Raw genomic sequence first — 47384 nt, 5'->3', positions numbered from 1 at the left:
GGCGCGGGACCGTGGTGAGCAGGTCGCTCGGGTCGTGGCCCACGATGAGCAGCGTGCCGCCTGGGGCCACGGCCGCCGCGAGATTGCGGTAGACCGATTCGCGCGCGGCGCGGGGCATGTGCATGTAGTGCGATGTAACGAGGTCGTAGGTGCCTTGGATCGGGGTCAGCGCGAGGTCGGCGTGCAGCCACGTGATGTCCAGGCCGCGTTTGCGCGCTAGCTCCTGCGCGCGCTGGAGGGCCACGTTGGAGATGTCCGCCGCGGTGACCTTCCAACCATGCGATGCCAGCCAGACCGCGTCACCGCCCTCGCCTGCGCCGGCGTCGAATGCGGTACCAGGCGTCAGATTCGCGACCTCTGTGACGAGCGCCGGATTCGGTTCACCGCTCCAATGGTGCTTGTGGCCATGGGTTTGATACCGCTCGTCCCAGGCGCTCTCGCTGTGTTCGCGACCCGCCTCGACTGCGCGCTTGACGTCCTCCATGACCAGGTCCGCGTTGATCGCCGCACCGGCCGTCAGACCGGATGCCGCGGACGAGATGACCTGCGCCTGTACCGCGGCGAGGTTTCCGGCGACCCAGACTCCGGGCACGCTCGTCGCTCCGGCCGGGTTCGCCTCGATCTGAGTGCCGATCACTTCGCCGGCCATCTGGACCTCGGTCGGTGTCAGGCCGAGCGACTCGGCCAGCTCGGTCCGGGCAGTGAACCGCGGCGCGACGACGAGAGCGTCGAGGGCTACGTGGGTGCCGTCTGTGAGCCGGACTCCGGTCAGACCGCCGTCGCCGGACTCCACTTGCGTGACCTGGCCCTCGACGACCGTGACGCCGAGCACGCGCAACTGCTCGCGGTTCTCGTCGGTCAGGGGTGGCGCGGTGTGTTGGAGCAGCGTCACGCGAGCGCTGAGTTGCCGGAACAGCAGCACCTGGTGCATGACCGCCGGGCTGGTCGCGAGCACGCCGATGCGCTGATCGCGAACCTCCCAGCCATGGCAGTAGGGGCAGTGCAGCACGTCAATTCCCCAGCGCTCAGCCAGGCCCGGGATGTCCGGCAGCTCATCGCGCAAGCCGGTCGCCAGGAGCAGGCGCCGCGCCGTGACGGTTTGGTCGCCGATCTCGACGCGGAAGCGCTCGCCCTCCCGGCTTACCGCGGTGACCCGGCCGCTTTCGACGTGGCCGCCGTACCGGACGACCTCGTCCCGGCCGAGCGCGAGGATCTGCGCCGGTGGCGTGCCGTCTCGCGTCAGGAAGTTGTGCACGTGGCCCGCCGGGGCGTTGCGTGGCTCCCCCGAGTCGATCACGAGGACCGACCGGCGGGAGCGGGCCAGCGCGACCGCGGCGCTTAGCCCGGCCGCGCCGCCGCCGACCACGACCACCTCGTAGGCCTCGTGCGCTTCGTCGAACTTCTCGTCAGTGTGCTCATGCCGCTCGTCCATGTATTCACCATCGGCCGACCGCGCCGACTTGACAAATTTCTTTGCCGAAAGAGCAATGGAACCTATGACGAACGACGATCCCGTGCTCGATGCGATCGGCCCGCGGCTGCGGGAGCTGCGCCGCCAGCGCGGCTTGACGCTCAGCGGCCTGTCGGCGGACACCGGCATCTCCGTCAGCACGCTCTCCCGGCTCGAGTCCGGCGGCCGGAAACCGACGCTCGAACTGCTGCTCGCCCTGGGACGCGCCTATCAGGTGCCGCTCGACGAACTCGTCGGCATGCCGGAACAGGGCGACCCGAGGGTGCACGGCAAGCCGGTGCAGCTGCACGGCCGCACGCTGATCCCGCTCAACCACCGGCCCGGCGGCCTGCGCGCGTACAAGATGCTGCTGCCGGCCCACGACCCCGAGCGCGACCAGGCCAGCCACGAGGGCTACGAGTGGATGTACGTGCTGTCCGGCCAGGTCCGGCTGCGCCTCGCGGACCTGGATTTCATCATGAAGGAGGGCGAGGTCGCCGAGTTCGACACGCACACCCCGCACTGGTTCGGCAGCGCCGGCGGGGCGCCCGCCGAGTTGCTGACCCTCTTCGGGCCGCAGGGCGAGCGGATGCACGTACGCGCCCGGCCGCGATCGCGCAAAGCCGATTCGTAAGACCCGAACTGCCTCTGAGCGCTTATCGTGGCTGGGGTATCCATGTGACGCGAGGAGAAGCCGTGACAGTGGTCGATCAACCGCGGCAACTGGTGCGGTACGGATCACCGGCGGGTCGATGGGTGCTGTTTGCCACTGTGCTCGGTTCGGCGCTGACTTTCATCGACGCGACCGTGGTGAACATCGCGCTCCCGCACATCGGGCGCGAGTTCCATGCCGGGGCGGCGGCGCTGCAGTGGACGGTCAACGGATACACACTCAGCCTCGCGTCGCTGATCCTGCTCGGCGGCTCGCTCGGGGACCGTTTCGGGCGCCGCAGAGTGTTCGTCACGGGTGTGATCTGGTTCGCCGCGGCCTCTTTGCTGTGCGGTCTCGCGCCCGACGTCCAAGTGCTGATTGCGGCCCGGGTGGTGCAGGGGATCGGCGGCGCGCTGCTGACGCCGGGGTCGCTGGCGATCCTCGAGGCCTCATTCCATCCGGACGACCGAGGCCGCGCGATCGGAGCGTGGTCGGGCCTCGGCGGGATCGCGGGCGCGCTGGGGCCTTTCCTCGGCGGCTGGCTGGTGCAGGTTTCCACCTGGCGCCTGGTCTTCCTGATCAACGCGCCGCTGGCCGCGGCGGTCGTGGCGGTCGCCCTCCGGCGCATCCCCGAGTCGCGTGATCCGCGTGCGGCCCGGAGCCTCGACGTGCCGGGTGTCGTGCTGGCCGCGGCCGCGCTCGGCGGGTTGACGTACGGGTTCACCGCGTGGCCGACGAACGGTCCGGGCTCGACCGGTGTGGCCACGTCGCTGAGCGTCGGCGTGGCAGCGCTCATCGGGTTCGTGTTCACGGAGCGGCGCTCGGCGCATCCGATGCTGCCGCTCGACGTGTTCCGATCCCGGGCCTTCACCGCGGCGAATCTGGCCACCTTCGCTGTCTACGCGGCGCTGGGCGGAGTGTTCTTCCTGGTCGTGCTGAATCTTCAGGTGGTCGCGGGATACAGCGCGCTGGCCGCCGGTACCGCGATGCTGCCGATCACGGTGTTGATGCTGCTGCTCTCGGCTCGATCCGGCGCGCTGGCGCAGCGGATCGGGCCGCGCTTGCCGATGACTTTCGGGCCGCTGGTGTGCGCGGCGGCGATGCTGCTGTTCTCGCGCATCGGTCCGCACGCGTTCTATCCGGCGACGGTGCTACCGGCCGTGATCGTGCTCGGACTGGGCACCTCGCTGAACGTCGCGCCGCTGACCGCCACCGCACTGGGCTCGCTCGACGAGAGCCGCGCCGGGATCGCCAGCGGGGTGAACAATGCGGTCGCGCGGGCGGCCGGACTGCTCGCGGTAGCGGTACTGCCGCTGGCCGCCGGGTTGGGCACAGGCAGCCTGACCAACCCGGCGACGTTGGCGCCGGTTTATCGCACCTCGATGTACATCTGCGCGGGGTTGCTCGTCGTAGGATCTATCATCGCCGCGGTAGCGATTCCGACGCGGTTGACGCGGCCCCAGGAGCAGCAGAAGCGTGAGATGCATTGCGCGATCGCCGGACCGCCGCTGCGAGCCGACCGCAACGCGTAACGCTCGATCGGCGGCCTGCCGTGCTCAGGCTGATCAGAATGCCGCGCGGATGCCGCCGACCACCGAGCCGCCGCCGAGCAGAGGCAAGGTCCCCAGCTGATCGAGGACCTCGGACCGAACGTCGAGCCTGCGCAGCGCTTCGGCGAGTATGACCGGCTTGGCGCGCTTCGAGCCGTCGGAAATCTTGAAGGCGAGGGCGCGACCGTCAGGCAGTGCGGCGGCGTGTACGGCCTCTGCGCCGCTCTTCGAGAGCAGACCGCTTACCGCGCGCATCGCCAGGGTGTCGAGCTGCTGCGTTCCCGCGACATACTCGGGATGGGTACGCATAGCGTCAGCAACCTTACGTGCGTTGGTTCCGGAGGGCGCCGTAACGCACGCGCGGAATGCCGATGCCAGGCCGACGAGGGAAAGACCGAGCAACGGGGCGCCGCATCCGTCTACCGCGTCGTACGCGATCTGTTCGCCTGCGAGCCTTTCGATCGCGTCGCGGATGATGCGCTGGGCCGGGTGCGCGGGGTCGAGGTATCCCGCGACGTCCCATCTGTTGCGTACGCAGACCGCGAGCATCGCGGCGTGCTTGCCCGAACAGTCGGAGTAGATCGGCCGTGGGGCGCTGCCCGCGAACAGTTCGGCATGCCGGGCGTCGTCGTCGAGGGGCAGGCTCGGCGGGGTACGCAGCGCTGATTCGTCGAGGCCGACTCCGGCGAGGATCTTGCGTACTCCGTCCACATGGAAAGGCTCGCCCGCGTGGCTGGCCGCGGCGAGCGCCAGCTCCGCGCCGGTCAGGTCGAGTCCGGCGTCGAGCAGGCCGGTGGCCTGCATCGGCTTGTTCGAGGAGCGGGGCAGGATCGGCGCCTGCACGTCTCCCACGGCGAGCCGGATCGAGCCGTCCGCGTCGAGCAGAACCAGGCGGCCGCGGTGGGCGCCCTCGATGAAGCCGGAGCGGACGATCTCGGCGAGGACCGGCTCGGCGGGGAAGGTGGAGGGAACGGGGCCGGCCGGGGTGGGGCCGGTGGAAGCGTTCGAGGAGCCGATCGGGGTGGGATCGGCCGGGTCGGTGCTGGCCATCATCATCGGGATGCAGGGTCTCCGCTCTCGGTGTCGGCGAGGCGGCTGCCGGACGGGGCCGGCGACGGCCGGCTAGTCCGCGGCGAGCAGATCGTCGATGGCCGCCTCGCCCTCACGGTACCGGCGAGCCAGGTCCGCGGCACAGGCGTCGGCAACCCCTTGTACTCTGCGTCGCAGATCAGACACCTCGCGCTCACAGACCGAGAGCGCGGCGGCGGTATCCCGGAGGGTGCGCTCCGAGCAGGCGGCCAGGTCGGGCAGGGCGAGCTCGCGCAGCCTGGCCTCCATTGCCGCCCGGTACTCGCCGATCGCGGCCTCGCCGCCGAGGCCCAGATGCCGGGCGGAGGCGATTCGGCTGGACGGCGCGTCGGCGAGGATCTCGGCCAGCCGCGCCACCAGCGGGCTCTGGTCGCCGCCCGCGCGCCGGGCGCATTCCGCGGCGATTATGTCGAGCCGGCCGTGCAGGACCCGCCGAAGGTATGAGAGATCGCTCTCCTCGGCGCTCGCCTCCGCGCGACGTTCCCGCAGCACGGACACCGGAAGGGACGGCAGGTCGGCGATGAACGCGCGGCCGAGCACGCGGTCGATGCGCCGCTGCGGGCTCGCAGCCGCGGTGCCGGCGCTGGGACCGTTGGCGCCGGTGGATTCGGTCGGTGTCGGTTCGCTCATCGCACCCCCATGGAGTTGGGGGTGACAACTCCCCCGGGTCGACGGTCCGGGCCCGGCGGCCGGACCTGTGGTGAGACTTGCCTGAATCGTCGCACGCTGGCCCGACGGATGACTCCCTGGACCGCAACTGTCACCCGGTCGGATGAGCGATATCGAGCGTTGAGAGGGTATATGACCCCACTTGGCCGTCCTGTCGACGTCCTGGCTACGTCCTTCCAGGGTCCGGCTTGTTCTCCGGTCGTCGCCCGGTCATTCGTCCTATCGTCCGCGCAGGCGTTCGCGTGCGTTACCGCCCGCCTCCGGGGAAACGATGATCTCTTGACCGGCGGCCACCCCACCTGCAGTGAGTTGCGCGTCGACCGGAACGGTCCGCTTGACCAGCGCGAGCGCGATCGGGCCGAGTTCGTAGTGCCGGGCGCTTGAGGTCACCATGCCGACCGCGCGGCCGTCGAGCTCGACCGGATCGCCGTGTGCCGGAAGGTGCTCGGGGGTGCCGTCGAGGTGGAGGAAGACCAAGCGGCGCGGCGGGTGGCCAAGGTTCTCCACCCGCGCCACGGTTTCCTGGCCCCGGTAGCAGCCCTTGTCCAGATGGACGGCGGTGCTGATCCAGTCCAGTTCGTGCGGGATGGCGCGCTCGTCGGTCTCGAGCCCGGCGCGCGGCCGGTGCGCGGCGATTCGTAGCGCCTCGTAAGCCCACGTACCGGCAGGGTGCGAGTGTGTCGCGGCGTAGTCGCTGAGAGCGGCGCGCGGGAGGAAGAGATCCCGGCCCTGTGTGGCCTCGCCCAGCTGGATCGGGCCACGTACGAGCGCACCTGCGGGTACCGGACCAGACGCGTCAGCCTCGTAGACGACCGCGTAGTCGGCCGTGACATCCTGCGGGTCGACATCGAGGAGGAAGCGCATCTTGGTCAGGAACGCGACCAGCGCAGGCGCCGCGCCGGGTTCGACATGCGCCCAGGTCGCCTCGCCGTCGTCGACGACGTAGAGGGCGTGCTCCACCCGGCCCTGCGGGTCGAGCAGCAGCGCCTCGGTAGGCGTGTTCGGGGCCAGTTCGGTCAGGTGCTGGGTCAGCAGCGAGTGCAGCCAGCTGAGCCGCTCCTTGCCGCCGATGCGGACCACGCCGCGGTGTGACAGGTCGACGAATCCTGAGCCCTCGACGAGCGTGCGCTGCTCGGCGTGCGGATTGCCGTAGTGCGCGGCGACGCCTTCATCCGGCGACTCGGCTGGTACCGCACCGGGCAGATCGAGCAGCGGGCTGCGGTACCCGGTCGTGCCTGCTGCTGCGTCGACTGCGGAAGCGGAACTCTCGGGGCTGGGCATATCTTCGGCAACCTCGCTCTTGAAAGGGCTATTCCGACCTGCCGCCGGTTCGCGCCGCACAGTCGGCGCAGCGGCCGAAGATGGCGAAGTGCGCGACGTCGATCTCGAACCCCTGCTCCGTACGCAACTTTTCGACCAGCGGATCGGCCACATCAGGCTGCGCCTCGGTGACCCGGCCGCAGACGCGGCAGACCAGGTGCAAGTGCTGCTGTTCGGCGGCTGCGTGATAGATGGGGGCACCGTGCCCGAGGTGGGTGTGCGTAACGAACCCGAGTTCCTCAAGCAGTTCGAGGGTGCGGTACACGGTCGAGAGGTTGACGGAGCTCGCGGTGCGCTGGACTTCGGCACAGATGGCATCGGGCGTGGCGTGTTCGAGGCCGGAGACCGCGCTGAGCACGAGCTGACGTGCCGGAGTCAGCCGGTATCCCTTGGCCCGTAGCTGCTTCGTCAGGTCGGACTGCTCCATCGTGCTGCCCACGTATCGAGTTTACGGCGCGGCTCGCGCACCGACCGAACGCGCGAAACGCGGACGCGCTAAGCCCGGACCCGCTTGAGCTGTGCGGCCAGGTGGTTCTGGCGTTCCTTACCCATCGCGGCCATGTCGAAGGTCCAGTACAGGTCGCCATTGACCAGGCCGTAGAGCCGATGGCCGCCGGTGTACTCCTTCGCCGTCGCGGTGCGCGCTACCGCGTCCGTGCTCAGCTCGATCTTGCCGTTGTCGATCGCGCCATGCCAGATCTCGACGAAGCCGGTCGGGTGGGCTAGCACGACCTCGAGGGTGTTGTCCGGCTGCGGCCGCCAGTAGCCGTGCTCACGGGCCAGCGGGCGCACCTTCTCGCCGTTCTCGTCGATCAGCCAGGAGCGGGACTCGTAGTCGAGGAAGGTCTTGCCGGGGACGTAGGAAAAGGTGATCTCCTGCCCGAAGCGGAAGTCCTCGATGGTGGGGTACTGGCCGAGTCCGACGCCGGCCCAGTCGCCGATCAGGAAGGCGACTGGAAGCAGGGCTGGGTCGAGGTCGGCGGGGATCTCGAAAGGCATCGCGCGGTTCTCGGCTCTGTGCGGTCTGGATCGGCGGCCGGTTAGCGGGTCTGGCCCTTGAACAGCTTCACCACGACGAACCCGGCGAACCAGGTGACGAGCAGGAAGACCACCACGAGCAGGGCGGTGAAGAAGGTCTCCACGGTGGACGCTCCGGGTGCGTAACGGCGGCGGTGGCTGCGCGGGCGCAATCATTCGTCATGCGGCGCGGCCACCTGGACGGCTTCAGTCTATGGGCGCCGCGGATGGACCGCTGACGCGACCGGATGTGAGTCTCGCTACGCTCAACGCTCATGGCGAAAAAGCTGGTCATCAAGCTCACCGCGGGCGAGGACGCGCCGGAGCGGTGCTCGCAGGCTTTCACGGTGGCCGCGGTCGGGGTGGCCTCGGGCGCACAGGTCTCGCTGTGGCTCACCGGGGAATCCGCGTGGTTCGCGTTGCCCGGCCGCGCGGCGCAGTTCGAGTTACCGCACTCCGCTCCGCTGGAGGAGCTTCTCACTGCGGTACTTCAAGGCGGCACGGTGACGCTCTGCACGCAGTGCGCAGCACGGCGGGACATCACCGAAGACGACGTGCGCCCCGGCGTACGGATCGCCGGGGCGCAGCTGTTCGTGCAGGAGGTGCTGGGAGACGACGTACAGGCGCTCGTCTACTGACGCAGCCGTGCGCGCGCCGTCCGTCTCCCCCGCCTGTGTGCGGGCGGGTGGTCAGACCGAGATCAGGACCTCGGCGACCTCGCCCTGCGTGGCGACGACCTTGCGGTCGGCGGTCCCGCCGGGCACCAGAGCACGCAGCGTCCACGAACCGGGGGCCGCGAAGAAGCGGAACGCCCCGGTCGCCGAGGTGGGCACCTCGGCGGTGAACTCGCCGTCCTCGTTGAGGAGGCGCACGTAGCCGGTCACCGGGGTCCCGTCACGCTGGATGGTGCCCTCGATGATGGTTTCCTTCGACACGTCGATCCCCTCCCGGGACAGGCCGCCGGTGGTAGCACCGCACATGGTCTCGTTCCTTCCTCGCTGCCGCTGTCCCCGTGGCTGACTGACCGGCCCTGGGCTCAGGCGCCCAGCTCGATCGGCACGCCGACCAGCGAGCCGTACTCGGTCCACGAGCCGTCGTAGTTCTTCACGTTCTCCTGGCCGAGCAGTTCGTGCAGCACGAACCAGGTGTGCGCCGAGCGCTCGCCGATGCGGCAATAGGCGATGGTGTCCTTGGACAGGTCCACGCCCTCGCCCTGGTAGAGCTCGGTCAGCTCCGCGTCGGACTTGAAGGTGCCGTCGTCGTTGGCCGCCTTCGACCACGGGATGTTCTTGGCGCTCGGCACGTGGCCGGGACGCTGCGACTGCTCCTGCGGCAGGTGCGCCGGGGCGAGCAGCTTGCCGGAGAACTCGTCGGGGGAGCGCACGTCGACCAGGTTCTTCGCCCCGATCGCGGCGACCACCTCGTCGCGGAAGGCTCGGATCGAGGTGTTCTGCGGCTGCGCGGTGTACTGGGTGGCAGCGCGGCTGGGCACCTCCTCGACCAGGTCGCGCGAGTCCAGCTCCCACTTCTTGCGGCCGCCGTCGAGCAGCTTGACGTCCTGGTGGCCGTAGAGCTTGAAGTACCAGTACGCGTACGCGGCGAACCAGTTGTTGTTGCCGCCGTAGAGCACCACGGTGTCGTCGTTGGCGATACCGCGCTGCGAGAGCAGCGCCTCGAACTGCTCCTTGGAGACGAAGTCGCGGCGGACCGGGTCCTGCAGGTCCTTCTTCCAGTCGATCCGGATCGCGTTGCGGATGTGGTTCTTGTCGTAGGCGGCGGTGTCCTCGTCCACTTCGACGACGACCACCTTCGGGTCGTCGAGGTGTGCCTCGACCCAGTCTGCGTCGACCAGGACGTCGGTGCGGCTCATGAGTTCATTCCTCCAGGGCTGGTGTTGCCGGTGCGTGTTGACGCTGATCAGAGGGTTTGCGGGCGGCTCGGGCCGCCGGTTGCTCGGGGTCTCGCCTGGTCGCGGGGCGGCTGGACGGTGTCCGGATGGTGGACGGCGGCGAGCGCGGGTCCGGTTCGGACGGGCTCGAGCCGCGGTCGGCCGGCGCGGGAGCCTTCCGGCTGGGCCGGTCAGGCGCGATTCAGCGGCAACACAGGCAGGCCGCGACGCGGCACAGGTCGACTGCGCGCCGCTTGGTCAGCTCTGCCTGGGGCCTCATGCCGTCGATACTAGGGAGCAGCCGGGTGAGCTGTCATTAACATCTCGGATTCCGAGACAATCGTCTCACGAAACGATAGAACGGCTGCTGACGTCGCAAGTTGCCACCGGCTCCAGTGCCGCTTGAGGCCCCGAAGCCGGGTATGTGTGCGCGGACCGGGGGCTGGTTGCGGGTCGGTTTAGGCCGTTTAGGGGACCGTCAGCGCGGGTGGCTCAGGGTGAGCAGGGTGCTGCCGTCCGGCAGGTCCACCTCGATGGTCGCGATGTGGTCCGGCGCCAGGGAGACCGAGCCCGGGATGGTGAACGACTCCTCGTCGCTGGCCTTCCAGGTTCCGGCCACCATCGGCGTGCCCGTCGTGCTGACCACGACCATGGTGCAGGTGTAGCCGGCGGGCACGTTGTCCATCTTCAGCTGGATGTTCGAGCCCCAGCTGACCGGAGTGACCTCGACGCTCGCGTTGATGCGCTCGTACCCGGGCGAGGAGACGCTCGTGCTCGCGGACCAGGCGCCGGCGACGGCCGCGACCTGCGAGCCGCCGGCCAGCAGCAGACCCAAGCCGGTGCCAACGGCGGCGATCAGGCCCGCAGCGGCGAGTGCGATACGGGTACGCAGGCTGGTACGCGCTGGCCGATAGCCGCGACCGCGATGGTGTGCGTGCTCCACGCCGTGAAGGTGATCCGGCGAACCGGGCCTGGCGGCGCCATCGGCGACCTGCTGCGAGGCGGTTTCCAGGACTCGGCCGAGCACTGCGGGTTCCGGGCGCACCGGTCCGTTGACGGCTTCGGTCTCGGTGACGGAGGCGAGCAGCGGCAGCAGTTCGGTGAGCTCGCCGTACTCGGCCCGGCAGCTCGCGCAGGTGACCAGGTGCCCGGCGACTCGGTCGTTCTCCTCGGGTTCGAGCGCGCCGAGCAGGTATGCCCCGACGGCCTCGCGCAGCCACGGATCACGGGTAGCGGTGCACGGGGGAACACGGTCGCTCACGGTGTGATCCCCCTTTCTTGACAGGCGAGCCTTAGGGCGCGCAGTGCGTAAAACGTGCGGGACTTGACGGTCCCCGGCGGTATGCCGAGCGCGCGTGCCGCCTCATTCACCGTCGCGCGGCGGTAGTACACCTCGATGACGACTGCTCGGTGCTCGGCGCTGAGGGCGGCCAGCGCGTCGGCGAACTCCCAGGCCCGCAGCGCGGCCTCGTACGGGTCGATCCCGTCCTCGGTGCGCTCCGTGTACTCGGTCAGTTCGGTCTCGGTCGGGCGGGCGGCTCGCGAGCGGGCGTCGTCCACGACGAGGTTGTGCGCGACCGTGCACAACCACGCGCGTACCGAGCCGCGGCCCGGTTGGAAGGCCTCGGGCCGCCGCCACGCACGCAGCATCGTTTCCTGAAGCAGGTCCTCGGCTCGTGCCCGATCCCGAGTCAGCTTGAGCAGATAGGCCAGCACGGGACCGGAGTGTTCCGCGTACAGCAGACGCAAAGCCGCCTCGTCTAGGACTTCGGTGCTTGCCGCCATACCGGTATCACGTTTGCTCTGGCCTTTCCGTTCAGCTGAACCGGCGCGAGACCGCATCCGTGTCCAGTGCATGAACAGATCCTCGCGCATGTTGGGTGCCGCCGCTACGGCCTTGGCCCTGGCCGGTGTGGCAGCCTGTTCCAGTTCCAGTGCGGGATCCTCGGGCGCGGGGGCCGGTTCGGCGCCTTCGGCCTCGTCCTCCGCGATGTCCTCGATGCCTTCAGGCGGCGGCAGCGCTCCGGCGGCGACGGCGAACACCATCACCATCATGAGCTTCGCGTTCAACGGGCCGCTGACTGTGTCGCCGGGGGCGCAGGTCACGGTCGTGAACAAGGACTCGGTCATGCACACGGTCACCGCGGATTCGACCGGTGGCTTCGACGTGAGCGTCCCGGCGGGCGGTACCGCAACTTTCACGGCACCGACCGCTCCGGGTTCGTACTCGTTCCACTGCTCCATTCACCCGTCGATGAAGCACGGCACTCTTATCGTGAAGTGAGCGCGGTAAGCAGTCGGGCGGCTGATTAGGGCATCGGCGTCGCGCAGGGGCGATGGCCGCTGATCCGCTTAGCCGTTGTTGTTGTTGACCGTGTTCCCGGTGAGCACCACGTTCTGCCCGGTGGCGGCGATGTCGACACCGGTGGCTGTCACTTGGAGGTCCTTGAGCTGCATGCCGAAGGGCATGCCGCCGATCGGGATCTGCTTGTCGAAGTCGCCGACCTTTAGGCCGAGCGCGGAGAGCGGCGTGTCGAAGCCCATCGTCTTGAGGTCGAGCTTGTTGCCGCCCACCAAGCTCACCTGCACGTCCGCGCTCACACTGATCCCGAGAACGCTGTAAGACGCCTTGACGTGGTTGCCGTTGCCCTGACTCAGGGTGATCTTGCCGAATTCCAGGAGCGAGCTGAGCTTTGCCGCGACCTGGTCGTAGCTCAGCGTGGCCGTGCCGGTGAGCGTGTCCACAGTCGCGCTGTTGTACCCGGACGAGACGTGCACGCCGCGCAGGTCCGCGTGGATGTGCTGGATCGGGAAGCCGTTGGCGTCGTAGTCGTCCAGGTCGACGGTGGCGTGGTCGAAGTGCCGCGAGATGACCTGGGTGAGGAACGGGAAGCCGTCGATCGAGACGGAGGGCTTGGTCTTGAGCTTCTGGCTGGTCTGGATCTTCGAGGCCAGCTGGTTCTCGGTGATCGCGGCGGCGACCCGGTCCGCCCCGATCAGCAGTGCGGCCAGGATGACGAGCGCGATGAGGCAGCCGAGTCCGCGGCGGCGCTGGCGCGGTGCCCGCCGCAGTGCGGAGACCGGGGGCTCGTCCTCGTAGTAGTTGCCGTAGTAGCGGTCTGGCTCCGGGCTCGGCGCGGTCATCTTGTGAGGGTAGCCGCTCGGCGGCACTCGAAACGGGTCTGTGACAAGGCCGTCGAAAAGCGCGCGGCCGCGCCGGTCAGAGTGAGGCGGGAGGCACGCTCAGCGCAGCACTTGCGCCGCGATCACCGCTCCGATGGCCGAGTACGCGACCGGGAGTGCCTGAGCGCTGATACGCACGTCGCCGCCCTCGCTGCCGAGCCGGTCCGCCGTGCGCGCGCCGATCACCGCGAAGAGCCCTGAGATGAGCCCGCCGAGCGCGCCGCCCTTGGCTCCGGCCGAGGCGCTGAGGGTGACTGCGGTCAGCGCACCAAGAGCCGTGGCCGCTACGACGCCTGCCGCGATCCCGATCGGCTTCGCGCCGCCGCCGACGAGCGCGGAGCAGAGGACCGCCACGGCCGCCGCGAGCGCGCACGCCCCGGCGAGCGCCGAGTCCTGCCGCTGCGCGACGAGGTACCCGGCGGGCAGCACGGTGAACGCCGCACCGGTTACCGCAGCGGCGAGCGCTTCACTGCGGTGCCGACCGGCGCCCGTGTCCTTGCGAAACAGCTGATCTGCCGCGAGGAAGATGAAGCCGACGCCGAGCGCTGCGCCCATCGCGGCCGGCGCCCGGTCCGGGACAAGTCGGTACGCGAGCGCCGCGGCGGCCAATCCGATCGCCGCGACGAAGACTGTGGTGCGGCGCGCGTTGGGCGTGCCGACCGTGCGCAGCCAGCCGACGGCGACACCGATCTGACTGAGCCCGACCACGATCGCGAGCACGGGGGTGGCGACGAGTGCGGTTATGCCGGTGACGACGGCGAGGCCGGCCGCACCGAAAGCTCCCTGGCCCGGGGTCGCGGAAGATTTCTCGCCAGACGTGACGGGGCCGCGATTTTCTTCGGCGGAGGGCGCGAATTCGGGCGCAGATTCACGTGGCGGGTATTGAGATACCGCGGATTCGGAGAGAGGTTCGAAATCGGTTTCAAGATCCGCGGCGTCTACCGCGACGGCCGCACGCTGATCTTGAGCGTAGTAATCAGATTCGCGGTAATCAGAGTTCGCCTCGTAATACGGTTCCTGATCGGACGTGTACCGATCTGACGCGTACTCATCCGCTGAGTATTGGTCCTGGGCATGCTGGTCCTGGGCGTATTGATCAGGCGCGTATTGATCGGGCGGGTATTGCTCACGCTGCGCCTTGTTCCACACCTGCGGGTCCCAGCCGAGGCCGGATTGTTCCCACTGTGCGTCGTAGTACGCAGGCTGAGGCTGCGGAAGTGCTGGTTCGGGTTCCTGCGCAGGTCTGCGACGCCGACCGCGCCCTTCTGAGGGCGGTTGCTCGCCTGCGCCGTCGTAGCCTTCGTGGCCCTCGTACTCATAGCCGTAACTCATGGCGGGTCGGCTCATCCCCCCGCGAACGGGGGCAGGATCTCGACAACGGCGCCGGGATCGAGGCGGACCGACTCCGGGTCGCGCTTGCCGACCTGCTGCCCGTCGACCAGGAAGGAGCAGCGCTGGAGCACCCTGGCCAGCCGGTCGCCCGCGGCTCCGCGTTCGGCCACCGCGGCGGAGAGGGCCGCGCCGAGCGTGCCCGCGCGTGTCTGCTCCTCAGAGGTACCCGCGGCCTCACGCGCGGCGGCCCAGTAACGCAGGGTCGCCGTGCCCGTTGCTTGCACCGGCTTCACTCCCTCCCTGTTTCGGCGTGCGCCAGAGCAACGGTACCCGGGTGGCGGTGTTAGTCACACGCGGATGCGTTCGTGCGCGTCGGCGGGTCAAGCAACCTGTTCACGCCCCCTAGCGCGACACGTGCGCGATAACGAAGCGAGAAAGGTTCGTCACCCCGCAGACATACCCCGTCCATGTCGGCTATCCTGCGTGCAGAGGATCCGGGCGATGAGGCCACTGGATCCTTCGTGTTTTTTACGAGCACGTTACACACGCCTCACTAGTCGGCTCTGCAGTGCGGGCGCCGGCACGGTTGCCGAAACACGATGAACTCCGTCGTGTTAACGCAACCACCTATCCGGCACCCGCGCGGCACGGCGGAAGGAGCACCACCCATGGCCACCCTCCTCCTGTTGACCAACGCTCTTGCTCCTTCAGCAGAAGTGCTCCCCGCGCTCGGCCTCCTGCTGCACACGGTGCGCGTGGCGCCGGCCGAGGCGTCCGCGCTCATGGACACTGCGCCCGCAGACGTGCTTCTGGTCGACGGCCGCCGCGAGCTGCCCGCGACCCGATCGCTGTGCCGGGTGCTGCGCACCACCGGCCTCGACTGCCCGATGCTGCTGATCACCACGGAGGGCGGACTGGCTGCGGTCACCGCCGAGTGGGGCGTGGACGACGTGCTGCTGGACACCGCCGGGCCGGCCGAGGTCGAGGCCCGCATCCGGCTCGCGGTCGGCCGCCTCGCCGCCGCTGCGGGCACCGAGGACCTGCCGCTGGAGATCCGCAACGGCGACCTGACGATCGACGAGGCCACGTACACCGCGCGGCTGCGCAACCGGGTGCTGGACCTGACGTTCAAGGAGTTCGAGCTGCTTAAGTACCTGGCGCAGCACCCCGGCCGGGTGTTCACGCGGGCGCAGCTGCTCCAGGAGGTCTGGGGCTATGACTACTTCGGCGGCACACGCACCGTGGACGTCCACGTGCGACGCCTGCGCGCGAAGCTCGGCGCGGAGCACGAGCAGCTGATCGGTACGGTGCGGAACGTCGGGTACCGGTTCGTCAACCCGGAGAAGCGCTCGGACCGCGAGGCTGTACGCGTCTGAAGCTGTACGCAGCCGGGGTCGCGCATAACCTGACGATGTGACAGAGACGAACGAGGGGCCACAAGGCACAGCCACACGCTTCACCGAGGCTCATCGAGCCGAGGCGTTAGCGCTGATACGTGCGGTAACCGAAGCCGATGGCGTCTCGCCGATCTCCGAGAGTGGTCGCCTCGCGCTGCTCCACGATGGCCTGGACGAGCCGCATTTCACCCGTTACGAAGGCGGGAGGCTCGTCGGCTATCTGTACCTGGCGCCGCCCGATGCAGACCAGAGCCGGACCGCGGAGCTGTGCGTCGCGCCGGACTCACGGCGGCGCGGGATCGGTCGCTCGCTCATCGAGGCCGCGCTCGCCGATACCGCAGGGATGTTGCACGTCTGGGCGCACGGCAGCCTGCCCGGCACCGAACAGTTCGCCGCGCGGCTCGGCTTGACCGCGGTCCGCGAACTGCGGCTGATGGAGCTGAAGTTGGGCGGTGCCTCGGCACCCGACCTGACGCCGCCGCAGCCGCCCGAGGGCGTCAAAGTGGACACCTTCCGGCCAGGCGAGGACGAGGACGCGTGGCTGGCACTCAACGCCCGCGCCTTCGCGCACCACCCGGAACAGGGGTCATGGACGCGAAACGATCTCGCCGAACGCGAGGCCGAGCCGTGGTTCGATCCGGCCGGCTTCTTCCTCGCCCGTTCCGCCGAAGGGCTGATCGGCTTCCACTGGACCAAGGTGCATCCGGCGGGGGCCTACGGCGCGGGCCGGGTCGGCGAGATTTACGTGCTCGGCGTGGATCCGCAGTCCGGGCGGCGCGGGCTCGGCCGACTGCTCGCCCTGGTCGGATTACAGCATTTGGCGCAATCAGGACTAGAAAACGTCATCTTGTATGTAGATGGCGACAACACACTGGCCGTACGGTTGTACCTGTCCCTAGGCTTCGGCAATCGGGCCGTGGACACCATGTACGAACGGCGCGGCTTGGCGGCGTAGCACTCTTCCCACTCGCCTCCACCGCCCCAAACCGGGATTGTGAGCCCTGGTTCGGTCGCCCGGTGTCCCTCCGCTCGACACCCGCAGTTCACCTTTACGTGCGAGAGTTTGGATCATGGAACCGGCCGCCGACCTCCCCCGCTTCCTCGACCGCGAATCCTCCTGGCTCCAGTTCAACAGCCGGGTACTCGAGCTGGCCGAGGACAAGGAGGTGCCGCTGCTGGAGCGGGCCAAGTTCGCCGCGATCTTCGCCAACAACCTCGACGAGTTCTTCATGGTCCGGGTGGCCGGGCTCAAGCGCCGCATCGCCACCGGCGCCGCCGGGTCGACCGCCTCCGGTTTCACCCACCGCGAGGTGCTGCAGCGGATCTGGGCCGAGACCCGCGTACTGATGACCAAGCATGCGCAGATCTTCCAGGAGCAGTTGCGCCCGGAACTGGTGCAGCAGGGCATCGAGATCCTGCGCTGGGGCGACCTCGACGCGACGCAGCAGGAACAGCTTTACGCGCTCTTTCGCGAGCGGATCTTCCCGGTACTCACGCCGCTGGCCGTGGACCCGGCGCACCCGTTCCCGTACATCTCCGGGCTGTCGCTTAACCTCGCCGTGCTGGTGCGTAACCCGGTCACCGGTAACGAGCACTTCGCGCGCGTCAAGGTGCCGCCGCTGCTGCCGCGCTTCGTGGAGGTGAGCGACGGCCGGTTCATGCCGCTGGAAGAGCTGATAGCGGTGCACCTGCCGCACCTGTTCAACGGCATGGAGGTGCTCGGCCACCACACCTTCCGGGTCACCAGGAACGAGGACGTCGAGGTCGAGGGCGACGAGTCGCAGAGCCTGCTGGAGACGCTGGAGCGGGAGCTGGTGCGGCGCAGGTTCGGCCCGCCAGTGCGGCTCGAGGTCGAGGAGACCATCGACCCGACGGTGCTCGAACTGCTGGTGCGCGAGCTGGGCGTGAACGACAACGAGGTGTTCCGGCTGCCCGCGCCGCTGGATCTCACCGGCTTGTTCACCATCGCCGACGAGGACCGGCCGGAGCTGAAGTTCCCGCCGTTCGCCACCGCGCTGCACCGGGATCTAGCCGACTACGAGACGAACTCCGCGATCGACGTGTTCGCGGCGATGCGACAGCGCGACATCCTGCTGCACCATCCGTACGACTCGTTCACCACCTCGGTCCAGGCTTTCCTCGAGCAGGCCGCGGACGACCCGGACGTGCGTGCGATCAAGATGACGCTGTACCGCACCAGCGGTGACTCGCCGATCGTGGACGCGCTGATCGATGCGGCGGAGGCCGGCAAGGAGGTGCTGGTCCTCGTCGAGATCAAAGCCAGGTTCGACGAGCACGCCAACATCGTCTGGGCGCGCAAGCTCGAACAGGCCGGTTGCCATGTCGTGTACGGCCTGATGGGTCTCAAGACGCACTGCAAGGCTGCGCTGGTCATCCGACTTGAGGGCAACCGGCTACGGCGTTACGCGCACATCGGCACCGGTAACTACAACCCGAAGACGGCGCGCCAGTACGAGGACCTGGGCCTACTGACCGCGGACCCGCAGGTCGGCGAGGACCTTACGCACCTGTTCAACCGGCTCTCCGGCTACTCGCGCACGATCTCCTACCGCCGCCTGCTGACCGCGCCGAACGGGCTGCGCGAGGCGCTGATCGAGCGGATCGACCGGGAGCGGGAGAAGATGGCGGCCGGCCGCCGCGGGGCCGCCAAGTCCGCGCGGATCCGGATGAAGATGAACTCGCTGGTGGACGAGGCGATCATCGACGCGCTCTACGAGGCCTCACAGGCGGGCGTGAAGATCGACGTCGTGGTGCGCGGGATGTGTGCGCTGCGCCCGGGCGTGCCGGGGCTGTCCGAGAACATCAGAGTCCGCAGTGTGCTGGGCCGGTTCCTGGAGCACTCGCGGATCTTCGTGTTCGGGCAGGAGGCCCCCGCGTCGCCGGCCGGCCGCGTCGTCGGCGAGCCGCCGGAGGTGTGGATCGGATCGGCCGACATGATGCACCGCAACCTGGACCGGCGGGTCGAGGCCCTGGTGCAGCTGACCGATCCGGCGCACCGGCGCGAGCTGTCGAGGATGATCGACACGGTCTTCGAGGAGGACGCGGCCTGTTGGGAGCTGGGCCCGCTGGGTGACTGGACCCGCCGGGTGCCGCCGGACGGCCTGCCGCTGCGTGACATCCAAGAATCCTTCATCGAGTCGCGTAACCAGCTGCTCGCGGCGCGACGGGCAAGGATGGGCTGACTGGTGCGCTCGGGGCGGCTGAGGAGCACACAACGCGGGTGGGGTGGCACGTCAGAGGGGGAGACGCCGCATCGAGGCACGCACAGCAGGCGTGTGCGGTACGCGGCGCAGCCAGGCAATGCACTCAGGCGGCGACTCAGCGGGGGTCTTGATGACTGAAGCGCAAGCGGCACAGCGCGTCGGCGCGCAGCGAGGCGAGCGGGCTGCACAGCGGCCGGGCGAGCAGAGCATCGAGGAGCAGCCGGAGGGGGCTGCAGCCGCGCATCCTCCGGCCGGGGCGGTTCATCCCGTCCCGGCAGCTCTCGACGTGCTGCGCGGCTACCTCAGCGCCCAGAGCACCGCGTTCCTGACCCAGCTACCGCGGCTGCGCGACGGCAAGCCGGAGGCGTCGCACCGGATTCGTGTCGCGTGCCGTCGCTCCCGGTCGCTGCTGCGGACATATCGTCCCCTTATGGACGGCGAATGGGCGGACCAGCTGGCGGCGCGGATCGCCGAGTTCACCCAGATCGTCTCGCCGGAGCGGGATGTCGAGGTGGTCCGCGCGCAACTGCTCAAGGCACTCGACGGATTGGCTGACGAGTCGTCGGGTGCGGTACGAGCCCGAACGCTGCTTGATCGAATGCTGCATCGCGAATACGCAGTGGCTCACGAGGCGACTCTCGCGGCGCTTGCCGGGCCGCGGTTCCACGCGCTTGCGGATCAGTTGGCGATCGCTCCCGAGACGATGCCGAGTAAGCCGGAGGCGCGCTCGCCGGCGCCCGAGGTGCTCTACCCGCTTGTCGCGCACTCTTTCTCGGTGGTCGAACGCCGAGTCGCAGCGCTGCCGGACCCGCGCAAGCAGAATGCGAAGGAACTCCTGGTAGACGATCCGACCGACGAGCTATGGCATCGCCTGCGTATCGCCGCCAAGCGCTGTCGCTATGCGGCCGAGGTGTGTGTGGCGGTGGCTGGGCAGCCTGCTGCGCAGCTTGCGGAGGCGATGGCTGTGATCACGGAGGAACTCGGCGCTCAGCAAGACGCGAGCGTTGCGTCGGCCGTCCTGATACGCGCCGCGCGGACACCACGCATAGCCGCGCCGACGGGTTTCGTGCTCGGTCGGCTGCTCGGCGAATCGCGCGCCGCGATCCTGCGCTCTCGGCTGGCTTTCCCCACGGTGTGGCGTCAGGCCGCAGACCCTGGTCTGCGCGCGTGGCTGGAAGGGTAACGACTCAAGGCGATGGCACTGTCGCACTCCCGCCCGGCTGTCACCTCGGGTAAACCGGTGCACGCTGCCGGGGCTGTGTTGTGGCGCCCGGGGCCGACCGGCCTTGAGGTGGCGGTGATCCACCGTCCCCGCTACGACGACTGGTCGCTGCCGAAGGGAAAGGTCGATCAAGGTGAGCACACGGTGCTCACCGCGGTGCGCGAGGTCTTCGAGGAGACCGGGCGGCGGGTGGTGCTCGGCCGCAGACTGCCGTCGATCAGTTACCGCGTCCTCGGTGGAACCAAGCGGGTGCGGTACTGGGCGGGCCGGGCGCTGCCGGAGAGCGACGAGGACGCCGCGTTCCAGCCCAACCACGAGGTGGACCAGATCGACTGGCTGCGACCGCAAGCAGCGCTGGATCGCCTGACCAGACCGCTCGACGCGACCGTGCTCGCTTCCTTCATGCGCGCGAGGGTCGACACGGTGCCGATCGTGCTCCTGCGCCACGGCACGGCCGAAAAGCGAGGCCCGGAATACCCCGACGATCAGATCAGACCACTCGCGGCGACGGGGCACTGGCAATCGGAAATCCTGTCCACGGTGCTGCCGTGCTTCGGAGCATTGCAGGTCATCACATCGCCGGCAGTGCGATGCGTCGACACGGTTCGGCCGTTCGCACGAAAACAGCAGACGATCATAAATACCGAGCCGACGCTCTCTGAAGAGGCACACGCGGCCGATCCCGCGGCAGCCGCGTCATGGCTGCGTGCCCTGATCAGGAAGGGCGAGCCTGCGCTGGTTTGCTCGCACCGGGAAGTGCTCGACAGCATGCTGGCGGCGGTGCTCGATGAGGCCGCCGAGGAGCAGGCGGCGCCTCGGTCGATGAACGGCCGAGCGTGGTCAAAGCGGCAGGTTGACCGGCTGCTCGGCGCGGATCGAAGCGGCGGGCGGCTTAAGCCGGGCCGCGCCTGGATCCTGCACGTGACCCCTGAACGAGGCGAGGAAGAAGCGCCGCGCCTGGTCGCGGTAGACCGGTTAAAGCCATGACATTCGGGGCGCGATCGGGCATTGGCGTGGATACGTGGTGGTACTGAGTACTCGTCAGATGATCGGTCGTGAATACCGTGACGGGAACAATGGTTGCTCGTTGGACTGACTGAGACCGCATGTCGCAGCTACTGCTTCAGGAGTCCGCATGCCCGGCACAGTCCTGTATGACGGCAAACGCTCGACCACGGAGACCTGCGCCGCGCCGCAGACCACGGACGCGTACCGCGCGCCGGCCGAGACGCTGCACGCGCTGCACGGCCTGGTTGCCATCGCGAACGGGCCCGACTACTGCCTGTGCGGCCGCACCTGGCCCTGCGAGAAGCGCACGGACTGACGGCCGCCATCCGCGCGCGGACCGACCACCAACGCCTAGCACACAGTCCGACCTTCCGATTATCGGTTCAGGTAATCGGATGAACCCACGAAGCCGAGTGGGGACAGCCCGGGGAGCTCCGTTGGGGGCGTCCGATCCGGGTTGCCCGCTGCAGCCTGGGCGGAGCTGACGAGTTCGAACCGGACTGCGTCAACTGCTACGAGCCGGTGGAGATTGCTTGCGCGTACGATCCGGGCTGCTCGCGTTACTACAAATCCGGACGGAGCCGACGCGTTTGACCTGGATTGCGTCGACTCCTACGGATCTGGACGAGGTTACTTGGGTGCCTGGCTCGGGTTGCTCGCGCGCGGGCCGAAAACGGCAGCCGCGATGGCCGTGAGGTCCGGGTCCTCTGGCGCACGCGGGCCCGAGTGCCTTCCGTGGCCACCTTCGCCGTTGTTGCCGTTGCCGCCGCTCCCATCGGCCGCGATGCTCCTGCCACCACCACCGCTGCCGCTGTTGCTGCCACTGCCACTGCTGCCGCCACTGCGACCGCCGCTGCCGTCGCCACCGATGCCGCCGGCGGGCATGAGCGCGCCGGCCGGGCGGCGGGAATTGGCGCGTCCGGCGGGGAGGGCCTTGCGCTCGATGAACGCCAGGGGCAGCTCGTCTTCGCCTGCGTCGTCTTCCCCGGCCGCGGCCGCCGAGGATTCGGTCATCGCGCGGTCCGTGTATACCAGCGGGCGCTCGTACTCGGTGACGATGTGCTTGACCACCTGCACGTCGCCGTTGACGTCCCAGACCGCGATGCCCGGCGAGAGCGTGGGGATGATCTCCACTGCCCATCGCGGCAGGCCGAGGACCCGGCCGGTGGCGCGTGCCTCGTCCGACTTTTGCATGTAGATCGTCCTGGTGGAGGCCATCTTCAGGATTGCCGCGGCCTCCTTGGCGGCTGCTCCGTCCACCACGTCGGAGAGGTGGTGGACGACCGCGACGAACGAGAGGCCGAGCCGGCGGCCGAACTTGAGCAGCCGCTGGAACAGCTGCGCGACGCTCGGCGAGTTGATGATGTGCCAGGCCTCTTCGACCAGGAAGATGCGCTTGATGCGGTCCGGCCTGATCCAGGTGTGCTCCAGCCAGACCCCGACGATCGCCATCAGGATCGGCATGGCGATGGAGTTGCGGTCGATCGTGGAAAGGTCGAAGACGATCAGCGGGGAGTCCAGGTCGATGCCTGTGGTGGTCGGGCCATCGAACATGCCGGCCAAGTCGCCGTCGACGAGGCGGTCGAGCACCAGCGCCACGTCCAGGCCCCAGTCGCGCACCTCGTCGATCCCGACGTTCATCTCCTCGGCCGCCACGGGCTTCGGTTCGCGCAGCGCCTCGACGATGTCGTGCAGGATCGGCTGCTCACCGGCGCGCAGCGAGTCGGCACGCACGGTGGCGTGTGCGGCCTTGAGCGCGTAACCGGATCGCTCGTCCAGCGGATGCCCGAGTGCGACCTCGATGATGGTGCGCAGCAGCGCCAGCTGGCCGGTGAGGGTGATCGCGGGGTCGAGCGGATTGAGCCGGACCCCGGAGCCGCTGCGGTGGTGCGGGTCGAGCCGGATCGGGGTGACCCCCATCGCCTCGGCTATCCGGTTCCACTCGCCGACGCCGTCCTCGCCCTGCGCGTCCAGGACGACTACCTGGCGGTCCTTGAACCGCAGCTGGCGTAGCACGTAGGTCTTTTCCAGCGAGGACTTGCCGTTGCCGGACTCGCCGAGGACCAGCCAGTGCGGGGCGGGCAGCTGCTGGCCGTAGAGCTGGAACGGGTCGTAGATGTAGCCCTTGCCGCTGTAGACCTCGCGACCGATGATCACACCGGAGTCGCCGAGCCCGGGGGCGGCGGTCGGCAGGTAGATGGCCTCGGCCTGGTTGGTCGAGGTGCGCACCGGCAGCCGGGCAGTCTCCTTCTTGCCGAAGAGCACCGTGGTGAAGGCTTCGGCAAGCAGGTCGGTCAGGCTTCCGCGGGCCATCGGCTACCTCCGCACGCCGGTTGCGAATGGCAAGGTATTGAGGAAGGCGCGGTGGTGTTCCCGGTCGCACCATTCGAGCTTGAGGAAGGACTTGCCCGCGGACGCGCGAATCGTGCGCTTGTCCCTGGACAGCGCCTCCGGCGAGCGCGAGGAGACGGTGATGTAGCCGACCAGGTTCACCCCGGCCGCGCCCGCGGCCAGGTCCTCGCCGCGCAGGTCGACGCGGGAGGAGTGGGCTCGCTCGCGCGGGTCGTCGATCCGGCCGAGCTTGGCCTGGCGGCGGTCCTCGGCGTCGACGTTCACCTTCTCGGTCAGCATCCGCTCGATCGCGACCTCGGTCGGCTCCAGGTCCATGGTCACCGCGACCGTGCGGATGACATCCGGCGTGTGGACCAGCAGCGGCGCGAGGAAGTTGACCGTCACGGGCGTCAGCGGCCACTCGCGGATCCAGGCGGTGGCGTGGCACCACGGCTCGCTGGTGGCCGACTCGCGGGTCTTGGCGCGCAGGAACAGCGGCGAGGAACCGTCGAACTCGGCCGGCCAGGCATCGCGTTCACCCATCGCGTCCGTGTGGTCGATCGGGTGCTCGGGGTCGTACATGGAGTGCACGAGGGAGGAGAGCGCGGGCACGTCCAGCGGCCTGCGTACCTTTATGTCGGCGTCGGCCAGCCGTGCGCAGATGTCGGTCAGTTCACGCACCATGATGACGCAGAGGCCGTGGTCGGCGTCCGCACCTCCGGCCATCACTCGCGCCTCGTTGGCTAGCTCGCGGGTGTAGGGCATCGACGCGGTGAGGTACGCGCGGTGCTGCTCGCTGGACGTGGAGACCATCGAGAGCAGATGGTCGTACGAGTCACGCAGCCACTGTGCCGCCTCGGGATTGCCGCGCTTGAGCACGTCCTTGGCATGCGCGTCCGGATCGGCCGGCAAGGTGCGGGCGAGCATCTGAAGCCGGGTCACGAAGCCGTCGCCGTTGGCCACGTGCCGCAGCAGTGTGCCGAACCGGTCGACCAGCGCCTCTTGGTCCTCGGCGTCGCGGGACCCGACGCCGGGTCCCTCGATCTCCAGCGTGCAGGTGACCATGCTGCGGTCCAGGTGCATCAGCACCGCGAGCTTGTCCGGGCCGAAGTTGGCGGTCAGCCAGCGCACCCGGCCGATGCCGGGCGGGGTCGGGATCGGCAGTTCCAGGCCGCCGAGCCGGGTCCCCGCCTCGACTGCGGCCGAGGCGTACCGCGCGCTGCCGGAACGCAGCAGGCGCCGGTAGCTGCGGTCAATCTCGAACCAGCGGTACAGCGTGCGCTTGCGGTACGGCATGAAGATCACCGCTGCGCCGGCGGCCGGCAGCCCGATGATCATCAGAATCTTGAGGAAGAGGGTGGGAACCACGAAGGCCGCGATCATCGCCAGCGCGCAGGCGACCACGAGCACGGCCAGTTCGCCGGTCTCCCGGTTGCGCCCGACGATCGCGTTCGGCTTGGCCTTGCCGATCAGGAACGAGCGACGGCGTTCGAAGCCCTCTGCCGTCACGCCGATCCTCCGCGTCCACCGTCAGCAGCGCCGCGGGCACCTCGTACCGCATCCGCACCGCGTCCCCCACCGTCGCGCGGCAACACGGGCGCGGGCGGCGGCGGGGAGGGCGGAGGCGGCACCGGTGGTGTTCCGCCACCTGAACCCGCGCCACGCGTGGTCGTAAGCCGTACGGCCGCGCGCGCACCGTGTGCCGCGACACCTGCGGTCATGCCCAGGGCTGCGACGGCCGGGCCGGCCATCGGGTTGGCGCCGATCGGGCTGCCGCTGCGGCCGGCGTGCGCGGCGATGCCCTGCCGCATCCGCGAGGCCGGGCCGTCCATCGAACCCGCCGCGGCTTCGGCCGGGGCATCGGCGCCGCGGGCGCTGTTGATGGCGAGCATGTCGTCGCCGAAGTTCGGCACGAAGCGGAAGATCAGACCGGAGGCGAAGATCGAGAGCAGCATGATGGCCAGGCCGGAGAGCACCGAGCCGAAGGAACCCTGGCCGGTGTTGCCGCCGGAGATGGCGGTGGCTAATCCGAGCACGATGACGATCACCGGTTTGGCGAGGTCCACTGCGATCATCATTCCGGCCCAGCGCCTGATGTGGTGCCAGAGGGACTTGTCCACCAGGCCCGCGTAGACGGCAGCGGCCAGAGCGGCGCCGACGTACAGCATCGCGGCCCGGATCAGCAGCTCGACCCAGAGCACCGCGGCGGCGATCATGGCGATGATGGAGATGAAGATCAGCAGGATCGGACCGCCGCCGAGGTTCGCGGTCTGCCCGTTCGGCGGATCGAGGGTGTTGGCGAAGGAGGTCAGGAAGTTGTTCGTGTCCTTCGCGGTGCCCGAGCCGATCGCGCTGGTCACCGAGTCGGTCACCCGGACCATGCCGTAGAGGATCACCGGCGTGAACGCGGACGCGCCGACGGCGAGCCAGAGGTAGCCGGTGGCCTGGGACAGCGCCGTCACGATCGACTCGCCGTGCACGGCCCGCTTCACCACCGCGAGCAGCCACAGCACCACGGTCAGGATCGCGGAGGCGGCGAACACGATCGCGTACTGGGTGAGGAACCCCGAGTTGGTGAAGTCGACGTTGGTGACGCCGTCGACCACCCCGGAGACCGCCTTGATGACCGAGGCGGCCGCCTGTGCGCAGTCGTGCGCGATCGAGCCGACCGGGTCGGAGAGCAGCGAGGCGGTCGAGGCGCCGCCGGTGCCCCCGCCTCCGTTGGCGTTGCTGTTGGTGCCGCCGGAGCCCCCGCCGACCAGGGTGCGGGTGTTCTCGCAGGCCTGTTTCAGCGAGCCGGACAGCAGCGCGCAGGCGTCGCCGGCCGTGTGGATCATCGAGCTAGCGGGCATAGCGCAACCCCCCGAACTGGTTGACTGCCTTCTGCAGATCCTGGCCGCCGGAGACGACCTGCTGGCCGCTGGTCGGCACCGGGCCATCAGTGGAGGCGAACGAGACCCACTTCCAGTCGCCCCCGGTCCAGCGCAGGGTGACGGTGATCGTCGACCAGTTCTCGACGACCGGGTGCGTCGACCCCTGACCCGCCAGGCCGGAGAGGGTAACGGTCCAGACCGAGACGGTCGCGTCGTTGCTGCTGCTCTTGACCAGAGTCACGCCGACCGGGGCGCTTCGCTGCACGAAGGTCTGCCCGGAGGGCGGTACACCGTCCGCGGACAATCCCAGGCTGTTGTCGACCTGCGTGTACGCCGTGTCGAGTTGGGTCTGCAGGTCGGACGCTATGGCCGGGTCCGCGATCGCGTCGATCAGCTTGTGCCGCTCGGTCGGGTTGATCATCGCCGAGGACGAGTACGCGACGACGTAGTTGGCCGCGGCCGACTCAGCGCCCCTCGCGGTGTGTGGGTACCCGATCGGCACGCCGTCGGCGGTGTTGCCGGGCAGGCCGCTGCTGTCGAACTGTGAGGTCACCGGGCCGGCGGGGTTCGTGGCGGGGTTCGACGCGTTGGAAGCCCCGGAGGACTGGTCGGCCGTCGGTGAGCCACCCGAGTGATGGGTGCTGCGGTTGACGATCGTGATGGCGGCGACCAGGGCGACCAGCGCGGCCAACAGGACGAGCGGCCGGCGGCCGCGGCCTGGCCTCGGCTCGTCGTCCCGGTAGGGGTCGGGCGGCAACTTGACACGCGTGCGCGCTTCGGGCGTGCTCTGCGCAGTGTCCAATGCGTATGACCCTCGATCGGCTCGGCTCCAGGGGCGGGCCATCAGGCCTCACCCCTACTGGATATGGAAACCAGTGTCACCGGAACCGGCACCGGTTGAACCGCCGTACACGCCAAAGAGGCGCCGCGCGTCAGCCGTTGGGACCCTGAACCGATACCGGGGCCGATTCTTGGGCCGATCCCCGTGCTGGTCCTCGGGCCGATCTGAGCGCATCGCGCTCGGGCCCGCAGGTGGTCCTTCGCGTGCGCCGCCCACCCCGGCGCCACTCGCCGCGCCGCCGCCTTAGTCACGAGTCAGATCGCCATGCCGTAGACGATGGTGAACAGCGTGCCAAGCGAGCCGATGATGAAGACGCCGGTGAGCCCGGCCACGATCAGGCCCTTGCCCTGCTCCGCGCTGAAGGAGTCGCGCAACGCGGTCGCGCCGATGCGCTGCTTGGCCGCGCCCCAGATCGCGATGCCGAGGCAGAGCAGGATGGCCGCGGCCATGATGACCTCGATCATCACGCGGGCCTGTTGGCCGACCTTGCCGAAGGGGCCCCAGTCCGGAGCAATCCCCCCGATGATCGTATTGATGTTCCCGCCGCTGGCCGCAGGCAGCAGTGTGTGCCACTCGGCGTGGGCGGGCAGTGTCGTAAGGAGAGTCAGCACGCTGCACCCCCGGGGTCCTCGGGTCGGTCGTTGTCGTCCAGTGTTGCCAGTATGGGGGTGTTTTGTGAACTCGAACAGGAGCACGTGGTTCTGAAGTGCGAAGACTGACGCGCCATCACCACCGCACCTATCATAGGGCTCGCCGCCGCGCCTGTACCTGGGACGCGCCAGCCTGAACGACCTGGGCGCTTTGCGGCACGATGTGGAGGGGAGGCAAGCGCGATGCCAGGACGCCGTTGGATCTGGATCCTGACAGGCACGCTGCTGGTTCCCTTCCTGATCGTCGGTGCGGTAGCGATGGTCGCGGTAGGCGTCAGCGGCTCGGAACTCCAGGCGGCGCAGGCCTCGCTGGCGACCGGTACGGTGCCCGCCGCGTATGCGTCCCTGATTGAGAGCGCGGGAACGACGTGCTCCCAGCTGAGCGCGCCACTGCTGGCCGCGCAGCTCTACCAGGAGAGCGCGTTCGACCCCAAGGCGGTCTCGCCCGCGGGCGCGGAAGGCATCGCCCAGTTCATGCCGGGCACCTGGCCGAACTGGTCGTCGCCGCACGATGGCGACGGCAAGCAGGACATCTTCAATCCGGCCGACGCGATCCCGGCCGCGGCCCGCTACGACTGCGCGCTGGCCAGGCAGGTCGCGAAGACGCCGGGTGACCAGATCGACAACATGCTCGCGGCGTACAACGCGGGTCCCGGCGCGGTTCTCGCGGCCGGTGGCGTGCCCGCGATCGCCGAAACGCAAAACTATGTGAAGAATATCCGTATTCTGGAGAAGGCGTTCAGCGCGCCCTCTGGCACCGTCGCGACGAGCGACGTCGCGGTCCGTGCGATCGCCTTCGCATACGACCGGCTCGGTACTCCGTACTTGTGGGGCGGTACCGGCACCGTCGCAGAGCACGGCGAGTTCGACTGCTCCGGCCTGACTCAGGCCGCGTACGCGAGCGTCGGCGTGAAGATCCCACGTGTCGCGGCGGACCAGTGGTATGCCGGCCCGCACGTGCCGCGCAACCAGCTGCGCCCCGGTGACCTGGTCTTCTTCGCCTATGACGTGAACGATCCGTCGACGATTCATCACGTGGGCATCTACGTCGGCGGCGATGCGATGATCGACGCGCCGCACACCGGCGCGACGATCCGCTTCGACCCGGTCGACAACTTCGGCGGCTACATCGGCGCGGTACGCCCCTACGCGCAGGTACCGCAGTGGCCGGTGGGTCAGAGCACGACAGGTGCGGCCGGCGCTACGTCCTGAGGGCCCGCACCGTCGCGAATGCCGCTTATACGGACGAATGCGTGCCCTGCTCGCGCGCTTCGTGGACCCTCAGTGCACGACCTTGACGGCTGGCGCGAAGCCCTCGGCCAACTCGGTGCGGGCACGCCAGCCGGTCGCGGCGTGGAAGGCGTCTGACGAGATGCGCAGCGAGCGAGCGTTGACCTCGGCCTTCGAGCCGAGGAACGCGCGGGTCAGGCCGGAGACGAAGCGCGCCGAGCCGTCCACGCCGGCCGCCGTGGCCAGCGCCCGCGCCCACTCGCTCCGGTGCACCGGCTGGGCGGCGACGTTGTAGACCCCGGTCGGGGCGGCCAGGGCGGCGACCACCGCGCCCGCGGCGTCCTCGATCGTGATCGGCGAGACGTAGCCCTCCGGGTCTCCGAGGAGCACCGGCTTGCCCTTACGCACCCGGTCGAGTTGCCAGTGAGTGAGCGCATCGTCGCCGTAGAACGCGCCGAAGCGGAGCACCACCGCGAAGCGGTACTGGTCGGCGAAGCCCATTGCGTTCTCGCCTGCAGTAATCGAGGACCGGATCATCGGGTGATGGTCGAGCGGCGACTGCTCGGTAATCCACTCCTGGCCGGCGTCGGCGTACACGTACGCGACAGATTCCTGGATCAGTCGCAGCGCGCCGCAGTCGGCTGCGGCCTTGGCCAAGACGGCGCTGCCCTCGGAGCGGATGCGGTCGTTCTCCCGCCACGATGAGCGGCGCATGAACGCGGTACCGGTGGGGATGTGCGTGGCCAGATTGCACACGACATCGTGCCCTTCGATGGCCGCGCGCATGGCATTCGCGTCGAAGAGGTCCACCTCGACCGCGTTGGCGCCGAGCGTATGCAGGGCTCTGCGCTTATCGCTGCCTCGAGCTATCCCGGTGACCTCGTGACCACTGGAAACGAGCCGCCGGACCGCCGCGGTTCCGAGCACACCGGTCGCTCCCGCAACGAACACTCGCATCCGTCAGCACCCTCCTGGTCGCGACCGGTTCTCCCGTAACCATCCTCCATCCGGGTCGTTGGGGAGGACGAATCCGGAAACGGATCATCCGTTCGGTCTACATGATGAATCCAGTACCCGAGGTGGCCAGAGTGAACGCAGCGGCGGCAAACGGATGGGGGCGCTCGGCGGCGCTTCGGCTCAGTCTGCTCGCGCTGAGCGCCGGTGCGGTCGCGGGGGCCGCTTCGGCCTGCTCCGCGGCTCCGGTGAGCGTCGCCTCCGACTCTGTCGCCGCGGTGCGCAACGCCGCCGCCGACGCCGCTAAGATCCACAGCGCCAAGGTCGCCACCTCGGTCACCATGAGCGTGGGCGCGGCGAGCCGGCAGTTCACCGGTCTGGGTGAATTCGACTTCGACCGGCAGATCGGCGCGATCGTGCTGCAGACCCCGCAGAGCCCGACCCCGCTCGACGAGATCATCACCCCCAGCACGCTGTACCTGCGCCTGTCCGGCGGCGACGCCAAGTGGAAGATGGTCGACGCGACCAAGCTGCCCGACGGCGACCTGATCAGCGCGGGGTACACCAGCCCGGTCTTCGACTTCGCGCTGCTGCGCGGGGTGAACGGCGACGCCGTGCACTACGTCGGGGAAGAAACGGTGCGCGACACCAAGGTGACGCACTACGCGGGGACGCTGGATCTGACCGAGTCGGCGAACCAGGCACAGAACCCGATCAAGGACGAACTGCTCGCCGCGTCGCGCTCCTTCTCGGACAAGAGCGTGCCCTTCGACGCCTACCTCGACTCCGCGGGCCGGGTTCGCCGCGTCGTGGCGCACTTCGCGTTCCCCGCCGAGGCGCCGCAGAAGGGCGACGTGCAGATCGCCGCGACCACCGACCTGTTCGATCTGGACCAGCCGGTGACCGTGGCCACCCCGGCAGCACCGGACCTGGCGGTCACCGCACCGAGCCCGTCCGCTACGCACAAGCGGTCTTAACCAGTCGCTCGCCGCACGCTCAACTCCGGCTTTACCGTGCGGAGCACCTGCGGCCTCCCCTCCCAGGCCATGCGGACGGCCTTACCGAACTAGGCGGGCTACCGCCGGGTATGACCCTTCCGGGCCATGGTCGCCGCTCGGGCCCGTCTCTAAGCTGGCAAGGGTCAGCGGAAGACCGCGGGGGACTCCGTCTCGCGGCGATCGCCATGACCCATGACGGTAAGGAGGTGACCGGATTGCGTACGGCGCAGCACACCCCCGCTTCCCTGCACGATCCGGCGCCGCGCCGCGAATCGGCGCACAGCCACGGCCACGGTCGGCCGCTGCGCGCCGCCTCTGTCCACGACCGGGTGGCGCTGGACGAGATCGAGCTCTACGCCGAGCTGATCATCGCGGCGCAGCGCAGTGACAAGCCGCTCTCCCGCGCGGACATCGACGCCGCGCTCGGCTTGCAGCCGCCGGAGCCGGCCCGGTCCTGTTGACGATCCGGGTCACCGACCAGCTGGCTCCCGCTCTTCGCGGTCCTAGGCAGATTGACCGAATTCACGGGTTTCGCCCCGGTTTAGCCAGGCTTCCGCTTGCCTGATCAACGCGTTTCGATCACGCAGTGAGATCGCCGGACCACGCCCCAGCGCTGAAGTGGCGCGCGGATGGGCGCACACGGCACATCGCGCGCCAGGAGCGTCTAACATCCTTGTGGTCACGGAACCGAGCAGTTCCGGTGCCACCGCTCCAGCCGGTCCGGCTTGATCCGCGTTAGCCGCGGATCCGCGCCGACCGGCTTTCGGGGCGGGAAGAACCCGACCCACACCTGCCCGGAGTGCCCAGTGCGCCTGCGTCTGACCCCGAAGGAGACGAGCTTCTACGACCTGTTCGCCAAGGCGGCGGACAACCTGGTCGTCGGAGCCGCTCTGCTTACCGAGCTGCTGGGCACCGACAAATCTGGGCGTGCGGTCATCGCCGAGCGGATGCGCGATGCGGAGCACACCGGCGATGAGGTTACCCACGCGATCTACCGCCAGTTGAACTCTTCGTTTATCACGCCTTTCGACCGCGAGGACATTTACCAACTCGCCGGCCGGCTCGACGACGTGATGGACGCGATGGAGGCGGCGGTCGACCTGGCCACGCTCTATCAGGTGGAGACGCTGCCGCCCGGGGTCGCCGATCAGGTGGACGTACTGGTGCGCGCGGCCGACCTGACCGCGGAGGCGATGCCGCGGCTGCGCTCCATGAAGGACCTGACCGAGTACTGGATCGAGATCAACCGGCTGGAGAACCAGGCCGACCAGGTCTACCGCAAGCTGCTGGCGCACCTGTTCTCCGGCGAGTACGACGCGATCACGGTGATGAAGCTGCGGGAGATCGTCGAGAACCTGGAGACCGCGGCGGACAACTTCGAGCACGTGGCGAACGCGATCGAGACGATCACGGTCAAGGAGTCCTGAGACCGTGCAGACGCTCGGCCTGATCACGGTCATCGTGGTCGCCCTCGGGTTCGCCTACACCAACGGGTTTCACGACTCGGCCAACGCGATCGCCACCTCGGTCTCCACGCGGGCGCTCACCCCTCGCGTCGCGCTGGTGATGGCGGGGATCATGAACCTGGTCGGCGCCTACGTCGGGCTGCAGCTCGGCGGCGGGGTGACCAAGTCCATCGTCAAGGGCATCATCGGCACGCCGGCGCACGGCACCGACGGCCTCGTGGTGGTCTTCGCCCTGCTGATCGGCGCGATCGCGTGGAACTTGATCACCTGGTACTTCGGCCTGCCGTCCTCCAGCTCGCACGCGCTGATCGGCGGCATGGTGGGCGCGGGCCTCGCGGCCGGGCTGACCGTGCACTGGGACGGGGTGTGGAGCAAGGTCGTACTGCCGATGCTCATCTCGCCGGTGGTCGGATTCCTGCTGTCCTTCGCCGTGATGATCGGCATCCTGTGGGCGTTCCGGCACCGCCGACCCGGCCCGGTCACCCGCGGGTTCCGGATGGCGCAGACCGTGTCAGCCGCCGGAATGGCGCTGGGGCACGGCATCCAGGACGCGCAGAAGACCATGGGCGTCGTGATGCTCGCGCTGATCGCCGGAGGCCACGCGAGCAACAACAGCCCGGTGCCGTGGTGGGTGCTGCTCACGGCGGCCCTGTCGATCTCGCTGGGCACCTACGCGGGCGGCTGGCGGGTCATGCGCACGCTCGGCCGCCGGATCATCGAGCTCGACCCGCCGCGCGGCTTCGCGTCCGAGACGGTGGCCTCGCTCGTGCTCTACTTCACCGCCTTCATCTATCCCGCACCGGTCTCCACGACGCACATCATCACCGGCTCGATCATGGGAGCCGGCGCGACCAGCGGGAAGAACGCGGTGCGTTGGGGCGTGGCGAAGAACATCGTCTACGCCTGGTGCATGACGATCCCGGCGGCGGGGGCGTGCGGGGCGCTGGCTTACGAGATCGTGCATGCGATCTTCGGCTGAACCGCCGACCCGGTGACAACAGACGGACCGGCGACAACAAGCTGGCCTATGACAATGGGCTGACCGGTGACAACAAACTGAGTTGACGTTGTTTCACGTGGATCATGTACTCAGCTGCTGATTCGCTCCGTGCCCGCTTCTTAGGACTGACATCTCATCCGACCGCGGCCGAGGGCAGCGCGAACTCGCACCACACCGACTTGCCGGCATCGAGCTGTCGCGCGCCCCAGGAGGAGGCGAGCGCGGCGACGATGCCGATGCCGCGGCCGTCCTCGTCGGTGTCGTTGGCTAGGCGCCGCCGCGGCAGGTGATCGTCGCCGTCCGAGACGTCCACGATCAGCCTGCGGTCGGTGCGGCGCAGCCGGAGCCGGACCGGCGGCCTGCCGTGAATCGTCGCGTTGGCCACGAGCTCGCTGACCGCCAGCACGCCGGTGTCGCACAGATCCTCGCCGACATGCCAGCTGCGCAGCACCCCGGAGGCGAAGGCGCGGGCATGCGCGGCAATCTCGGTGCCGCCGACCAGGTCGATCCCGGCGGAGCGGAACAGCTCGGCGCGCTCACCCTGCCAGCGCGGCACGTGCACGACCAGCAGCGCCACGTCGTCGTCGTGGTCGGCGGGCAGGTCCATACCGGCCAGCAGTTCGTCGCGCACCAGGTCTACCGGGCCGATCCGGCGCGGCCCCTGTCGTTCGGCCGAGCGCGGCGCGGGCAGCTGCGGGGCTCCGGCCAGGATCGTGCGCAGCCGGGCGAGTTGCTCGTCGAGGTCAGTACCACGCCGCTCGATCAGCCCGTCGGTGAACAGCGACAGGTAGGAGCCCGGCGGCATCGCGATGCAAGCCTCCTGCCAGGTCCACTCGTCGGTGCCGAGCGGCGGGCCGCCGGCGGCGTCGAGCTCGACGACCGTGCCGTCCGGCAGGCGCAGCAGCGGCGCGGGATGGCCGGCGTTGGCGTAGGTGAGCACGTGATCGTCGGGGTCGTAGACGGCGTAGACGGCCGTGGCCAGCGCGCCGAAATCGCAGGCGCCCGCGGTAGCCGAGCCCACGGCGTAGGCGACGCCTTCCAGTTCGGCGGCATGCCGATCGAGGTGTAGCAACAGCTCACCGGGTGGCAGATTGGCCGCAGCGTACGCTCGCACGGCGGCACGCAGTTGGCCCATTACGGCGGCCGCGTGCACCCCGCGTCCCATCACGTCACCCATGACGAATGCGGTACGTCCCGCCCCGAGCGGAATCACGTCGTACCAGTCGCCGCCGACCTGGTACTCACCGGGCTCGTTGTCGCGCCGCCAGACGTCCGACAGGTGCTCGAGCTGATGGTCCGCTGCACCCGGCAGGTACACGCCGGCGATGCGCAGGTCGTCGGGTTGAGAGAGACGTTGCGGTAACAGCGAGCGCTGCAACGCCACGGCTGCGTACCGATGCCGCCGCTCCCCCGCACGAAGCCGGTCTACCGCAGCGGCCTGGTCAGTGCAGTCGATGATGTTGACGAGCGCGCCGGTGACAGGTCCGCCCTCGGGATGATGCACTGGCGAACAGGTGACGCGCAGCACTGCGGGACGCCTGGCGGCGCCATACCCGTTAACGCGCACCTCGGGCGCGACATAAACGGTGCCGGTCGCGTAGACATGGTCGAGTGCGTCCAGCAGGCCGAGCTGCTCGAACTGCGGGACCAAGCCGGCCAGCGGCCCGCACGCCCGGTCCGAGAGGCCGAAGGCGTCCCGGAAGGCGCGGTTGAGGAAATCGACCCGGTGATCGTGGTCTCGCACCAGCGCGACCGCGCCGGGCGCGGTACCGAATGCCGCGGCCAGCAGCGTGCCGACCCGCTCGCCTGCCGGGTAGCCGCCGTCGCCGGGTTCCAGCAGCGCCTCGGTGAGGTCGTCCCCGAACTCATCGAAGCCGGGCTCGCGCAGTGCGGTGTTCTTCAGCATGGGGTTACTCGCGGCAGTCTCATCTAAGGCGGTGTCATCACGGGCGGCGGTGCCCCTGGAGGCGGCGAAGTCCTTCGGGGTCGATTGGCGCGGGACGGCGCGGTCGGACAACGCCGCAGACGGCGCGTCGGGCTTCCATGACACGGGTAGTGGCGTCCTCTCCAAGTGCCCGCCGCTCGGCTCCCGACCGTACGCACGTCTCGTCAGCGTCCGGTCGGCGGCGCGGACGGAGCCGCGCATTCGGAGCCGGACCACTCGCCCCACCCGGAACAGCAGGTGAGGCCAGTCTGCCGGACTGCGCAGCGCGGGGAGGGGGACTGCCACGATCAACCATTCGATCGAGGGACAACCGGGACCTGCTCCGGCCGCGTTCGGCCAGGCTGGCGACGGTTCCCGCCTGCTCACCCGAACGGATGACCCCGAACGGAGGACGCGGAAGCCGTCACGAGACGAGGATCAGCGCAGCTGCGCGATTCGGTGCTATGAACAGCCCGGAATCGCTCCGGAGCTGCCTCCTCCCTGAGCCGCGGCCAGCTGGAGCAGGCCGCACAGGGTGCTGTCGGAGACGAGCCACTGGCCGTTCTGCTTGATGGCCTTGCCGGCCATGCCGCCCATCATCACCGTGCCGTTGAGCGCGATCTGGTAGGTCACGTCCGCGTCGTTCGCGTCGGGGAAGGTGACCTTCTGCACGGTCGCGCTGGCCTGCCCGACCCGCGGATCGGCGGCGAAGGCCTGCAGCGCCGGTTTCATGGTGGTGGTGCCGTTCTGCAGCAGCATTTCCTTCTGGCTGATCGGCGTGTCCTTGGAGAAGAAGGACTGCCAGACCTGGGTCACCGCGGCGGTGTCGGCGCTTTGGCCGCCGGTGGCGGAGGCGGAGGCGCCCGCGGAGGTCGACGACGAAGCCGACGAGTTGTTGCCGGAGCTGCTACACCCGGCTATCAGCGCCACTCCCGTCAAAGGGATGAGGATACGGATGAGGAGCCTCATGATTACCGCCTCTCCCGCACGACACGGTTCTGCCATACCATCATCGCGCGGTTGGGCGACTTTGTTGAGGGGTGCCGGTGGTTGTCCGCTTTGGTCCCGGTGTGGATGTCGGCTGGGTGGTCGCGGCCGTGGGCATCGGGATGGACGTGGTCGGCTGGTATCAGATCTCCGGGCAGCCCACCGAGGCGCAGCAACTGCCGTATCTAGCCTCGGCCACGATCCCCGGAGCGGCGCTGATCGTGGCAGGTGCGGTGCTGATCGCGGCGCGCCGCCGCGCGGAGCAAGGCGGCAGCCGGGGCGGGATCGAGGGGCTGGCCGGGGCCGGGAGTACTCAGGCGCGGTCGGGCCGGCGCGACGGGCTTTGGGCCTTGCCGGACGGCAGCTACCTGCATCGCGGCGACTGTCCCCTGCTCGACGGGAAACCGGAGGCCTTCGAGGTGTCACGGGACGCGGATGGCTCGGCGCCGAGCCGCGCCTGCCCCATCTGCGAGCCGGACCTGGTCAGCGCCGCTTAGCGGGGCGGACGCGGCCGAGATGGGGATCGTGAAAGCCGTGAAAGCGCCGCCGTCGGGGCGGGCTCCGGTTCGACACGGCGCGGTAGCCCGAAGAACCACGGCGATGCGGGGCGGGTCAGGGCAGCTGACGATCGCGGGGCTAAGGAGCGGACCGGCGCGGCAGCAGTCCCACGGACAAACGCCGTGAGCGCCGGGGCAGGACAGCTCGCGATCGCGGGGCTCGGGATCGGCGCGGTGGCCGGTCTGTCCGGGCTGGGAGTCATCGCGACGTACCGCGTCACCGGCGTGCTTAATGTCGCCTTCGGTGCGATCGGGATGATGGGCGCCTTCCTGCTGCGCGCGGCCGTGCGCGAGTGGGGCATGCCGACAGCCTTGGCAGTCGCGCTGATCCTGCTCGTTTGTGCTCCGCTGTTCGGGCTGCTCATCGACGCGGCGGTTTTCCGCCCGCTCCAGCAGCGCGCCGCCGGGGTCGCGGCCGAGCTCACCGCGGGATTCGGCATCACCGTCCTTCTGGTCGGCATCGCGACGGCGGTGTGGGGTTCCGGCGCGCGGACGGATGCGCCTTCGCTGCTGCCCGCCGGTTCCGTTCAACTCGGCGACCTCACCGTGCCCCTCGGGGTCCTGGTCGAACTCGGGCTGCTCACGGCGGTCGCCGCTGCTTTGGTTCTCCTCGCCCGCGGTCGCACGTTCGGCGTAGCGATTCGTGCCGTAGTGGACGATCGCGGCCTGGCTGAGCTGAGCGGCCTGCCGGCGCGGCGGCTCGGGCGGCTGGGTTGGGCGGTGGGCTGCGCACTGGCCGCCGCGGCCGGGATGCTGCTCGCGCCGCAGCTGCGGCTCGATCCGGTGACGTTCACCTTGGTGCTGTTCGAGACGCTGGGTGTCGTGGTGGCCGCGCGGCTGGTCAATCCGGCGGTCGCCATCGGCGTGGCGCTGGCCACCGGTATCGGGCAGGCGGAGCTGATCGGCGTGCAGCTTGGCGGCCGGGCGGGCGAGGTGCTCGCGGCGGTGCGCTCGAATCTGTTCGTGGCGGTGCTGCTGGTGGCGGTGTGGGTGGCTCCGGCGTTCCAGGAGGCGCGCGAACGGGTCTCGATCCTGCCGCGTAAAGGCACGCTGGCTGAACACATCGGCGGCTGGTGGCCGGTCGTTGCATTAGGCGTCGCGGCGGCGTGGCTACGGCCACAGGACATCGGTACCGCTCAGCTCATCCCGCCGCTCGCGGTGGTGTTGCTCTCGTTCCGAGCGCTCAGTTCGGTCGGTCTCATCTCGCTCGGTCAGACCGCGTTCGTCGGGGCGGGCGCGCTAGTAGCCGCTTGGACGCCGCGCTTCGGCCTGATCGCCGCACCGGCCGCGGGTGCGGTGCTCGGCCTGCTTTTCGCGTTGCCGGTGGCCCGGAAGCGGCCGCTGCACCTCGCGCTGACCACGCTCGCGCTGGCCACCGCGGCGAGCCGGTTCATGTTCGAGCAGCCGCTGTTCACCCCGCCGCTCGCGGGCCGGCCCGGGTTTCTGGTGGGCGATCGTGGGTTCCTGCTGGCGGAGGCGGTGGGCTTGGGTGTGGTGGTGCTCGCCTTGCTGCCGCTGGATCGGGGCTGGGTCGGTCGGCGGCTGGCGGCGATCCGGGACAGCGAACCGGCGGCTCGCATGCTCGGCGGTGACGTGGAGCGCGTTCGAGTCCTGGTCTTCGCGGGTGGCGCGGCGGTGGCGGCGTTCGGCGGAGCGTGGTGGGTGTACGCGACCGGGGCGTTCGACGCGAGCGCATTCGATCCGCTGCGCGGCCTGATCTGGCTGGCGGCGGCTACGGCCGTCGGCGTCTCCAGCGCGCCGTCGCTGATCCTGGCGGCGGCGGGGATGGTGGCTGCGGACGCTGCGATTCCAGGAGCTTCCGCGATCATCGTAGGAATCGCGGCGTTGACGGTTCCGTGGCTGCGTGGCGAGCCGGTACTGCCGAGGACCGCACGATGACTGTGGCACTTCGTTGCTCCGACGTGTATGTGCGGTACGGCGGCATCGAAGTACTGCACGGTGTCGGTCTGGCGGTACCGTTCGGAGCCGTTACCGCGCTCGTCGGTCCGAACGGCGCCGGGAAATCCACGCTGCTGAGCTGGTGCGCGGGAGCTCCGAGTACCGCGACCAGTGCCGGCGGGAGGCTGGAGCTGGCCCGTGCTGCCGCGGGACACGAGCAGCTAGCTGACGCCACGTCATGGTCCGCGAGCCGCCGCGCGGCCTTGGGTCTGCGCCTGGTGCGCTCGGGCGTCAACGTGTTCCAGAGCCTGACGGTCAAGGAGAACCTGCTGGCGGCTGGCGATCCGGACGCTGCTCTTGAACGCGGCGCGCTCGAGCTCTTCCCTGAGCTTGAACCGTTGCTTTCACAGCGGGCCGGAACACTTTCCGGCGGCCAGCGGCAACTGCTCGCGATCGGATGCGCCCTCGGCAGCCGATGGCGAGTGCTGCTCGTCGATGAGCCGGTTCAGGGCCTTGCGCCAGCGTTGGCCGACCGCGTCTACGCGGCATTGGCCGCAGCGGCAACACCGGAACGTGCGGTCCTCATCGCCGACCCGGTCACGCATCGCGCCGCAGAAGCCGCCGATTTTGTTTGGCGGCTGGAACGCGGACGCGTCGTCTTCGCGGGAGAGGCAACGGAGTTAACGCGCGGTCCGAGCGCTTAACGAGCAACTATGGGGCGTAAGAGATCACCGGACCGGTGAAGCAGTTCGTGTTCATGTCCGGCACCTGTGTTACCCAACCGCCTGTTCCGTTCTCGGCAGAGTCCTGCCAGCGTGCCACGTTAAGGCAGCCGACCTGCGTCGCCGCCGGCTGCGTTACCACGAAGTCGGTCGGGATGATCAGTCCGTGCGCATCGTACTTCTCGGGCCGATTCATGAATTGCTCGATGCAGGAACGAGACACGGACGCGCCACAGGACGCAATCGCGTCGGTAAGCCACTGCGCTGACGCCCAGCCCTCCAACTCCCACATCGACAGCTTGTCCTGCCGATCCGGAAAGTACTTCTGCATCGCCGCCCGGAAGGCCGCCACCTCGGGATACTTCGTGTCCGCGTAGTTGCGATCGGACGCTGTCGCGTACAGCACGTTGCGACAGCGCGGCGCACCGGAATAGGTGCCCGCGACGGTCTGATCCCAGCTCTGCACGGTGGTGACCTTGGCGATGAGGTTGAGGCCGACCTGGTCGATCGCCGCGCACAGGCGGCCGTTGCCGCTGGTGTCGATGGCATCGAACACGACCTGCACGCCGCGGGCCTTCAGATCGGAGGCGGTGGCGGCGAAGTTCGGCAGGGCGAAGTCCACCTGCTCGTTGACCACGGAGTACCCGGCGGCACGCAGCCCGGCGGCGGTGTACTGCGCAAAGCGGACCGAGTCGGGCTGGTTGTACGCGACGACTGCCGCCACATGCGCGCCGAGCCGCTGCTTGAAGTATTCGTATACCTCGGTGCCCCCGTACAGGCGGCCGTTCCATCCGACCGAGCCTTGACGCGGTTCGTCCGAGCCATAGATGGAGTACAGGTGCGGGTACTGGTCGTACGCCTGCCCGATCGGCTGCCCGCCGATATCAGGCACATCGTGCGAGCTTACGTACGCCGCGCCTGCGTACTCGAGGATCGAGTTGCCCGCGAAGGCGAGGACGCGGTCCGTGTCGATCAGCTTGTGCACGCACTGTTGGTTACCGAGTCCGCTGCCGCTGTCGTCGCATTGATCCACAACGATCTTGCGGCCGTTGACGCCGCCGGAGGCGTTCAGCGCGTCGAAGAAGGCGCGCGCCCCGTAGCCGGGTCCGGAGAAGGCGTCGACGCCCAGGGCGCTGGTGATCGAGTCGATCATGCCGACCTTGATCTGTGTCGCGGACACGCCGTCGACGAACACGTTCCCCGGCGAGGCCGCAGGCTGGCTGAAGGCGCTCGCCGGCAGCCGGGTTCCGCAGCCGGCCACCGCGCCGAGCAGGAGGAATGCGACCGCCGCGCGCCACGCTTTCGGGCTCTTCACCACGCCGCTGCCTTTCCCCACCGACCCAGGCGCCATGCCGCGCGCCCCTGGAGTGTCGGCTGAGTGGACCGCGCGGTACGCCGGGCGGAGGATTGGCCTGTGCCTGAATCCAACACCGCACCTGAGTCGACAGTGTCCGAATCAACCGCAGCGTCCCCCACCACAGCCTCCGAGGACGTGTTCGACGTCATCGTGATCGGCGCCGGCCCGGTCGGGGAGAACGTCGCCGATCGTGCCCGGGCAGCCGGGCTGACCGTGGCCCTCATTGAGAGTGAGCTGGTCGGCGGCGAGTGCTCGTACTGGGCCTGCATGCCGAGCAAGGCGCTGCTGCGGCCGGTCGCCGCGCTGGCCGAAGCGCGTGCCGTGGCCGGTTCCCGCGAGGCGGTGACCGGGAAGCTCGACGCGGCCGCGGTTTTCGCCCGGCGGGACGAGTTCACCTCGCACTGGAAGGACGACGGGCAGGCCGGCTGGGTCGATTCGATCGGCGCCGTGCTGGTGCGCGGGCACGGCCGGCTCGCCGGGCCGCGGCGGGTCGAGGTCGACACACCGGATGGTGGCGTACGGCGGCTGGCCGCGCGGCACGCGGTGGCCGTGTGTACCGGCAGCGACGCGCTCATCCCCGATCTGCCGGGCGTCGCGCAGGCCAAGCCGTGGACCAGCAGGCAGGCGACCAGCGGCCGCGACGTCGAGCGGCTGGTGATCGTCGGCGGCGGCGTGGTCGGCGTGGAGATGGCGACGGCCTGGCGCGCGCTCGGCGCCGAGGTGACGCTGCTGATCCGTGAGGCGGCGCCGTTGCCGCGGATGGAGCCGTTCGTCGGCGAGATGATCGCGAGCAGCCTGAGCGAGGCCGGGGTCAAGGTGCGCACCGGCGTCACCGTCACCGGGCTCGACCGGCCGACGCAGGGCGGTCCGGTCAGCGTCTTGCTGGCGGACGGTCAGAAGATCGAGGGCGACGAGGTGCTGTTGGCGGTCGGTCGCACGCCCCGCACCAAGCATCTCGGCTTGGAGACCGTCGGTCTGGAGACCGGTTCGTGGCTGAAGGTGGACGATTCCTGTCGTGTGCAGGGCGTGGACGGCGATTGGCTGTTCGCGGTCGGCGACGTGAATCACCGCGCGCTGCTGACGCACCAGGGCAAGTACCAGGCGCGTATCGCGGGCACGGTGATCGGAGCGCTGGCGCGCGGGGAAGCGCTCGACATGCAGCGGTGGAGCCCGCACGTCGCGACCGCCGACATCGATGCGGTACCGCAGGTCGTCTTCACGGAACCGGAGGTGGGTTCGGTCGGCAAGACCGCGGACGAGGCTCGCCGCGCCGGACTCAACGTGCGCGTCGTCGACTACGACCTCGGTCAGGTCGCCGGTGCGTCGCTTTTCGCGGACGGCTATCGGGGGCGGGCCCGCATGGTCGTCGATCTGGATCGGAACGTGCTGCTCGGCGTGACCTTCATCGGCTCCGGAGTCGCCGAACTGGTGCATTCCGCGACGGTCGCGGTGGCGGGTGAAGTGCCGATCGACCGGCTTTGGCACGCCGTGCCTTCGTACCCGACGATAAGCGAGGTCTGGCTGCGACTCCTGGAAACCCTCCGCGGCTGACCACCCGCCAGGTCGACAGCGCGACGAACGGAAACCCAGCGCGATGTGTTGGAGCCCGACCGCGGACCTCGTCACAGGGTGCGCGATCACCGCGGTCGGCGCGCTGTGCGTCGCGAGCACGCGCCGTGCCCGCGATCTGCCACTGGCCGCACTGCCGGTACTGCTCGGCGTGCATCAGCTGATCGAGTCTGTGGTCTGGCGCAATGCGGATAACGCGTCTCACGCATCTGCGTCGGGAGTTGCGACGATCGGCGGTACGGCGGCGTTGCTGTGGGCGGTGATCGCGTTTCCTTTGCTGCCTGCGTTCGTGCCGCTTGCGGTACTGAGTGCGGCCTCGCACTGGAGTCGGTTTCGTATCGCGCCGTTCGTGCTCGTCGGCCTGGCGACGTCAGCCGTGCTCGGACATGTGATTGCGGCTGGAGCGGTAACCGCCAGACCTGTCGGTCACACGATGCGGTACGGCATCCAGCCAATTCCCTTAGGCGTGTTGGTCGTCGCCGGGTATCTCGTGGCGACCATCGGTTCGCTGCTCGTCAGCGACCAACCGGAGATCCGGATGCTCGGCCTCGTCGTCGCGGTGGGCGCGCTGGCTTGCTATGCGCTGTGGCGGGCTGAGTTCGTTTCCACCTGGTGCGCGTTGGCCGCCGTAGCCAGTGCATTGATTCTGCACTGGCTACGGCGGCCAAGGAAGATCAGGCGCGCGCCCGATCCGCTTAGACGGTCACGGATTCCTGCTCGATGAGCTCGTCCAGCTCGGCCGGCTCAACACTCTGAACCGGGGCGCCCTCGGCCGCGATTTCCGCCTGGGCCGGAGCGTGACCGGTGCGCCGAGCGTGGCGCGGCAGCATGAAGCCGAGCACGAAGGCGGCAGCGACCAGCGCGAGCGTGATCAGGGTGACCCGCTCGGCGGCGGCGAAGTAGGTCGCCGACCCGGCGTGCGCGCCGATCATCCCGAAGAACACCGTGCCGAGGCCCGCGACGCCGACCGAGGCGCCGAGCTGCTGCAGCGACTCCAGGATCGCCGAGGCCGAGCCGACCTCGCGGTCGCTGATCTCGCCCATGATGATGTCGAAGAGCGGGACGAAGATCATGCCCATGCCGAGGCCGTAGCCGCCGAGCACCGGGGCCAGGCTCCAGCCGCTCAGACCGGTGTGCGAGTGCGTGTACACCAGGTACAGGCCGACCAGGCTGACCGCCATGATGGCCAGGCCAATGTGGATGATGCGGCGGCCGAGCTTGTACATCATCGTGGCGCCGAAGCCGGAGCCGAAGAAGGCGCCCACCGCCCACCAGACCATGGCCAGCGCCGCGCGCACCGGGCTGTAGCCAAGGCCGAGCTGCAGCAGCAGGCCGGTCACCAGGGAGAAGCCGACGATCGCGCCGAAGAAGACCAGGGTGAACAGCGTGCCGCCGGCGTAGGAGCGCTTGGTCAGGACACTGAACTCGACCAGCGTGTTCGCGCCGCGGCGGGTGCGGCGGGCCTGGTGCGCGGCGAAGAGGGCGAAGGCCGCGATCGCGCCCGCGCCGATCCCGGCCAGCCACGACGGCCAGCCGAGCTCGCGACCCTGCACCAGCGGGTAGACCAGCAGGAACATCGCGACCCCGGCGAGCAGCGCGCCGGTTCCGTCGAGCCGGACGGTCCGGCCGGAACGCGCGCCGCGCGGCAGTGCCTTCAGGCCGGCGAGCAGGGCGAAGAGCGCCAGCGGTACGTTGATGCCGAAGACCATCCGCCAGCCGGTGCCGAACAGGTTCGCGTCGATCAGCGTGCCGGCCACGACCGGGCCCAGGATGGTGGACAGGCCGATCACCGGACCGAGCGCGCCGAACGCCTTGCCGAGCTCTTGCGGCGGGAACAGGTCCCGGATCAGCCCGAAGCCCTGCGGGATCATCACCGCGCCGAACAGGCCCTGCACGACACGTGCCGCGATGAGCAGCTGCGGGTCCGGGGTGATGGCGCAGCCCAGCGAGGAGAGCGCGAAGCCCGCGACCCCGATCATCAGCATCCTGCTGCGGCCGAACAGGTCGCCGAGCCGGCCGCCGGTCATCAGGCCGACCGCGAGGGCGAGGGTGTACCCGGCGGCGATCCACTGGATGTCCGAGTAGGAGGCGCCCAGGTCGCGGCGGATCGAGGGCGCCGCGACGTTGACGATCGTGGAGTCCAGCAGATTCATGATGATCGCGGTCAGCACCGCGAAGAAACCGAGCCAGCGGTGGGTCGGCGCCGCGGCGCCGGTCGCCTCGGATGTTGCTGTCATCACGGCCTCCGTTGTCACTCGTCCGGCAGCTGAGCTGTTCTTCGACGCACTCTTGATCGGATCGGGATTCGCTGTTTCTTCCATGCCTCCAGCTTGGCGCGCAATCAGGAACACTTGCTTCCTAATACGAAGGCAGAATAAGCAGCATGTTGGAGACCTCGGCGCGACTGCTGCGCCTCCTGTCGCTCTTGCAGACCCCGCGCGAGTGGACCGGCACTGAGCTGGCCGAACGCCTCGAGGTGACCACGCGCACGGTGCGCAACGACGTCGGCCGGCTGCGCGATCTCGGCTATCCGGTGCACGCCACGCGGGGTGCCGTCGGGGGGTACCGGCTCGCGGCCGGAGCGAACCTGCCGCCGCTCCTGCTGGACGACGAGGAGGCGGTCGCCGTCGCGGTCGGGCTGCGCACCGCGACCGTCGGCTCGGTGGCCGGAATCGAGGAATCGGCGCTGCGCGCGCTCGCGAAGTTGGAGCAGGTGCTGCCGGACCGGCTGCGGCGCCGCATCAATACGCTGCAGAGCTATACGGTCGCGGTCCCGCCGCCCCCGGACCGCAAGGGCTCGCGGGTGTCCGCCGAGGTGCTGACCGCGATCACCGCCGCGTGCCGGGACCGGGAGCGGCTGCGTTTCGACTATCACTCGCACGACGGGACTGCGAGCCGCCGCGACGTCGAACCGTACCGCCTGGTCAACTGGGGCCGGCGCTGGTACTTGGTGGCCTGGGACGTGCAGCGCGGCGCGTGGCGCACGTACCGGGTGGATCGGGTCGAGCCGAAGGTGCCGACCGGACCGCGTTTCGCTCCGCGCGAGCTGCCTGACGAGGATCTGGCCGGCTATGTGGCGCGCGGAGTCTCGACCGCCTCGTGGCGCTTCCGGGTGCGGATCACCGTGCACGCTTCGGCCGCGTTCATCGCGGAGCGGCTGCCGCCGTCGCTCGGCCCTGTGGAGGCTATCGACGAGGAGACCTGCGCGGTGGTGCTGGGCAACAACGACGTGGAGATGCTGGCGGTGTGGCTCGGCGCGCTCGGGCGGGACTTCGAGTTCAATCTCGACGAGGCTCCCGACCTGGCCCGGCATCTGCGCGTCCTGGCCGAGAGATACGACCGCGCCGCGGGCGGCTACGCAGCTTCCCGCGGCGCGGAGCCTGCCCCCGCGTGACGGCGGAGGCGGGGATGTAGGACGCGACGGCGGCGAGGATCAGCGCGACGGCGGCGGGGATCCCGGGGGCGGCACGGCGGCGAGGAGCACAGCCGCGACGATGAACGGCCGGTGCAGCCAGGCCAGCGTTCGCGCGAGGAAAGCCGACTGAGCGTGCGCCGAGAAGGTTCACAACCTGCTACCCCCTGGCCAAGTCTCTGGTTATAGGCGGTGCAGGTTATACGCGGTGCGGCCGGGCGGCGAGCCCGCGTTGAGCACTGACGTTGAGCACTGACGTTGAGCACTGACTTCGAGCTCTGTCGCCTCAGGAGGGCCGCGTGAGTCGTTCGCCGGGAAATGATCGCGAGGGGGCCGCGAGGTGCCATGCTGCTGCGATGGATCGACGTGGATTCGTGCGCGCCGCGGCGGGACTGGCGGCCGGCGGCATGGTCGGCGGTGCGGTCGCGGCCTGCGGTTCGAGCACCGGCCACGCACAGTCAAGCGCCGCGCCCGCGACTGGCGCCGGCACGTCCGGGTCGGCGGGTGCGAGCGCTGCCGCGCCGCCGCGCGCCTCCGCCTCGGCCGCCGACTGGTCCACGCTCGGCCGGGGACTGGCCGGCCAACTGGTCCGTCCGGGTGATTCCGATTACGGCACCGCGCGGCTGCTGTTCGATCCCCGCTTCGACGGACTGCGGCCGGCCGGAGTCGCGTTCTGCGAGAACCCCGCCGACGTGGCCGAGTGCCTTGCCTTCGTTCGCCGCTTCGCCGTGGCGGTAACGCCGCGTTCCGGCGGCCACAGCTACGCGGGCTATTCAAGCGGTCAGGGGCTGGTCATCGATGTGACGCGCATGAACACGGTCACGCAGGTCGGCTCTGGTACCGCACGCATCGGCGCCGGAACGCGTTTGGTCGATCTTTACGCAGGCCTCGATGCGCATGGCGTCACCGTTCCCGGCGGCTCATGCCCGACGGTCGGCGTCGCGGGTCTCGCGCTCGGTGGCGGCATCGGCGTGGTCACGCGGGCGTACGGCACTTTGAGCGACAACCTGCGGTCGGTGCAAATGGTGACGCCGGACGGGACGGTCCGGGAGTGCGACGGCGACCAGAACGCGGACCTGTTCTGGGCCTGTCGAGGCGGCGGCGGGGGCAATTTCGGGGTGGCGACCGCGTTCACGTTCGCTACGCACCCGACGCAGCAGATGGTGCTGTTCTTCCTGAACTGGCCCTGGTCTCAGGCCTCGAAGGTCATCGCCGCCTGGCAGTCCTGGGCCCCGAACGCCCCGGATGAGCTGTGGTCGAACCTGCACGCGCTTAGCAGTCCCGAGGGCGCCGGCGATACGCCGACGATCCAGGTCGGGGGAACATATCTGGGCTCGCTCGGCGGCGCGCAGGAGCAGATCAGCTGGCTGGTCGACCAGGTCGGCTCGACCCCGTACGGCTCGCCCTTCGTGAGCTCCCACGCGCACGCCATGATGATCGAGGCCGGCTGCTCGCAGCTGAGCACGGCGCAATGCCATCTGCCGTGGCAGAACCCGGCCGGCACGTTGCAGCGGGAGTCGGAGTTCGCCAAGTCGCACATCTTCACGCGCGCGCTTTCGCCGTCCGCGATCTCGGCGATCATCGCCGCGGTCGAACAGCGGCAACAGTTCGGC

General features: G+C 69.3%; 47 protein-coding genes. 22 read left to right on the top strand and 25 right to left on the bottom strand.

What is annotated here, in order from left to right; translation table 11 throughout:
- A partial coding sequence (locus tag VFA06_RS18620) for an FAD-dependent oxidoreductase (protein WP_324841890.1) occupies window positions 1-1432 on the bottom strand: 1432 nt, incomplete at its 3' end.
- Window positions 1433-1487: 55 nt separating this feature from the next.
- On the opposite strand from VFA06_RS18620, the gene VFA06_RS18615 reads away from it, so the two are divergent.
- Entirely contained in the window at window positions 1488-2084 is a 597-nt protein-coding gene (locus tag VFA06_RS18615; RefSeq protein WP_414639929.1) for a helix-turn-helix domain-containing protein, read from the top strand.
- A 62-nt stretch (window positions 2085-2146) separates the two neighbouring features.
- Window positions 2147-3634, top strand: a complete 1488-nt coding sequence (locus VFA06_RS18610; protein WP_324841888.1) for an MFS transporter — start codon at window positions 2147-2149, stop codon at window positions 3632-3634.
- Between the two features lie 33 nt (window positions 3635-3667).
- On the opposite strand, the gene VFA06_RS18605 is transcribed toward VFA06_RS18610, so the two are convergent.
- From VFA06_RS18605 to VFA06_RS18580, 6 genes are all read right to left on the bottom strand, one after another.
- Window positions 3668-4702, bottom strand: a complete 1035-nt coding sequence (locus VFA06_RS18605) for an asparaginase (RefSeq protein WP_349260244.1) — start codon at window positions 4700-4702, stop codon at window positions 3668-3670.
- A 72-nt stretch (window positions 4703-4774) separates the two neighbouring features.
- The gene (locus tag VFA06_RS18600; RefSeq protein WP_324841886.1) at window positions 4775-5371 is read right to left on the bottom strand and encodes an aerial mycelium formation protein; all 597 of its coding nucleotides are present in this window, start codon (window positions 5369-5371) and stop codon (window positions 4775-4777) included.
- Window positions 5372-5629: 258 nt separating this feature from the next.
- Window positions 5630-6691 carry a YgfZ/GcvT domain-containing protein gene (locus tag VFA06_RS18595; RefSeq protein WP_324841885.1) on the bottom strand — a complete coding sequence of 354 codons (1062 nt, stop codon included), beginning with the start codon at window positions 6689-6691 and terminating at the stop codon, window positions 5630-5632.
- A 28-nt stretch (window positions 6692-6719) separates the two neighbouring features.
- Window positions 6720-7157 (bottom strand): Fur family transcriptional regulator, encoded by a 438-nt coding sequence (locus VFA06_RS18590; RefSeq protein WP_349260243.1) that lies wholly within the window; start codon window positions 7155-7157, stop codon window positions 6720-6722.
- A 68-nt stretch (window positions 7158-7225) separates the two neighbouring features.
- Window positions 7226-7729 carry an FABP family protein gene (locus tag VFA06_RS18585; protein ID WP_324841883.1) on the bottom strand — a complete coding sequence of 168 codons (504 nt, stop codon included), beginning with the start codon at window positions 7727-7729 and terminating at the stop codon, window positions 7226-7228.
- A 41-nt stretch (window positions 7730-7770) separates the two neighbouring features.
- Window positions 7771-7920 (bottom strand): hypothetical protein, encoded by a 150-nt coding sequence (locus VFA06_RS18580; protein WP_324841882.1) that lies wholly within the window; start codon window positions 7918-7920, stop codon window positions 7771-7773.
- Window positions 7921-8022: 102 nt separating this feature from the next.
- Here VFA06_RS18580 and VFA06_RS18575 point away from each other — a divergent pair, with 102 nt between their 5' ends.
- Window positions 8023-8385: a DsrE family protein gene (locus VFA06_RS18575; RefSeq protein ID WP_324841881.1), complete on the top strand. Its 363-nt coding sequence runs from the start codon at window positions 8023-8025 to the stop codon at window positions 8383-8385.
- Between the two features lie 51 nt (window positions 8386-8436).
- Here the strand turns inward: VFA06_RS18575 and VFA06_RS18570 are convergent, their stop codons facing one another.
- From VFA06_RS18570 to VFA06_RS18555, 5 genes are all read right to left on the bottom strand, one after another.
- Window positions 8437-8727, bottom strand: a complete 291-nt coding sequence (locus tag VFA06_RS18570) for a DUF1416 domain-containing protein (protein WP_324841880.1) — start codon at window positions 8725-8727, stop codon at window positions 8437-8439.
- Window positions 8728-8783: 56 nt separating this feature from the next.
- Window positions 8784-9617: a sulfurtransferase gene (locus VFA06_RS18565; RefSeq protein WP_324841879.1), complete on the bottom strand. Its 834-nt coding sequence runs from the start codon at window positions 9615-9617 to the stop codon at window positions 8784-8786.
- 220 nt (window positions 9618-9837) lie between these two features.
- A complete protein-coding gene (locus VFA06_RS26120) occupies window positions 9838-9915 on the bottom strand; it encodes an Ms5788A family Cys-rich leader peptide (protein WP_369015811.1) in 78 nt (25 codons plus the stop codon).
- 198 nt (window positions 9916-10113) lie between these two features.
- A complete protein-coding gene (locus VFA06_RS18560) occupies window positions 10114-10896 on the bottom strand; it encodes a zf-HC2 domain-containing protein (protein ID WP_324841878.1) in 783 nt (260 codons plus the stop codon).
- Window positions 10893-11705, bottom strand: coding sequence for a sigma-70 family RNA polymerase sigma factor (locus tag VFA06_RS18555; RefSeq protein ID WP_324841877.1), 813 nt, complete (start codon window positions 11703-11705; stop codon window positions 10893-10895). The genes VFA06_RS18560 and VFA06_RS18555 overlap by 4 nt, the downstream gene beginning before the upstream one ends.
- On the opposite strand from VFA06_RS18555, the gene VFA06_RS18550 reads away from it, so the two are divergent.
- Complete coding sequence (locus VFA06_RS18550) at window positions 11689-11919, top strand: cupredoxin domain-containing protein (RefSeq protein ID WP_324841876.1); 231 nt, start codon at window positions 11689-11691, stop codon at window positions 11917-11919. The genes VFA06_RS18555 and VFA06_RS18550 overlap by 17 nt on opposite strands.
- Window positions 11920-11987: 68 nt before the next feature.
- On the opposite strand, the gene VFA06_RS18545 is transcribed toward VFA06_RS18550, so the two are convergent.
- The 3 genes from VFA06_RS18545 to VFA06_RS18535 form a co-directional block, all read right to left on the bottom strand.
- Complete coding sequence (locus VFA06_RS18545) at window positions 11988-12779, bottom strand: DUF2993 domain-containing protein (RefSeq protein ID WP_324841875.1); 792 nt, start codon at window positions 12777-12779, stop codon at window positions 11988-11990.
- 99 nt (window positions 12780-12878) lie between these two features.
- Window positions 12879-14150: a hypothetical protein gene (locus VFA06_RS18540; RefSeq protein ID WP_324841874.1), complete on the bottom strand. Its 1272-nt coding sequence runs from the start codon at window positions 14148-14150 to the stop codon at window positions 12879-12881.
- An 11-nt stretch (window positions 14151-14161) separates the two neighbouring features.
- Window positions 14162-14434, bottom strand: coding sequence for a MoaD/ThiS family protein (locus tag VFA06_RS18535; RefSeq protein WP_324841873.1), 273 nt, complete (start codon window positions 14432-14434; stop codon window positions 14162-14164).
- A gap of 384 nt (window positions 14435-14818) precedes the next feature.
- Between VFA06_RS18535 and VFA06_RS18530 the strand changes: the two genes are divergently transcribed.
- The 6 genes from VFA06_RS18530 (at window position 14819) to VFA06_RS18505 (ending at window position 21317) form a co-directional block, all read left to right on the top strand.
- A complete protein-coding gene (locus VFA06_RS18530) occupies window positions 14819-15526 on the top strand; it encodes a response regulator transcription factor (protein WP_324841872.1) in 708 nt (235 codons plus the stop codon).
- A gap of 37 nt (window positions 15527-15563) precedes the next feature.
- Window positions 15564-16502 carry a mycothiol synthase gene (mshD, locus tag VFA06_RS18525; protein ID WP_324841871.1) on the top strand — a complete coding sequence of 313 codons (939 nt, stop codon included), beginning with the start codon at window positions 15564-15566 and terminating at the stop codon, window positions 16500-16502.
- A 115-nt stretch (window positions 16503-16617) separates the two neighbouring features.
- Complete coding sequence (locus tag VFA06_RS18520; RefSeq protein ID WP_324841870.1) at window positions 16618-18750, top strand: RNA degradosome polyphosphate kinase; 2133 nt, start codon at window positions 16618-16620, stop codon at window positions 18748-18750.
- 151 nt (window positions 18751-18901) lie between these two features.
- Window positions 18902-19954 carry a CHAD domain-containing protein gene (locus VFA06_RS18515; protein ID WP_324841869.1) on the top strand — a complete coding sequence of 351 codons (1053 nt, stop codon included), beginning with the start codon at window positions 18902-18904 and terminating at the stop codon, window positions 19952-19954.
- A gap of 12 nt (window positions 19955-19966) precedes the next feature.
- Window positions 19967-20980 (top strand): NUDIX hydrolase, encoded by a 1014-nt coding sequence (locus tag VFA06_RS18510; protein ID WP_324841868.1) that lies wholly within the window; start codon window positions 19967-19969, stop codon window positions 20978-20980.
- 148 nt (window positions 20981-21128) lie between these two features.
- On the top strand, window positions 21129-21317 hold the full coding sequence (locus VFA06_RS18505; protein WP_324841867.1) for a hypothetical protein: 189 nt from the start codon (window positions 21129-21131) through the stop codon (window positions 21315-21317).
- A gap of 314 nt (window positions 21318-21631) precedes the next feature.
- On the opposite strand, the gene VFA06_RS18500 is transcribed toward VFA06_RS18505, so the two are convergent.
- The 5 genes from VFA06_RS18500 to VFA06_RS18480 form a co-directional block, all read right to left on the bottom strand.
- Window positions 21632-23314, bottom strand: coding sequence for an ATP-binding protein (locus tag VFA06_RS18500; RefSeq protein ID WP_324841866.1), 1683 nt, complete (start codon window positions 23312-23314; stop codon window positions 21632-21634).
- 3 nt (window positions 23315-23317) lie between these two features.
- Entirely contained in the window at window positions 23318-24847 is a 1530-nt protein-coding gene (locus VFA06_RS18495; RefSeq protein ID WP_414639931.1) for an SCO6880 family protein, read from the bottom strand.
- Window positions 24838-26169: a hypothetical protein gene (locus VFA06_RS18490; protein WP_324841864.1), complete on the bottom strand. Its 1332-nt coding sequence runs from the start codon at window positions 26167-26169 to the stop codon at window positions 24838-24840. Before VFA06_RS18490 ends, VFA06_RS18495 begins: the two co-directional genes overlap by 10 nt.
- 4 nt (window positions 26170-26173) lie before the next feature.
- Window positions 26174-27007, bottom strand: a complete 834-nt coding sequence (locus VFA06_RS18485; RefSeq protein WP_324841863.1) for a hypothetical protein — start codon at window positions 27005-27007, stop codon at window positions 26174-26176.
- Between the two features lie 293 nt (window positions 27008-27300).
- Window positions 27301-27609 carry a hypothetical protein gene (locus tag VFA06_RS18480; RefSeq protein WP_211464882.1) on the bottom strand — a complete coding sequence of 103 codons (309 nt, stop codon included), beginning with the start codon at window positions 27607-27609 and terminating at the stop codon, window positions 27301-27303.
- Between the two features lie 270 nt (window positions 27610-27879).
- On the opposite strand from VFA06_RS18480, the gene VFA06_RS18475 reads away from it, so the two are divergent.
- Window positions 27880-28908, top strand: a complete 1029-nt coding sequence (locus VFA06_RS18475) for an NlpC/P60 family protein (protein WP_324841862.1) — start codon at window positions 27880-27882, stop codon at window positions 28906-28908.
- Window positions 28909-28977: 69 nt separating this feature from the next.
- On the opposite strand, the gene VFA06_RS18470 is transcribed toward VFA06_RS18475, so the two are convergent.
- Window positions 28978-29883, bottom strand: coding sequence for an NAD(P)-dependent oxidoreductase (locus tag VFA06_RS18470; RefSeq protein WP_324841861.1), 906 nt, complete (start codon window positions 29881-29883; stop codon window positions 28978-28980).
- 101 nt (window positions 29884-29984) lie between these two features.
- On the opposite strand from VFA06_RS18470, the gene VFA06_RS18465 reads away from it, so the two are divergent.
- The 4 genes from VFA06_RS18465 to VFA06_RS18450 all read left to right on the top strand — a co-directional run bounded on the left by VFA06_RS18465 (window position 29985) and on the right by VFA06_RS18450 (window position 33323).
- The gene (locus VFA06_RS18465; protein WP_324841860.1) at window positions 29985-30857 is read left to right on the top strand and encodes a hypothetical protein; all 873 of its coding nucleotides are present in this window, start codon (window positions 29985-29987) and stop codon (window positions 30855-30857) included.
- Window positions 30858-31063: 206 nt separating this feature from the next.
- A complete protein-coding gene (locus VFA06_RS18460; RefSeq protein WP_324841859.1) occupies window positions 31064-31339 on the top strand; it encodes a hypothetical protein in 276 nt (91 codons plus the stop codon).
- 345 nt (window positions 31340-31684) lie between these two features.
- Window positions 31685-32305: a DUF47 domain-containing protein gene (locus VFA06_RS18455; RefSeq protein ID WP_324841858.1), complete on the top strand. Its 621-nt coding sequence runs from the start codon at window positions 31685-31687 to the stop codon at window positions 32303-32305.
- Between the two features lie 4 nt (window positions 32306-32309).
- Entirely contained in the window at window positions 32310-33323 is a 1014-nt protein-coding gene (locus tag VFA06_RS18450) for an inorganic phosphate transporter (protein WP_324841857.1), read from the top strand.
- A gap of 154 nt (window positions 33324-33477) precedes the next feature.
- Here the strand turns inward: VFA06_RS18450 and VFA06_RS18445 are convergent, their stop codons facing one another.
- Together VFA06_RS18445 and VFA06_RS18440 are read right to left on the bottom strand one after the other, a co-directional pair.
- Window positions 33478-35250, bottom strand: a complete 1773-nt coding sequence (locus tag VFA06_RS18445) for an ATP-binding SpoIIE family protein phosphatase (protein ID WP_324841856.1) — start codon at window positions 35248-35250, stop codon at window positions 33478-33480.
- A 480-nt stretch (window positions 35251-35730) separates the two neighbouring features.
- Complete coding sequence (locus VFA06_RS18440) at window positions 35731-36237, bottom strand: hypothetical protein (protein ID WP_324841855.1); 507 nt, start codon at window positions 36235-36237, stop codon at window positions 35731-35733.
- 101 nt (window positions 36238-36338) lie between these two features.
- On the opposite strand from VFA06_RS18440, the gene VFA06_RS18435 reads away from it, so the two are divergent.
- From VFA06_RS18435 to VFA06_RS18425, 3 genes are all read left to right on the top strand, one after another.
- A complete protein-coding gene (locus VFA06_RS18435; protein ID WP_324841854.1) occupies window positions 36339-36752 on the top strand; it encodes a hypothetical protein in 414 nt (137 codons plus the stop codon).
- 183 nt (window positions 36753-36935) lie between these two features.
- A complete protein-coding gene (locus VFA06_RS18430; protein ID WP_324841853.1) occupies window positions 36936-38711 on the top strand; it encodes an ABC transporter permease subunit in 1776 nt (591 codons plus the stop codon).
- 29 nt (window positions 38712-38740) lie between these two features.
- Window positions 38741-39415: an ATP-binding cassette domain-containing protein gene (locus VFA06_RS18425; RefSeq protein ID WP_324841852.1), complete on the top strand. Its 675-nt coding sequence runs from the start codon at window positions 38741-38743 to the stop codon at window positions 39413-39415.
- Window positions 39416-39422: 7 nt separating this feature from the next.
- Here the strand turns inward: VFA06_RS18425 and VFA06_RS18420 are convergent, their stop codons facing one another.
- Window positions 39423-40748, bottom strand: a complete 1326-nt coding sequence (locus tag VFA06_RS18420; RefSeq protein WP_324841851.1) for an ABC transporter substrate-binding protein — start codon at window positions 40746-40748, stop codon at window positions 39423-39425.
- 132 nt (window positions 40749-40880) lie between these two features.
- Between VFA06_RS18420 and VFA06_RS18415 the strand changes: the two genes are divergently transcribed.
- Together VFA06_RS18415 and VFA06_RS18410 are read left to right on the top strand one after the other, a co-directional pair.
- On the top strand, window positions 40881-42341 hold the full coding sequence (locus VFA06_RS18415; RefSeq protein WP_414639930.1) for a dihydrolipoyl dehydrogenase family protein: 1461 nt from the start codon (window positions 40881-40883) through the stop codon (window positions 42339-42341).
- A 43-nt stretch (window positions 42342-42384) separates the two neighbouring features.
- Complete coding sequence (locus VFA06_RS18410) at window positions 42385-43083, top strand: DUF6629 family protein (RefSeq protein ID WP_324841849.1); 699 nt, start codon at window positions 42385-42387, stop codon at window positions 43081-43083.
- Here the strand turns inward: VFA06_RS18410 and VFA06_RS18405 are convergent.
- On the bottom strand, window positions 43055-44596 hold the full coding sequence (locus VFA06_RS18405; RefSeq protein ID WP_324841848.1) for an MFS transporter: 1542 nt from the start codon (window positions 44594-44596) through the stop codon (window positions 43055-43057). The two genes, VFA06_RS18410 and VFA06_RS18405, sit on opposite strands and share 29 nt — an antisense overlap.
- Window positions 44597-44742: 146 nt before the next feature.
- Between VFA06_RS18405 and VFA06_RS18400 the strand changes: the two genes are divergently transcribed.
- Entirely contained in the window at window positions 44743-45753 is a 1011-nt protein-coding gene (locus VFA06_RS18400; RefSeq protein WP_324841847.1) for a YafY family protein, read from the top strand.
- A gap of 374 nt (window positions 45754-46127) precedes the next feature.
- Window positions 46128-47384: FAD-binding oxidoreductase (locus tag VFA06_RS18395; RefSeq protein WP_324841846.1), on the top strand; the 1257-nt coding region annotated here is incomplete at its 3' end.

It is taken from the genome of Actinocrinis sp., assembly GCF_035653575.1.
Lineage (GTDB): Bacteria > Actinomycetota > Actinomycetes > Streptomycetales > Catenulisporaceae > Actinocrinis.
Note: the sequence above shows the minus strand (reverse complement) of the source record. Positions and strands in the feature narration are given on the sequence as shown.

Excerpts from the sequence above, each read along its gene's own strand:
- VFA06_RS18410 (WP_324841849.1), top strand. The coding sequence starts at position 42,385 with ATGTGTTGGAGCCCGACCGCGGACCTCGTCACAGGGTGCGCGATCACC.
- VFA06_RS18510 (WP_324841868.1), top strand. The coding sequence starts at position 19,967 with ATGGCACTGTCGCACTCCCGCCCGGCTGTCACCTCGGGTAAACCGGTG.
- VFA06_RS18530 (WP_324841872.1), top strand. The coding sequence starts at position 14,819 with ATGGCCACCCTCCTCCTGTTGACCAACGCTCTTGCTCCTTCAGCAGAA.
- VFA06_RS18445 (WP_324841856.1), bottom strand. The coding sequence starts at position 35,250 with ATGCTGAAGAACACCGCACTGCGCGAGCCCGGCTTCGATGAGTTCGGG.
- VFA06_RS18400 (WP_324841847.1), top strand. The coding sequence starts at position 44,743 with ATGTTGGAGACCTCGGCGCGACTGCTGCGCCTCCTGTCGCTCTTGCAG.
- VFA06_RS18590 (WP_349260243.1), bottom strand. The coding sequence starts at position 7,157 with ATGGAGCAGTCCGACCTGACGAAGCAGCTACGGGCCAAGGGATACCGG.
- VFA06_RS18545 (WP_324841875.1), bottom strand. The coding sequence starts at position 12,779 with ATGACCGCGCCGAGCCCGGAGCCAGACCGCTACTACGGCAACTACTAC.
- VFA06_RS18595 (WP_324841885.1), bottom strand. The coding sequence starts at position 6,691 with ATGCCCAGCCCCGAGAGTTCCGCTTCCGCAGTCGACGCAGCAGCAGGC.
- VFA06_RS18490 (WP_324841864.1), bottom strand. The coding sequence starts at position 26,169 with ATGATCCACACGGCCGGCGACGCCTGCGCGCTGCTGTCCGGCTCGCTG.
- VFA06_RS18515 (WP_324841869.1), top strand. The coding sequence starts at position 18,902 with ATGACTGAAGCGCAAGCGGCACAGCGCGTCGGCGCGCAGCGAGGCGAG.
- VFA06_RS18540 (WP_324841874.1), bottom strand. The coding sequence starts at position 14,150 with ATGAGTTACGGCTATGAGTACGAGGGCCACGAAGGCTACGACGGCGCA.
- VFA06_RS18615 (WP_414639929.1), top strand. The coding sequence starts at position 1,488 with ATGGAACCTATGACGAACGACGATCCCGTGCTCGATGCGATCGGCCCG.
- VFA06_RS18440 (WP_324841855.1), bottom strand. The coding sequence starts at position 36,237 with ATGAGGCTCCTCATCCGTATCCTCATCCCTTTGACGGGAGTGGCGCTG.
- VFA06_RS18585 (WP_324841883.1), bottom strand. The coding sequence starts at position 7,729 with ATGCCTTTCGAGATCCCCGCCGACCTCGACCCAGCCCTGCTTCCAGTC.
- VFA06_RS18565 (WP_324841879.1), bottom strand. The coding sequence starts at position 9,617 with ATGAGCCGCACCGACGTCCTGGTCGACGCAGACTGGGTCGAGGCACAC.
- VFA06_RS18605 (WP_349260244.1), bottom strand. The coding sequence starts at position 4,702 with ATGGCCAGCACCGACCCGGCCGATCCCACCCCGATCGGCTCCTCGAAC.
- VFA06_RS26120 (WP_369015811.1), bottom strand. The coding sequence starts at position 9,915 with ATGAGGCCCCAGGCAGAGCTGACCAAGCGGCGCGCAGTCGACCTGTGC.
- VFA06_RS18575 (WP_324841881.1), top strand. The coding sequence starts at position 8,023 with ATGGCGAAAAAGCTGGTCATCAAGCTCACCGCGGGCGAGGACGCGCCG.
- VFA06_RS18505 (WP_324841867.1), top strand. The coding sequence starts at position 21,129 with ATGCCCGGCACAGTCCTGTATGACGGCAAACGCTCGACCACGGAGACC.
- VFA06_RS18570 (WP_324841880.1), bottom strand. The coding sequence starts at position 8,727 with ATGTGCGGTGCTACCACCGGCGGCCTGTCCCGGGAGGGGATCGACGTG.
- VFA06_RS18475 (WP_324841862.1), top strand. The coding sequence starts at position 27,880 with ATGCCAGGACGCCGTTGGATCTGGATCCTGACAGGCACGCTGCTGGTT.
- VFA06_RS18600 (WP_324841886.1), bottom strand. The coding sequence starts at position 5,371 with ATGAGCGAACCGACACCGACCGAATCCACCGGCGCCAACGGTCCCAGC.
- VFA06_RS18470 (WP_324841861.1), bottom strand. The coding sequence starts at position 29,883 with ATGCGAGTGTTCGTTGCGGGAGCGACCGGTGTGCTCGGAACCGCGGCG.
- VFA06_RS18460 (WP_324841859.1), top strand. The coding sequence starts at position 31,064 with ATGACCCATGACGGTAAGGAGGTGACCGGATTGCGTACGGCGCAGCAC.
- VFA06_RS18405 (WP_324841848.1), bottom strand. The coding sequence starts at position 44,596 with ATGACAGCAACATCCGAGGCGACCGGCGCCGCGGCGCCGACCCACCGC.
- VFA06_RS18550 (WP_324841876.1), top strand. The coding sequence starts at position 11,689 with ATGAGCTTCGCGTTCAACGGGCCGCTGACTGTGTCGCCGGGGGCGCAG.
- VFA06_RS18520 (WP_324841870.1), top strand. The coding sequence starts at position 16,618 with ATGGAACCGGCCGCCGACCTCCCCCGCTTCCTCGACCGCGAATCCTCC.
- VFA06_RS18500 (WP_324841866.1), bottom strand. The coding sequence starts at position 23,314 with ATGGCCCGCGGAAGCCTGACCGACCTGCTTGCCGAAGCCTTCACCACG.
- VFA06_RS18465 (WP_324841860.1), top strand. The coding sequence starts at position 29,985 with ATGATGAATCCAGTACCCGAGGTGGCCAGAGTGAACGCAGCGGCGGCA.